The 57,671-nt window shown below is 42.2% G+C and carries 52 protein-coding genes (1 of these 52 running past the window's edge); 37 read left to right on the top strand and 15 right to left on the bottom strand.

Annotation, left to right across the window (positions count from 1 at the left end; all coding sequences use genetic code 11):
- Together AB4140_RS08860 and AB4140_RS08855 are read right to left on the bottom strand one after the other, a co-directional pair.
- A protein-coding gene (locus AB4140_RS08860; RefSeq protein WP_372000618.1) for a DNA-processing protein DprA crosses the window boundary here: on the bottom strand, positions 1-58 show its 5' portion. Its footprint begins 386 nt before the window's first position; only the first 58 of its 444 coding nucleotides appear in the window; it begins with the start codon at positions 56-58; its stop codon lies beyond the left edge, outside the window.
- An 83-nt stretch (positions 59-141) separates the two neighbouring features.
- Entirely contained in the window at positions 142-1,245 is a 1,104-nt protein-coding gene (locus AB4140_RS08855; protein ID WP_198589321.1) for a LysM peptidoglycan-binding domain-containing protein, read from the bottom strand.
- A gap of 135 nt (positions 1,246-1,380) precedes the next feature.
- Here AB4140_RS08855 and def point away from each other — a divergent pair, with 135 nt between their 5' ends.
- Genes def through AB4140_RS08830 form a run of 5 tightly spaced genes read left to right on the top strand, consistent with a single transcriptional unit; the run spans position 1,381 to position 7,075 of the window.
- Positions 1,381-1,893 carry a peptide deformylase gene (gene def / locus AB4140_RS08850; RefSeq protein ID WP_206747599.1) on the top strand — a complete coding sequence of 171 codons (513 nt, stop codon included), beginning with the start codon at positions 1,381-1,383 and terminating at the stop codon, positions 1,891-1,893.
- Positions 1,894-1,901: 8 nt separating this feature from the next.
- Entirely contained in the window at positions 1,902-2,891 is a 990-nt protein-coding gene (gene fmt / locus AB4140_RS08845; protein ID WP_102475875.1) for a methionyl-tRNA formyltransferase, read from the top strand.
- Entirely contained in the window at positions 2,891-4,174 is a 1,284-nt protein-coding gene (rsmB, locus tag AB4140_RS08840) for a 16S rRNA (cytosine(967)-C(5))-methyltransferase RsmB (protein WP_303413294.1), read from the top strand. The genes fmt and rsmB overlap by 1 nt, the downstream gene beginning before the upstream one ends.
- 29 nt (positions 4,175-4,203) lie before the next feature.
- A complete protein-coding gene (gene trkA, locus AB4140_RS08835) occupies positions 4,204-5,613 on the top strand; it encodes a Trk system potassium transporter TrkA (protein ID WP_076541730.1) in 1,410 nt (469 codons plus the stop codon).
- Positions 5,614-5,632: 19 nt separating this feature from the next.
- A complete protein-coding gene (locus AB4140_RS08830) occupies positions 5,633-7,075 on the top strand; it encodes a TrkH family potassium uptake protein (protein ID WP_372000615.1) in 1,443 nt (480 codons plus the stop codon).
- 48 nt (positions 7,076-7,123) lie between these two features.
- Here the strand turns inward: AB4140_RS08830 and hemG (AB4140_RS08825) are convergent, their stop codons facing one another.
- Positions 7,124-7,678, bottom strand: coding sequence for a menaquinone-dependent protoporphyrinogen IX dehydrogenase (hemG, locus tag AB4140_RS08825; protein WP_102436444.1), 555 nt, complete (start codon positions 7,676-7,678; stop codon positions 7,124-7,126).
- Positions 7,679-7,850: 172 nt separating this feature from the next.
- Here hemG (AB4140_RS08825) and AB4140_RS08820 point away from each other — a divergent pair, with 172 nt between their 5' ends.
- On the top strand, positions 7,851-8,159 hold the full coding sequence (locus AB4140_RS08820; RefSeq protein WP_076541734.1) for a metalloregulator ArsR/SmtB family transcription factor: 309 nt from the start codon (positions 7,851-7,853) through the stop codon (positions 8,157-8,159).
- 6 nt (positions 8,160-8,165) lie between these two features.
- On the opposite strand, the gene hemG (AB4140_RS08815) is transcribed toward AB4140_RS08820, so the two are convergent.
- The 4 genes from hemG (AB4140_RS08815) to pepQ all read right to left on the bottom strand — a co-directional run bounded on the left by hemG (AB4140_RS08815) (position 8,166) and on the right by pepQ (position 12,345).
- Complete coding sequence (hemG, locus tag AB4140_RS08815; protein ID WP_102530710.1) at positions 8,166-8,702, bottom strand: menaquinone-dependent protoporphyrinogen IX dehydrogenase; 537 nt, start codon at positions 8,700-8,702, stop codon at positions 8,166-8,168.
- Positions 8,703-8,774: 72 nt separating this feature from the next.
- Positions 8,775-10,232: a TrkH family potassium uptake protein gene (locus AB4140_RS08810; RefSeq protein WP_372000612.1), complete on the bottom strand. Its 1,458-nt coding sequence runs from the start codon at positions 10,230-10,232 to the stop codon at positions 8,775-8,777.
- Between the two features lie 183 nt (positions 10,233-10,415).
- Positions 10,416-11,030 carry a YigZ family protein gene (locus tag AB4140_RS08805; protein WP_102436438.1) on the bottom strand — a complete coding sequence of 205 codons (615 nt, stop codon included), beginning with the start codon at positions 11,028-11,030 and terminating at the stop codon, positions 10,416-10,418.
- Complete coding sequence (pepQ, locus tag AB4140_RS08800) at positions 11,023-12,345, bottom strand: Xaa-Pro dipeptidase (protein ID WP_102436436.1); 1,323 nt, start codon at positions 12,343-12,345, stop codon at positions 11,023-11,025. The genes AB4140_RS08805 and pepQ overlap by 8 nt, the downstream gene beginning before the upstream one ends.
- A gap of 247 nt (positions 12,346-12,592) precedes the next feature.
- Here pepQ and fadB point away from each other — a divergent pair, with 247 nt between their 5' ends.
- From fadB to AB4140_RS08775, 5 genes are all read left to right on the top strand, one after another.
- Positions 12,593-14,743: a fatty acid oxidation complex subunit alpha FadB gene (gene fadB / locus AB4140_RS08795; RefSeq protein WP_372000609.1), complete on the top strand. Its 2,151-nt coding sequence runs from the start codon at positions 12,593-12,595 to the stop codon at positions 14,741-14,743.
- Positions 14,744-14,765: 22 nt separating this feature from the next.
- Positions 14,766-15,935 (top strand): acetyl-CoA C-acyltransferase FadA, encoded by a 1,170-nt coding sequence (gene fadA / locus AB4140_RS08790; protein WP_102475870.1) that lies wholly within the window; start codon positions 14,766-14,768, stop codon positions 15,933-15,935.
- 217 nt (positions 15,936-16,152) lie between these two features.
- Positions 16,153-16,398 carry a sulfurtransferase TusA gene (gene tusA, locus AB4140_RS08785; RefSeq protein WP_102436430.1) on the top strand — a complete coding sequence of 82 codons (246 nt, stop codon included), beginning with the start codon at positions 16,153-16,155 and terminating at the stop codon, positions 16,396-16,398.
- 2 nt (positions 16,399-16,400) lie between these two features.
- Positions 16,401-16,847, top strand: a complete 447-nt coding sequence (locus AB4140_RS08780; protein WP_102436428.1) for an MOSC domain-containing protein — start codon at positions 16,401-16,403, stop codon at positions 16,845-16,847.
- Positions 16,848-17,252: 405 nt separating this feature from the next.
- The gene (locus AB4140_RS08775) at positions 17,253-20,450 is read left to right on the top strand and encodes an amidohydrolase family protein (protein WP_372000606.1); all 3,198 of its coding nucleotides are present in this window, start codon (positions 17,253-17,255) and stop codon (positions 20,448-20,450) included.
- 100 nt (positions 20,451-20,550) lie between these two features.
- Here AB4140_RS08775 and AB4140_RS08770 read toward each other — a convergent pair whose 3' ends face one another.
- The gene (locus AB4140_RS08770) at positions 20,551-21,120 is read right to left on the bottom strand and encodes a DNA-3-methyladenine glycosylase I (RefSeq protein ID WP_102436424.1); all 570 of its coding nucleotides are present in this window, start codon (positions 21,118-21,120) and stop codon (positions 20,551-20,553) included.
- A gap of 119 nt (positions 21,121-21,239) precedes the next feature.
- On the opposite strand from AB4140_RS08770, the gene glyQ reads away from it, so the two are divergent.
- Together glyQ and glyS are read left to right on the top strand one after the other, a co-directional pair.
- Positions 21,240-22,145, top strand: coding sequence for a glycine--tRNA ligase subunit alpha (glyQ, locus tag AB4140_RS08765; RefSeq protein WP_102436422.1), 906 nt, complete (start codon positions 21,240-21,242; stop codon positions 22,143-22,145).
- An 11-nt stretch (positions 22,146-22,156) separates the two neighbouring features.
- Complete coding sequence (gene glyS, locus AB4140_RS08760; protein WP_303413275.1) at positions 22,157-24,226, top strand: glycine--tRNA ligase subunit beta; 2,070 nt, start codon at positions 22,157-22,159, stop codon at positions 24,224-24,226.
- A gap of 117 nt (positions 24,227-24,343) precedes the next feature.
- Here the strand turns inward: glyS and AB4140_RS08755 are convergent, their stop codons facing one another.
- The 5 genes from AB4140_RS08755 to dnaA form a co-directional block, all read right to left on the bottom strand.
- A complete protein-coding gene (locus AB4140_RS08755; RefSeq protein ID WP_102520273.1) occupies positions 24,344-25,447 on the bottom strand; it encodes an HDOD domain-containing protein in 1,104 nt (367 codons plus the stop codon).
- Positions 25,448-25,561: 114 nt separating this feature from the next.
- Positions 25,562-27,979 (bottom strand): DNA topoisomerase (ATP-hydrolyzing) subunit B, encoded by a 2,418-nt coding sequence (gene gyrB / locus AB4140_RS08750; protein WP_102436416.1) that lies wholly within the window; start codon positions 27,977-27,979, stop codon positions 25,562-25,564.
- Between the two features lie 15 nt (positions 27,980-27,994).
- A complete protein-coding gene (gene recF / locus AB4140_RS08745) occupies positions 27,995-29,077 on the bottom strand; it encodes a DNA replication/repair protein RecF (RefSeq protein WP_102475866.1) in 1,083 nt (360 codons plus the stop codon).
- Between the two features lie 122 nt (positions 29,078-29,199).
- Positions 29,200-30,300 (bottom strand): DNA polymerase III subunit beta, encoded by a 1,101-nt coding sequence (gene dnaN, locus AB4140_RS08740; RefSeq protein WP_372000602.1) that lies wholly within the window; start codon positions 30,298-30,300, stop codon positions 29,200-29,202.
- Positions 30,301-30,319: 19 nt separating this feature from the next.
- Complete coding sequence (gene dnaA, locus AB4140_RS08735) at positions 30,320-31,708, bottom strand: chromosomal replication initiator protein DnaA (RefSeq protein ID WP_076541770.1); 1,389 nt, start codon at positions 31,706-31,708, stop codon at positions 30,320-30,322.
- Positions 31,709-32,156: 448 nt separating this feature from the next.
- Here dnaA and rpmH point away from each other — a divergent pair, with 448 nt between their 5' ends.
- The 6 genes from rpmH (at position 32,157) to AB4140_RS08705 (ending at position 36,580) form a co-directional block, all read left to right on the top strand.
- Positions 32,157-32,294, top strand: coding sequence for a 50S ribosomal protein L34 (gene rpmH / locus AB4140_RS08730; RefSeq protein WP_011867659.1), 138 nt, complete (start codon positions 32,157-32,159; stop codon positions 32,292-32,294).
- Positions 32,295-32,310: 16 nt separating this feature from the next.
- Positions 32,311-32,667, top strand: a complete 357-nt coding sequence (gene rnpA / locus AB4140_RS08725) for a ribonuclease P protein component (protein ID WP_076541772.1) — start codon at positions 32,311-32,313, stop codon at positions 32,665-32,667.
- The gene (gene yidD / locus AB4140_RS08720) at positions 32,634-32,888 is read left to right on the top strand and encodes a membrane protein insertion efficiency factor YidD (protein ID WP_076541774.1); all 255 of its coding nucleotides are present in this window, start codon (positions 32,634-32,636) and stop codon (positions 32,886-32,888) included. The genes rnpA and yidD overlap by 34 nt, the downstream gene beginning before the upstream one ends.
- Before the next feature lie 3 nt (positions 32,889-32,891).
- The gene (gene yidC / locus AB4140_RS08715; protein ID WP_102436410.1) at positions 32,892-34,520 is read left to right on the top strand and encodes a membrane protein insertase YidC; all 1,629 of its coding nucleotides are present in this window, start codon (positions 32,892-32,894) and stop codon (positions 34,518-34,520) included.
- Positions 34,521-34,601: 81 nt separating this feature from the next.
- Positions 34,602-35,960 (top strand): tRNA uridine-5-carboxymethylaminomethyl(34) synthesis GTPase MnmE, encoded by a 1,359-nt coding sequence (mnmE, locus tag AB4140_RS08710; protein ID WP_102531911.1) that lies wholly within the window; start codon positions 34,602-34,604, stop codon positions 35,958-35,960.
- An 8-nt stretch (positions 35,961-35,968) separates the two neighbouring features.
- A complete protein-coding gene (locus AB4140_RS08705) occupies positions 35,969-36,580 on the top strand; it encodes a PolC-type DNA polymerase III (protein ID WP_102436406.1) in 612 nt (203 codons plus the stop codon).
- 42 nt (positions 36,581-36,622) lie between these two features.
- Here AB4140_RS08705 and AB4140_RS08700 read toward each other — a convergent pair whose 3' ends face one another.
- Positions 36,623-37,492 (bottom strand): LysR substrate-binding domain-containing protein, encoded by an 870-nt coding sequence (locus AB4140_RS08700; RefSeq protein WP_102520271.1) that lies wholly within the window; start codon positions 37,490-37,492, stop codon positions 36,623-36,625.
- 142 nt (positions 37,493-37,634) lie between these two features.
- Here AB4140_RS08700 and AB4140_RS08695 point away from each other — a divergent pair, with 142 nt between their 5' ends.
- Both AB4140_RS08695 and fghA read left to right on the top strand, forming a co-directional pair.
- The gene (locus tag AB4140_RS08695) at positions 37,635-38,765 is read left to right on the top strand and encodes an S-(hydroxymethyl)glutathione dehydrogenase/class III alcohol dehydrogenase (RefSeq protein WP_102520270.1); all 1,131 of its coding nucleotides are present in this window, start codon (positions 37,635-37,637) and stop codon (positions 38,763-38,765) included.
- A gap of 77 nt (positions 38,766-38,842) precedes the next feature.
- Complete coding sequence (gene fghA / locus AB4140_RS08690) at positions 38,843-39,685, top strand: S-formylglutathione hydrolase (RefSeq protein WP_372000598.1); 843 nt, start codon at positions 38,843-38,845, stop codon at positions 39,683-39,685.
- A 124-nt stretch (positions 39,686-39,809) separates the two neighbouring features.
- Here fghA and AB4140_RS08685 read toward each other — a convergent pair whose 3' ends face one another.
- A complete protein-coding gene (locus tag AB4140_RS08685) occupies positions 39,810-41,117 on the bottom strand; it encodes a sodium:alanine symporter family protein (protein WP_241901061.1) in 1,308 nt (435 codons plus the stop codon).
- A 180-nt stretch (positions 41,118-41,297) separates the two neighbouring features.
- Between AB4140_RS08685 and mioC the strand changes: the two genes are divergently transcribed.
- The 16 genes from mioC (at position 41,298) to AB4140_RS08605 (ending at position 57,628) form a co-directional block, all read left to right on the top strand.
- On the top strand, positions 41,298-41,738 hold the full coding sequence (mioC, locus tag AB4140_RS08680) for an FMN-binding protein MioC (RefSeq protein ID WP_102436396.1): 441 nt from the start codon (positions 41,298-41,300) through the stop codon (positions 41,736-41,738).
- A gap of 490 nt (positions 41,739-42,228) precedes the next feature.
- The gene (gene mnmG / locus AB4140_RS08675; protein ID WP_102436394.1) at positions 42,229-44,118 is read left to right on the top strand and encodes a tRNA uridine-5-carboxymethylaminomethyl(34) synthesis enzyme MnmG; all 1,890 of its coding nucleotides are present in this window, start codon (positions 42,229-42,231) and stop codon (positions 44,116-44,118) included.
- 121 nt (positions 44,119-44,239) lie between these two features.
- The gene (gene rsmG, locus AB4140_RS08670; protein WP_102436392.1) at positions 44,240-44,863 is read left to right on the top strand and encodes a 16S rRNA (guanine(527)-N(7))-methyltransferase RsmG; all 624 of its coding nucleotides are present in this window, start codon (positions 44,240-44,242) and stop codon (positions 44,861-44,863) included.
- A gap of 56 nt (positions 44,864-44,919) precedes the next feature.
- Entirely contained in the window at positions 44,920-45,702 is a 783-nt protein-coding gene (locus tag AB4140_RS08665) for a ParA family protein (protein ID WP_372000595.1), read from the top strand.
- 22 nt (positions 45,703-45,724) lie between these two features.
- On the top strand, positions 45,725-46,624 hold the full coding sequence (locus tag AB4140_RS08660) for a ParB/RepB/Spo0J family partition protein (RefSeq protein WP_102520266.1): 900 nt from the start codon (positions 45,725-45,727) through the stop codon (positions 46,622-46,624).
- Between the two features lie 226 nt (positions 46,625-46,850).
- Complete coding sequence (locus AB4140_RS08655) at positions 46,851-47,234, top strand: ATP synthase subunit I (RefSeq protein ID WP_372000593.1); 384 nt, start codon at positions 46,851-46,853, stop codon at positions 47,232-47,234.
- A gap of 12 nt (positions 47,235-47,246) precedes the next feature.
- Entirely contained in the window at positions 47,247-48,068 is an 822-nt protein-coding gene (gene atpB, locus AB4140_RS08650; RefSeq protein WP_076541877.1) for a F0F1 ATP synthase subunit A, read from the top strand.
- 32 nt (positions 48,069-48,100) lie between these two features.
- Positions 48,101-48,364, top strand: coding sequence for a F0F1 ATP synthase subunit C (atpE, locus tag AB4140_RS08645; protein ID WP_076541802.1), 264 nt, complete (start codon positions 48,101-48,103; stop codon positions 48,362-48,364).
- Positions 48,365-48,392: 28 nt separating this feature from the next.
- Positions 48,393-48,863: a F0F1 ATP synthase subunit B gene (gene atpF / locus AB4140_RS08640; RefSeq protein ID WP_076541804.1), complete on the top strand. Its 471-nt coding sequence runs from the start codon at positions 48,393-48,395 to the stop codon at positions 48,861-48,863.
- Between the two features lie 16 nt (positions 48,864-48,879).
- Positions 48,880-49,413: a F0F1 ATP synthase subunit delta gene (gene atpH / locus AB4140_RS08635; protein ID WP_102436386.1), complete on the top strand. Its 534-nt coding sequence runs from the start codon at positions 48,880-48,882 to the stop codon at positions 49,411-49,413.
- A gap of 14 nt (positions 49,414-49,427) precedes the next feature.
- Positions 49,428-50,969, top strand: coding sequence for a F0F1 ATP synthase subunit alpha (gene atpA, locus AB4140_RS08630; protein ID WP_102436384.1), 1,542 nt, complete (start codon positions 49,428-49,430; stop codon positions 50,967-50,969).
- Between the two features lie 49 nt (positions 50,970-51,018).
- Positions 51,019-51,879 (top strand): F0F1 ATP synthase subunit gamma, encoded by an 861-nt coding sequence (gene atpG, locus AB4140_RS08625; RefSeq protein WP_102436382.1) that lies wholly within the window; start codon positions 51,019-51,021, stop codon positions 51,877-51,879.
- 34 nt (positions 51,880-51,913) lie between these two features.
- Positions 51,914-53,305 (top strand): F0F1 ATP synthase subunit beta, encoded by a 1,392-nt coding sequence (gene atpD, locus AB4140_RS08620; RefSeq protein WP_102436380.1) that lies wholly within the window; start codon positions 51,914-51,916, stop codon positions 53,303-53,305.
- A 33-nt stretch (positions 53,306-53,338) separates the two neighbouring features.
- The gene (locus tag AB4140_RS08615; protein ID WP_076541813.1) at positions 53,339-53,767 is read left to right on the top strand and encodes a F0F1 ATP synthase subunit epsilon; all 429 of its coding nucleotides are present in this window, start codon (positions 53,339-53,341) and stop codon (positions 53,765-53,767) included.
- Between the two features lie 211 nt (positions 53,768-53,978).
- Positions 53,979-55,343, top strand: a complete 1,365-nt coding sequence (gene glmU / locus AB4140_RS08610; RefSeq protein WP_303413232.1) for a bifunctional UDP-N-acetylglucosamine diphosphorylase/glucosamine-1-phosphate N-acetyltransferase GlmU — start codon at positions 53,979-53,981, stop codon at positions 55,341-55,343.
- A 164-nt stretch (positions 55,344-55,507) separates the two neighbouring features.
- Positions 55,508-57,628, top strand: coding sequence for a TonB-dependent siderophore receptor (locus tag AB4140_RS08605; RefSeq protein ID WP_372000589.1), 2,121 nt, complete (start codon positions 55,508-55,510; stop codon positions 57,626-57,628).
- Positions 57,629-57,671: the final 43 nt, after the last annotated feature.

Genomic DNA, 57,671 nt, shown 5'->3' with positions numbered 1-57,671 from the left:
ATAATGGCAAAGACTGCTTTTCAAACTCTAAACGTTGCCGTAATTCCTCAACATCCATTTGAGTTAATAATTGTTGAATCCGGGCGGGTCCTAGCCCGGATACTGCACAAACAACTAGCCAGTCGACCAGTTTATTATCGATTACTCGCCTTTTAACTCAGTCGTCTTAGGGGTGACTAACTTATCGTCAACTCGCACAGGACGTTCATTGGCAATAATAATCGCCATACTGGTCTTTTCGAAAACTTTAAACACCATTAACTTGCCATGGAAAATATCAGGCATGGTAATCGCATTATCGTCAGATATTTTGGCTTTTAAGTTGTCGTAAGCACTACGATCAATGGTTGATACCGGCATGCCGTCACTATTGATGACAATGGTTTCACCATTGCGATAAATACCAAACACATGACCGGTGTCGATACCATCAACAGCCCCTTTATCAAGATAAACGATATCTAGCTTGCCAACTTCACGAATATCTTTCTCAATGGCTAACACGTTAGCAGGCACAGACTCTGGCGCCGCTTTAGGAATAAAGTAAGCTGACATCAGCGCTTCATCTTCTACCGGTGCAACTTTAAAACCGGCTTTCGATTCGCGTAAGTTACTCAGTAATTGTACTTTTGAAATGTCGCCAGATTCAATCACTCGACCACTGGCAGTCAAAATAATTTCTTGCCCTAGTAACTCGCTATTTTCTTTATCAAAAAACTCTCTACCTTCTTGGTATACCGCCAGCTTTTCACCAACAGGTAAATTGGCATTAATATAAACCACATCTCCTACTGTATGATGACGAGATGGACTTTCACCAGCAAGGATCATTGGCAAGCCATCAAGCCATTCTGGGTCTACGATTCGGTTTTGCACCAAATAAGGCTGGATCAGTGATAAATCAATAGCAGGGATTGGACCACCTTTGTCGCTAATGCGCCCTTCAGGGCCTTTTTTGATATGCTGCTTTAATACTAACCGTGGTTGTCCATCGATAAACACTAAGGTGAGTCGATCGCCAGGATAAATTAAATGCGGGTTCGCAATCTGTGGATTTGCGCCCCATAATTTAGGCCAACGCCAAGGATCGTCTAAGAAAAAGGCTGATATATCCCACAGCGTATCGCCTTTTTTAACGATATATGAATCGGGGTGACCAGACTTTAATGTTAATTTATCAGCCAAAACCAAGGTTGAGGCTATGGTACTTAGTGTCAAAAACGCGAGTAAAAATATCCGTTTCATGGTTCATTCCATGTGTTTAGCTCTTTATTAGAGCTTTTGCTGTTATTGATAGTCAGTAAGGATTAAAATTAACCCATTAACCAAGCCAGTATAGCTAACTGGCTGAAATTTGACAGACTTGTTAAGAGTTTATATATGCCATTATTAAAAGTTTTACGTTTTCCAGATGAAAGATTACGCACAGTTGCTAAGCCTGTCACCGATTTTGGTGAGGTTTTGCAAACCCAAATAGATAACATGCTTGAAACAATGTACGAGGAAAAAGGCATTGGACTTGCGGCTACTCAGGTAGATTTCCATCAACAATTAATTGTGATGGACCTGCAGGATGAAGTTGAGCGTCCGACCATTTTCATTAATCCTGAGATTGTCAGCAAAAGCGGCGAGTTCACTAATGAAGAAGGCTGTCTTTCGGTTCCGGGCATTTACGCTAAAGTTGATCGTGCTGAATTTGTTACCTTAAAAGCCCAAGATCGTCACGGTAAAGAGTTTACGGTTGAAGCGGATGAGCTATTTGCCATCTGTCTACAGCACGAAATGGATCATTTAAAAGGCAAGTTGTTCGTCGATTACTTGTCAAAAATGAAACGTGACCGTATCAAGACTAAACTTGAGAAAGAAGCCCGTTTAGAAGCAAAAGAAGCATAGGACTCCATTTGAAACCGTTAAATATTATCTTTGCTGGCACGCCAGACTTTGCCGCTTTACATTTGCAGGCACTTATTAATTCCGACCACAATGTGATTGCGGTGTATTCGCAGCCAGATAGACCTGCGGGCCGTGGCAAAAAACTGCAAGCAAGCCCGGTAAAGCAGCTTGCTGTTGCCAACGATATCCCTGTATATCAGCCGCCATCATTACGCAAAGAGGATGCCCAAGCAGAGCTTGCTGCCTTAAACGCTGACATTATGGTCGTCGTTGCATACGGATTAATCCTGCCAAAGATAGTATTAGATACGCCAAAACTGGGTTGTATTAATGTACACGGTTCTATATTGCCTCGCTGGCGTGGCGCCGCGCCAATCCAGCGCGCGCTTTGGGCTGGTGACAGCGAAACTGGCGTCACGATTATGCAAATGGATATCGGTTTAGATACTGGTGACATGTTACTTAAAACGTCGCTTAAAATTGAAGACACCGACACTTCTGCAACCTTGTATAGCAAATTAGCCGAACAAGGACCGCCAGCGTTAATAGAAGCGCTTGAAGGTTTAAGCAAAGGCACCCTCGTTGCTGAACAACAAGATGAATCTTTAGCTAACTATGCTGAAAAGTTATCTAAAGAAGAAGCTCAAATAGATTGGACTAAGCCTGCGAAACAATTATGGCAAGAAATTCGCGCCTTTAACCCTTGGCCAGCTAGTCATTTTAGCCACCAAGGCAATACCATCAAGGTATGGCAAGCGAGTTACAATAATGCTGTTGATAGTAATGGCACTAATGCCACACCTGGTACCGTACTAGACAGCAATAAGCAAGGTGTCACCGTCGCTACAGGCGAAGGCTCTTTGCAGCTACAAGTCATGCAATTACCGGGTAAAAAGCAAATGCCTGTCGCAGATATTCTTAACTCACGCGCAGACTGGTTTGCCCCAGGGGTAAACTTTAACCCAGTCGCGAAAGAAGACAATGAGGCACAGCCATAATGAATGTTAGAGCGCTCGCAGCCAAAGCCATTTTCAATGTACTTGAGAAAGGCATTTCACTATCGGTGGCCTTGCCAGATCAACAACAACATCTCGAAAATGGTAAAGACAAAGCCCTATTAGCAGAACTTTGTTATGGCGTAATGCGTCAACTGCCACAACTGGATAAATGTGTCAGTGACTGCTTAAGCAAACCCTTTAAAGGTAAGCAGCGTATATTGCACCAATTATTATTGGTGGGTTGTTATCAGCTTTACTTCACTCGAATTCCTGCTCATGCGGCCATTTCAGAAACCGCTGAAGCCTGCCGCCAAATGAAATTTGATGGTTTAGTTAAAGTGGTTAATGGTGTTCTTCGTAATATTCAACGTAAAGAAGCACCACTAAATACTGACAACGACACCCTGAAATACAATACTCCTGCTTGGTTTATTAAACGCCTAAAATCGGCCTACCCAGATCAATGGCAACAAGTTATTGAGCAAAGCCATCAACGCCCACCAATGTGGCTGCGCAACAATCAGCTATCACAAACCCGTGAGCAATACTTAGCGCTACTTGCTGAACAAGAAGTAGAAGCCAGTGCCGGTGCGAGTGATGATGCGATTTTACTTGCTAGTCCAACAGATGTAATGCGATTACCCGGTTTTGCTGAAGGCTCAGCCTCAGTACAAGATGGGGCCGCGCAGTGGGCAGCAACGCTATTAGCACCAGAAACTAATGAACTGGTTCTTGATGCCTGTGCTGCACCCGGCGGAAAAACCTGCCATCTAATAGAAACTGCGCCAAACATTAGTCTAGTCGCGGTAGATTTTGATGAAAAACGCTTAGAGCGTGTGCAACAAAATCTGGACAGATTACAATTAAAAGCGCAAGTTATTCATGGTGATGCAGCCAATATTGATACTTGGTGGCAAGGTGAAAAGTTTGACAGGATCTTATTAGATGCCCCTTGCTCTGCAACCGGTGTCATTCGTCGCCACCCTGACATTAAGTGGCTACGTAAAAACAGTGATATTGATGAACTGGCTTTACTGCAACAACAAATCATTGATCATTGCTGGAAATGGCTGAAACCCGGCGGCACCATCCTTTATGCCACTTGCTCAATTTTGCCAGAAGAAAACAGCCAGCAAATAGAGCAATTTTTACAAAGAACAAGCGATGCGACATTAGTACCAATCGCCCAACAATCATCTGCTGATGATATTGGTTGGCAATTGCTACCAGGCCAAAACAATTGTGATGGCTTTTACTACGCACGTTTAGTTAAAGCGCTTTAAGCTCGTTTAGTAGGGATACCCGCACAGCAATGAAAATTATTATTTTGGGCGCAGGCCAAGTTGGCGGCACACTGGCTGAAAACCTCGTCGGTGAAAATAACGACATCACCTTAGTGGATAATAACCGCGCCAGAGTTAAATACTTACAAGATAAATTCGATTTGCAAACCGTCATCGGCCATGGTGCTCACCCGAGCACCTTAAAAAGGGCCGGCGCAGAAGATGCCGATATGCTAATTGCAGTCACCAATAGTGATGAATGCAATATGGCTGCATGCCATATTGCATACAGCTTATTTGGCACCCCAACCAAAATAGCCCGGATCCGCTCAGAAGCTTACCTTGAGCAGCGCGACAAATTGTTCATCAATACCGAAGTTAAAAACAGTGACACCAAATTACGTGGTGGCTTTGTTATTGATGAATTGATTGCCCCAGAGCAACTTGTTACCGCCTATATTGAACGTTTAGTGCAATACCCTGGCGCACTGCAAGTACTCGAGTTTGCTAAAGGCAAATTAAGCCTAGTGGCCATTAAGGCTTATTATGGTGGGCCATTAGTGGGTAACGCGCTGGCAACGCTGCGTGAACATATGCCGAATATTGATACCCGGGTCGCGGCTATTTTCCGTAAAGGCAAAGCGATTATGCCCCGCGGTACCACCATTATCGAAGCCGATGATGAAGTGTTTTTCGTTGCCGACACCCGCCATGTGCGAGCGGTGATGAGTGAAATGCAAAAGCTGGATAATTCTTACCGTAATATCATGATCGCCGGTGGCGGTAATATTGGTTATGGCCTTGCAAAAAGATTACAAAAAAAGCACTCAGTCAAACTCATTGAACACAGTTTAGAGCGCGCAGAAAGCCTGTCAGAAAGGTTAGAAAACTGCACAGTATTTAACGGTGATGCATCGGATCAAGAGTTACTGCAAGAAGAGCACATTGACCAAACAGATGTGTTTATAGCTGTCACCAATGATGACGAAGCTAACATTATGTCGGCGCTATTAGCTAAGCGAATGGGCGCCAAAAAAGTCATGGTGCTTATTCAACGTGAAGCCTATGTGGATATTGTCCAAGAAGCCAATATCGATATTGCAATTTCACCGCAGCAAACCACCATTTCAGCCTTACTGACCCATATCCGCCAAGGCGATATTTGTAATGTTTACTCATTACGTCGCGGCGCAGCTGAAGCTATCGAAGCCATTGCCCATGGCAGTTCTTCCACCTCAAAAGTGGTCGGCAAGCAAATCAGCGACATAAAATTACCCCCAGGAACGACCATTGGCGCTATCGTTAGAAATGATGAAGTGATTATGGGTCATGATAAAACCGTCATTGAAGAAGGAGATCATGTGATTCTATTTTTAGTAAATAAAAAGTTCATTGGCGATGTAGAAAAGCTGTTCCAACCGAGCGCGTTTTTCTTCTAGCGTCACCATTAATGGCACTATGCTGAATTTAAAACCGCTACTGTTTGTCATTGGCGCTTTTTTATCTATTCTCACTGGCTTCATGCTGGTGCCAATGGCTTTTGCGCTGTTTTATCATGAAGAAACTATCGGCGCATTTATGATGTCCGGTTTGTTTAGCGGCTTAGTCGCGATTTTATGTATTCAAGCTGGCCGCAGCAGCGACGTTAACCTTAATATCTGCGATATGTTTTTTCTCACCAGCATGACTTGGCTGGTAGTCAGTTTATTTGCCGCCTTACCTTTCACCCTTTACCACGGTATTAACTATACCGACGCCTTTTTCGAAACCATGTCCGGCATCACCACCACAGGCTCAACTGTGCTGTCAGGCTTAGACGACATGGACCACAGCATTTTAATTTGGCGATCCCTATTACAATGGCTTGGTGGGATCGGTTTTATTGTCATGGCGGTAGCCATTCTGCCTTTTCTCAATGTCGGTGGTATGCGCCTGTTTCGCACCGAGTCGTCAGACTGGAGCGACAAAACCACTCCACGGACCCAACACATGGCCAAATACCTTTTTGAGGTCTATGTTGTGCTTACCGTGTTATGTGCCTTGGCCTACCACTTGTCGGGGATGCATTGGTTTGAAGCCATTAATCATGCCATGACCACACTGTCTACTGGCGGCTATTCAACGTCTGATAGCTCAATGTCAGCTTTTACTCCAGCAGCCCATTGGGTCGCAATTGTGTTTATGGCTGCAGGAGGCTTGCCGCTGCTGATGTTTGTACAAAGCATTCAGCAAAAAACCTTAAAGATATGGAATGACGAACAAGTTAAAGGCTTTATAAAATTTATCATCTTGGTGTCGGTAACCCTTGGCTTTTGGCTTTGGTTCAAATCAGATATGGCACTGCTCGACGCCATGCGCCTATCTGGGTTTAACGTCATCTCAGTGGTTACAACGACTGGCTATGGCTTAACCGATTATCAGGCATGGGGCGCTTTTGCCAGTATCAGTTTTTTATTTCTGATGTTTGCTGGTAGCTGCTCCGGCTCGACCTCTGGTGGGATTAAAATATTTCGCTTTCAGATTTCACTTAAAGTCATGCTCCAGCAATTAACTCAACAAGTCCATCCTCAAGCTGTAGTCAGTAAGCGCTATAATCATCGCGTCATTGATAATGATATTATTCGCTCAATTATGGCCTTTATCATGCTGTTTTTGATTGTGATTATATTACTTGCGGTGACCTTGGTGCTCACAGGCTTAGATCCTGTAACCAGTATTTCAGGCGCCATTACTGCGGTAACTAATGTCGGCCCAGGTCTTGGGCCTGTTATTGGGCCTGCGGGTAATTTTGCCAGCTTACCGGATACCGCTAAATGGGCGCTGGCTTTTGGAATGTTATTGGGGCGATTAGAAATCATTACCGTGGCGGTACTGTTCGCCCCCAAATTTTGGAAGTACTAATTAGACGCACTAGCTTGAAGTACTAACGTAACAAGCTAACTCAAAGAGCTAGCTCGCGACCGCTGTAACCCCAAGGCTGACTACATGATCGGCATACACTTTCACATCTTCCCAATCAGTGTAATCAATCACGCTCTTAGGATCAGTCGGGCCGTCAGTCATTTTCATAATTAAGCGAATCGCCAAGCTGTCATACCAAGTCCACGATGGGTAATTCACTTTACCTGCAATGATTTTGACATCTTGTGGCTGCCAAGGTGAAAGCTCAATAAACTTTTGTAGGTATTTATTATTTTCTGGAATGCGTTTTTCAGGCTTACGTGCCACAACGTTGACACAGAAAAAGCTATTGGGCTTGCTGCTCAGCTGTTGTTGGTAACGATTAACAAATTCAAATACCGACTTATGATAAGAACCATATAAAACACAAGCTCCTAACGCAATAACATCATAGCTTGCCCAATCAATGTCAGCATGGTTATTATCAAGAATATTGACCACATCACACTGATGACCGTTATGGACAATCTGCTCTGCAATTGCACGACTAATTTGTGCAGTATGCCCACCTCTTGAATAATAAATAACTAAAGTTTTTGCCATTTCAACACCGATTGTTGCTTGAATAAGCAGCCATTGTTACAAAAAAGGCTATTATAATCGTGCTCTTTGATCACAAATTAGAAACGTCTCATATAATTAGATGATAAAATTGAGATCTAAGTTCGCCAGCAGTATGATGAATCTGAGTATTAAATCAGTAATAGGTAAATAAATGTCTAAAAATATTGATGTAGAGTCGATGCTAGGTAATGCCGAGATGGCAGCCAAATGGCTAAAAGCGATTGCTAATCCTTATCGATTGATGATTTTGTGTTTACTGCTGGAAAAAGAACGCAGTGTCACTGAATTAAATGAAACGGTGCCATTAAGCCAATCAGCATTATCTCAACACCTTGCAGTCATTCGAGCCCAAGATTTAGTCAATACTCGTAAAAGCTCACAGAACGTGTATTACACCCTAAAAAATGCTGAAGTGACTGAAGTTATCTCAATTTTGCATCGTTTATATTGCGCAGCTTAATAAGCCTTAACGACTATTAAGCTGAATAAAGTCATTGGCAAACTCATCGACTTTATTCCAATCGGTAAACTCATAAGTACCTGTGATATCTGTTGGCCCTTTGGTCATCCACATGATAAAGCGGATCATCACTCTATCCATGGTGCGATACTTCGGGTAATCTATCTTCCCTGCAAACACGCCTAATAAGTTAGGCTGCCATTGAGATAATTGCAGAAACTTTTGCATATACGGATTGGTTTCAGGGGTATTTTTAAGGGGCTTTCGAGCAACAACATTTACCGTAAAAAATGCGCTTTTCATTGAGGACAAGCTGCTCAGGTTTGCCTGTATGAACTCATAAAGCTCAGGTCGATGTTTGCCATAACGAATGCTGGCGCCTATGAGTACCTTGTCAAAGTCCGTGAGTGGTAACGACTTTGCTTCAACAAGAGAAACCAAAGTCACCTGTTCGCCAGCCTCTTCTAGCATCAACTTAAGCTTGTTACAAATAGACAAAGTTTGTCCATCGACTGTCGAATATATCATGATGCTTTTAAGCATATCTCTTCCTTTTAATCGACGATTTCCTCAACAGTAATAAGCGCTAAATACCCATTGAAAATAGCTAGCTCATTAGTTTTTCCAAAAAGTCGGCGTAAATAACACTAACAAGGTAAACACCTCTAAACGGCCAAATAGCATGGCCAGTACCAACACCCATTTAGCCCCATCAGTCACGCTGGCATAGTTACTGGACACCTCTCCTAAGCCTGGGCCTAGATTATTAATACTGGCAGCTGTTGCACTAAAGGCGGTAATGGCGTCCATTTCCATTGCCATTAATAGCACCATACAAATGACAAACACTAAGGCATACGCAGAGAAAAATCCCCATACCGCATCAATGACACGATCAGGCAAAGCAGACTTACCAATTCGAATCGAATACATGGCCTTAGGGTGTATTAAACGCTTCATTTCACGAGAGCCTTGTAGCAACAAGAGCACAAAGCGGATCACTTTCATGCCGCCCCCGGTAGAGCCAGCACAACCACCAATAAAACTAGAAAAGATTAATAATATAGGCAAAAACAATGGCCAAGAGTTAAAACTTTCGGTGCCAAAACCAGCCGTAGTGGATATCGACACCACCTGGAAAAAAGCATAATCTAAGGTCTGCTCTGGCGAATCATATATGCCAGCATTATATAAAGTCGCGAAACAAATAGCGGTTAATACCAATTGAATACCAATTAAGGCTTTAAATTCAGCATCACGAAAATAGACTTTAAAATTAATCCCCCGCCAACTGAACGCGGCGAAATGCAGGCTAAAGTTAACAGCCGCAATCAGTAAAAACACCGCACAAATAACATTGATCAGCGGGCTATTAAAATAGCCAATACTGGCATCATGAGTTGAGAAACCACCAATAGCAATGGTCGAGAATGAATGACAAATAGCATCAAAGGCGCTCATGCCAGCAAAATAAAATGCTGTCGCACAAGCCACAGTTAATAATAAGTAGATATACCAAAGCGCCTTGGCGGTCTCGGCAATTCGCGGTTTCATCTTACTGTCTTTTACCGGCCCGGGTATTTCAGCTTTATAGAGCTGCATACCACCAATACCTAACAGCGGCAAAATGGCTACCGCGAGCACAATGATCCCCATGCCACCCATCCACTGCAGCAGATGTCGATAAAACAATATCGCTTTGGGTAAATCATCGAGGCCGACAATCACGGTGGCCCCTGTGGTAGTCAACGCTGAAAAGGATTCAAAGAAGCTGTCTGTCCAACTTAAGTCGGGCTCGGTAGAAAAGATAAATGGTAGTGCCCCGATGGAGCCCAGTACCGTCCAAAACATCACCACAATCAAAAAGCCTTCGCGGGTGCGCAAATCGCCTTTTTGAGCCCGGTTTGGATACCAAAGTAAAAAACCTAAAAATAAACTGACGCAAAACGCCTGTATAAATGCAGTACCGCCGCCATCTTTATAAAAAATGGCGACTAATGCAGGTGGCAGCATAGTGATAGAAAATAATCCCATCAGCAGGCCAGTGATTCTAATAATTGTTTTATATTGCACTGTGTTTATATCGCATAGGTTTTATTTTGCACTAATTTGAGAGCATCGTTGTTAATGCCGCCCAAGACTCGGGCGCGCTAATAAGCCATAACACCTCAGCTAATCACATCTTTAAAGATCAGCGATTAACAATTGAGCTTATTATCGTTATGACTTTGTATTTTGGCATACTTTTTACACTCATCAAACGTTAAACTTTGCCTTAAGCTGACCTTGGGTTTGGGTGGCCAGCTCACGATTAAAGTCATCATGAAATGCTTTGGCAATTTCAAATTCAATTTCGATAACATCAGTAAAGACTTTATTGCTGATAACACCATCAAATTGATTAACCAAATATTCAATTTGATTAAGTTGCGGGTAACTGCAACTCAGCTTAGTACTATAGCGAATATATTTCGTTTTAGTTTCAAGTTCGGTTAAACCAGACTTGATCCCCGATGAGTAAGCCCGCACTAAGCCACCCACGCCTAACTTAGTGCCGCCAAAGTAGCGCACTACAATAGCGCCAATCTCACCAATATTTGAACCTTGTAACGTTGCTAACATCGGCCGACCAGCACTGCCTGCAGGCTCGCCATCGTCGCTGCTGCCAATGGCAATACTATTTTGCGGATCGGACGCCACAAAAGCATAGCAATAATGGTTAGCGCCCGGGTATTCCAGCCTCATATTAGTAAGCGCACACTTCAACTCTAATTCACTACTACAGTGAAACAGCACAGTGATAAATCGACTGTGCTTGATATCTTCTTCGATGGTGAGTGTTTGATTGGGTATTTGGTATTGTTCAGTCAATGAGACCTAGCTCTCGGGTCATGTTTTCGTTTCTATCTTGGTGCACAATAACATTATCTTCAATTCGAATGCCGCCAAAAGGTCTTAATTCGTCGACTTTATCCCAATTTATTTGCGATTGTCGCCGATCGGCTTTTAGTCCTGCCAGTAATGAGTCGATAATATATATCCCCGGTTCAATAGTAAAAACTTGGTTAGCGGCGATTTCACGGGTGCAACGTAAAAATGGATGCCCAGCTGGTGTCGGAATATGGGTGCCTGCTTCATCACCTAAAAAGCCGCCCATATCGTGTACTTGTAACCCCAGCATGTGGCCTAAACCATGGGGGCAGAAAACACTGGTAATCCCCTGCTCGACCAAGCCTTGAGCATCACCTGTTGCCAAATTAAAGTCCAACATCAAATTAGCCAGTTTTGCATGAAAACGTAAGTGTAAATCAGGGTATTTAACCCCAGGCTTCATCATATCGACTAGTGACAACTGCAACTTGTTCATCTCCACAATCAACTCGTAGAAACTATTTTTCTCAAAAGAGTAAGTACGGGTAATGTCAGATGCATAACCATTATAGTTAGCGCCCGCATCGATTAAGAATGATAACCGTGGTGACGGGATTTGATGCTCTAATACGGTGTAATGCAATATCGCCGCATTTTGGTTAAGGGCAACAATATTGCCATAGGGTACTTCGTTTTCAGTTTGGCCAATGGCGGATAAATACTGCTGCTGAATTTCAAACTCGCTGCCACCATTATAAAAAGCATTCTTAGCCGCTAAGTGGCCTTTTATTGCAGTTTGGTTAGCGCGGCGCAAACATTCCAGTTCGTACTGGGTTTTATCGGCGCGGTGATAATGCAGGTAATTCATTACCGCATCAGGATTACAGCAACTGATGCCGAGCACTTCAGCCACATCAATATGCTCACCAATATATGCCCAGTGCGATAAATCAGCCGGTAATAATTGCGCCACTTGGTCTGCTTTAGTCAGCAATTTAATCTCAAAATGTTCAGCCCAAAAATCATTGGGCTCATCACTGACTTTATGCCAAAAATCCACCGGGCGATAAAATATCAGCTGCGGTTTATCAACTCCGTTAGCGACAACCCAACAATTGGGGTTATCAAGCACAGGTAACCAGGCTTTAAACTGTGGATTAACTTTAAATGGGTAACTTAAATCATCAAGAAACTGGCGATGAGCCTGGCCTGAATGAATAACTAACCCATCAAGCTGTTCACTTTGTGTTATTTCGGCAACACGGCGATTTAGTTCTGCAATGTGTGCATGATAAAAATGAGCAAGCTGATCCATTATTTCAGTCCCTGTAATGATTTTTTGTTATGAAAGAACTTGTGAAGTGTATCACAAAGGGCAAAATTGACTCTAGCTGCCAATTATTTAAACGGACGTTTAAATTGGGTGTTGTATTTTATTTCATTTCGTCGCACACTGTTTGGCAACTGGTCAAATGATGGCCGTCGCTGCTGTGAAAACAAAGCTAGATAACAACACAGTGATTGTGATGTTGAAGTCGCTTTTAGCAAAAAGGAAGCAAGCAATGATCTACCAAAGTCCTACGATTCAAGTTGAGTTATTAGAGGATAATATTGCCAAGCTGTGCTTTAACGCACCAGGTTCGGTAAATAAATTCGATAAAGAAACTCTTTCTTCATTAGATGCTGCATTAGAAAGCATCAAGCAAAACACCAACATACAAGGCCTACTGGTTACCTCTGGTAAAAGTACCTTTATCGTTGGCGCTGATATCACAGAATTTTTAGGTTTATTTGAGCAAGATGATGCCACCTTATTATCTTGGGTCGAACAAGCCAGCGCAGTATTTGATAAACTTGAAGACTTACCATTCCCAACAGCTTCTGCTGTAAATGGTTTTGCATTAGGTGGCGGTTGTGAAGCTATCCTTGCGACTGACTTACGCATCGCTGACACCAACGCCCGTATAGGCTTGCCAGAAACCAAGCTTGGTTTAATCCCAGGTTTTGGTGGTACTGTGCGCTTACCTCGTTTGATTGGTGCTGACAACGCACTAGAATGGATCACCACAGGTAAAGATCAACGCCCAGAGGCTGCTTTAAAAGTTGGCGCTATTGATGCGGTTGTTGCACCTGAAAATTTAGAAGCTGCTGCTCTACAAATGCTAAAAGATGCCATCAACGAAAAGTTAGATTGGCAGTCTCGCCGCGCACGTAAACTTAAACCACTTACATTGCCAAAGCTTGAAGCCATGATGTCGTTTGCAACGGCTAAAGGCATGGTCTTTAAAGTTGCAGGTAAACATTACCCTGCACCTATGATGGCAGTTAACGTTATTGAACAAGCTGCAACACTTGATCGCGCAGAAGCGCTAAAAGTAGAAAATAAAGCTTTCATCAAATTAGCGAAAACTGAAGTTGCCACGGCATTAATTGGCATTTTCTTAAACGACCAGTTCGTTAAAGGTAAAGCTAAGAAAGCCGGTAAACTGGCTAAGAAAGTAAACAGCGCTGCAGTATTAGGCGCTGGCATCATGGGTGGCGGTATCGCTTACCAAAGTGCAAGTAAAGGTACACCGATTGTCATGAAAGACATCGCCCAACCTGCATTAGATTTAGGTTTAGGCGAAGCGGCTAAATTACTGACAGCGCAAGTTAAGCGTGGCCGTTCTACCCCAGCTAAAATGGCAGCAGTTTTAAACAACATCACTCCAGCGTTAGATTATGCCCCCATTAAAGATGCTGACGTTATCGTTGAAGCTGTAGTTGAGCATCCTAAAGTTAAAGCGTCTGTATTAGCTGAAGTTGAAGGTTATGTTGCAGATGATGCCATCATTGCATCAAACACCTCTACTATCTCAATCAACTTATTAGCGAAGAGCATGAAGAAGCCAGAGCGCTTCTGCGGCATGCACTTCTTTAACCCAGTACATAAAATGCCATTAGTTGAAGTCATTCGTGGCGAAAACAGCTCAGAAGAAACGATTGCTTCTGTTGTGGCATACGCCAGCAAAATGGGTAAAACTCCTATCGTTGTTAACGATTGCCCAGGTTTCTTTGTTAACCGCGTATTGTTCCCTTACTTTGCCGGCTTCAGTGGTTTACTGGCTGACGGTGCTGATTTTGCCAAAATCGATAAAGTAATGGAAAAGCAATTCGGTTGGCCAATGGGCCCAGCATACTTACTTGACGTTGTTGGTCTAGATACAGGTCATCATGCACAAGCAGTTATGGCTGAAGGTTTCCCTGACCGCATGGGTAAAAATGGCAAAGATGCTATCGACATCATGTTTGAAAGTGAGCGCTTTGGTCAGAAGAATACTAAAGGGTTCTACTCTTACTCTGTTGACCGTCGCGGTAAGCCAAAGAAAGATTTAGATCCAACAAGCTATGAATTGTTAGGTAAAGAATTTGGTGAGCTAAAAGAATTCGAAGCAGATGAAGTTATCGCTCGTTGTATGATCCCAATGATTATCGAAACGGTTCGTTGTTTAGAAGAAGGTATTATTGCTTCTCCTGCTGAAGGCGATATGGGTCTGGTTTACGGTATTGGTTTTCCACCATTTAGAGGCGGTGTATTCCGTTACCTAGATACCATGGGTGTTGCTAACTTTGTTGCACTTGCTGACAAGTTTGCTCACTTAGGTGGTTTATATCAAGTGACTGATGCAATGCGTGAGCTTGCAGCCAATAACGGTACTTACTACCCAGCCTAATTAGCAGTAAAGGAATAACATCATGAAAAACGCTGTAATCGTCGACTGCATTCGTACTCCGATGGGCCGCTCTAAGGCTGGAGTATTTAGAAATGTACGTGCAGAAACTTTATCTGCAGAGCTAATGAAATCATTATTAGCACGTAATCCAAAACTTAATCCAACAGATATCGAAGATGTTATCTGGGGTTGTGTGCAACAAACTCTTGAGCAAGGTTTCAACATTGCTCGTAACGCGGCGCTTTTAGCTGGCATTCCAAAATCAGCTGGCGCCGTAACGGTTAACCGCTTATGTGGTTCATCAATGGATGCCTTGCATCAAGCAGCCCGCGCAATTATGACTGGCCAAGGCGATACCTTTATCGTTGGTGGTGTTGAGCACATGGGTCATGTACCAATGAACCATGGTGTAGACTTCCACCCAGGTCTTGCTGCTAACGTGGCAAAAGCATCTGGCATGATGGGCTTAACCGCTGAAATGCTAGGCAAAATGCACGGTATTACTCGTGAACAACAAGACGCTTTTGCTGTACGTTCTCATCAACGCGCTCATGCTGCTACTGTTGAAGGTCGTTTTGATAATGAAATCGTTCCTATCGAAGGACACGATGCAAACGGCGCGTTAATTAAAGTGACTCACGATGAAGTTATTCGTCCAGAGACGTCATTAGAGTCTTTATCAGGTCTACGCCCAGCGTTTGACCCAGCTAACGGCACAGTAACAGCGGGTACCTCTTCTGCACTTTCTGACGGCGCTTCAGCTATGTTAGTGATGGAAGAAGAAAAGGCTCGCGAATTAGGTTTACCGATTCGTGCTCGTATCCGCTCTATGGCGGTTGCTGGTTGTGATGCAGCAATTATGGGTTACGGCCCAGTTCCTGCAACTAACAAAGCCTTAGCTCGCGCTGGATTAAACATAGATGATATGGACGTGATTGAATTGAATGAAGCATTCGCTGCGCAATCATTACCATGTGTTAAAGATCTTGGTTTAACTGATGTTGTTGACGAAAAAGTTAACTTAAATGGTGGCGCGATTGCATTAGGTCATCCATTAGGTTGTTCAGGTACGCGTATCTCAACAACACTGATTAACTTGATGGAAGCAAAAGATGCTAAATATGGTTTAGCCACTATGTGTATTGGTTTAGGCCAAGGCATTGCAACTATCTTTGAGCGCGTTGATAGCTAAATCTAATTTACTATTACAGCTACATTAGTAGCATCAAAATTAAAAACCGAGCTATCTAGCTCGGTTTTTTTATCCCTGCTTTTAAAGCAATGTTTCACGTGGAACATCATATTTCGGTGAGCATAACATCACGCTTTACTAATAAAGCTAGCATCAGTGTTGCATCAAACTTTAACCAGAGTAAAATTAGCGCAATTGTTGAGTAAGAAGAATTGATATGACTAAAGATTTTACTGCCGCAGACCACCACTTAGATGCGCTTGGTTTACGTTGCCCAGAACCTGTAATGATGATCCGTAAAACTGTGCGTAAAATGGCAGAAGGTGAAAGCCTATTAATTACTGCTGATGATCCAGCAACCACCCGTGATATTCCAAGCTTTTGTGAGTTTATGGATCATACTCTTCTAGCAAGTGATACTAACCAAACACCATACAAATACCTGATTAAAAAAGGCCTCTAATCATGATTTCGTTACACGCTATTGCTTACAAAACTGCTAAAAAAGGGCCGATGAAGCCAGTATTTTGTGCCAAGGTAAGTTTATTAAAAGGCGTTGAAAACGATATTTTTGGAAAACCCGGAAAACGGCAAGTGACCGTCATGTCGCAGCAACAGTGGCAATTAGCCTGTAATGAAATTAATGCCGATTTAGACTGGTTAACCCGAAGAGCCAATATATTAATTGATGGCTATAAGTTTAGCGCCGCAGATGTTGGTAAAGTCATTAAACTTGGTAATGATGTTAGCTTACTGATTACCGGTGAAACCGACCCATGTAAAAAAATGGAGCAGTCACAGCAAGGTCTTGAAAAAGCCCTCACCCCAGATTGGCGTGGTGGCGTAACCTGTAAAGTGATAACTGAAGGCCTGATCCAAATTGATGATCAGGTTTCAATAATAACCATATAAGTGTGCCTATTCAGTTTTATCTTTAATGACAGTTGCACTGAGCAAAATGAATAACTATTCAGTGCTTTATTACACTAAACAAACTTGCAAAATTAGATACATACTCACGTATTTTTATACGACTTAATTAAAACTCAGTTCAAAGCCCCCCACAATTTAACCAACATACAGCAATTTATCAGATTGAAATAGCTAAACACCCAGCTTCATATCGCTGAGCTGCAAATAATTATTCTACAGCCTAGCAGTCACCCGATAGCTGTCATTATTTGAAACAGAATATCTATTTAGTTATTGGCTAATATATGCGATAAATGTCATCAGATTTGTAACTCGCCAATAACACTAAGAAACATAAAAGTGTTAACGCGACCTATAACAATAATGACAACAAATGGACTGTGCATGCTAACTTCAAAAATAAAACCTCTCTACACTGCGATAGCGTTAAGCTTAGCAAGTGTTTCTCTTGCTGCTAATGCCTCTGATGATGCTTCTAAAGAAACAGAAAAATGGCAAGTTAATGCGCCTGCGAACGCGCCGCTAGAAAAACTCTCTATTGATGTCACCGAAGGCACATGGATGAATGTCAGCGTTTCCCCTGACGGTAAGACCATAGTGTTTGACTTACTCGGTGATATTTATCAAATGCCAATAAAAGGTGGCGAGGCAAAAAAACTCGCTTCTGGCATCGCTTGGCAAATGCAGCCGGTATATAGCCCAGATGGCAAATATATTGCCTTCACCTCAGATGAAGATGGCGGTGATAATATTTGGGTAATGAATGCTGACGGTTCGAACCCACATCCTGTAACCAATGAAACCTTCCGCTTGCTCAATAGCCCAGCTTGGAGCCCTGACTCACAATACTTAGTGGCCCGCAAACATTTTACCGGTAGTCGCAGTTTAGGTGCTGGTGAAGTGTGGATGTATCACGTCGCTGGCGGCGAAGGGGTAAAATTAACTGAGCGTCCGAACGAACAAAAAGATTTAGGCGAGCCTGCCTATTCACCTGATGGCAGATATATTTATTTCAGCCAAGATGCTACCCCAGGCAAAACCTTTCACTACTCAAAAGATTCAGTAAAAGGTATTTATAAAATTAAGCGCTACGATACTCAGTCTGGTGATATAGAAGTATTACTTGAAGGCACTGGCGGCGCCATTCGCCCAACACCTAGCCCTGATGGCACCAAGTTAGCTTATATCAAACGTGATGGCTTCCAATCTTCGCTGTATTTACTCGATTTAAAATCAGGGGCGCAAACTAAGCTTTATGGTGATTTAGATCGTGATATGCAAGAAACATGGGCAATTCATGGTGTGTATCCGACCATGTCTTGGACCCAAGACAATGAACAAATTGTTTTTTGGGCCAAAGGTAAAATTAATAAATTAACCCTTGAAGACAAGTCTGTTGAGAATATTCCTTTCAGCGTTAAAACTGAATTAGAGGTGCAACCATCAGTACGCTTCACTCAAAATCTAGATAAGGATAATTTCGACGTAAAAATGCTGCGTATGGCACAAGTCTCACCTAACGGTGAAAAAGTGGTTTTTGAAGCATTAGGCAAACTTTGGATCCGTGATATTGAAGATGGTAAACAAAAGCGTTTAACTAGACTTGATGATGACGTTAATGAACTATTCCCGCAATGGTCACGGGACGGCAAGAATATCGTCTTTACCACTTGGAATGATCAAGACCAAGGCACCGTCAGTATTGTGAGTAGCAAAGGTGGTCGCAGTAAACAACTGACATCACTGCCAGGTAAATATGTCGAACCAACCTTTTCACCAGATGGTAAAACCGTTGTCTACCGTAAAGCGAAAGGCGGATATGTCACTCCTAGAACTTGGTCCCAAGAACCGGGTTTATATAAAGTTGATCTAAAGAATAAGCAAAATATCAAAGTTTCAGCTAGCGGTTATCAGCCACAATTTGGCGCTGATAATAATCGTGTCTTTTTTATGGATCACGGTAAAACCCCAGAACTGGCATCAATCAGTTTAGACGGCTTTGAAAAACGCACTCACTACACTAGCGAACATGCTACCGAATTTAGAGTATCGCCAAATGGTGAGCACCTTGCCTTTGCTGAACGCTTTAGAGTTTATGTCACCCCTTTTGCCAAGCATGGCGAAACCATCAAAATCAGCCCGAAAGCGAAAAACTTACCAGTAATGCAATTAAGTGCCCGCGCAGGTGAAAGCATTAGCTGGAACAGTAACAATGAAGAAATTTATTGGACTTTAGGCCCAGACCTTTATCAAGCCAAAGTGGATACTGACTACAACAGCGATGAGGAAGCTAAGCCTGAAGTTACTGCTATTGGTTTCACTAAAAAAGCAGATGTTCCACGTGGAACAATCGCATTTGTTGGTGGCAAAATCATTACCATGGAAAATGACCAAGTTATTGATAATGGTGTTGTCATCGTTAAAGATAATAAAATTGTCAATGTTGGCGATGCTAACTTAACCATTCCAACTGATGCACAAGTCATCGACATTAAAGGTAAAACTTTAATGCCAGGTTTATTTGATGCCCATGCTCATGGTAGCCAAGCAGATGATGAAATCACGCCACAGCAAAACTGGCAATTATACTCAGCACTGTCATTGGGCGTGACTGCAATACATGATCCGTCAAATGACACCACTGAGATTTTTGCAGCATCAGAGCAACAAAAAGCCGGTAATATTGTGGGTCCGCGCATATTCTCAACCGGAACTATTTTATACGGCGCTAATGCACCAGGTTACACATCCCATGTAGATTCACTGGATGATGCAAAATTCCATTTAGAGCGTCTTAAAAAGGTAGGCGCTTTCAGCGTGAAAAGTTACAACCAACCACGTCGTAACCAACGCCAACAAGTGATTCAGGCTGCCCGTGAATTAGAAATGATGGTGGTTCCTGAAGGTGGTAGTTTGCTGCAGCATAACTTGTCGATGATTGCTGATGGCCATACCACTGTCGAACACTCATTACCCGTTGGTTCTATCTATAGCGATATTAAACAGTTCTGGAGTCAAACCAAAGTCGGTTATACCCCAACACTGGTTGTCGCATATGGCGGTATTTCTGGCGAGCATTACTGGTACGATAAAACTGATGTTTGGGCACACCCTCGCTTAAGCATGTATGTTCCGTCTGATATTCTTAATGCCCGCTCAATGAGAAGAACAACTGCACCGGATGAACATTACAATCACTTCAATGTGGCACGGGTTGCCAATGAGCTAAATGATATTGGCATCAAACCAAATATTGGTGCTCATGGTCAACGTGAAGGTTTAGCGGCGCACTGGGAAATGTGGATGTTTGCTCAAGGTGGTATGAGCAATATGGATGTGCTGAAAACAGCAACCATAAACCCTGCAACCACCTTCGGTATGGATCATCAAATAGGCTCAATTAAAGCCGGTAAACTAGCTGATATTATTGTGATTGACGGCGACCCATTAACTGATATTCGTGTGACTGATAAAGTGTCTTACACCATGGTCAATGGTAAGTTATTTGATTCAGAAACCATGAATCAATTGAATGGCGAAGAAGTTAGCCGTAAACCATTTTTCTTTGAGAAAAAAGATTAATACTGAGGCAACAAGCTTAGGCTAATCGAAAATGATTTAGCAAAAAAAGAAAAGGATGTTCCACGTGGAACATCCTTTTTTTATTTGCTAAAAAACTGCGTTAAACAAAATCGCTTCCATAACAAAAACAATCTGTTGTATGGTCATTAACCATACCTACCGCTTGCATAAAAGCATAACAAATAGTTGGCCCTACAAAGTTAAACCCAAGCTTTTTAAGTGCTTTAGACATGGCCTCAGATTCTGCTGTTTGAGCAGGTAAATCCGCCGAAGTTAAATAATGATTTACGACAGGCTTACCGCCAACAAACTGCCAAAGAAATTCAGAAAAATCATTACCCTGCTCAACAAAGGCTAAATAGGCTTTGGCATTTCGAATAATAGAATTAACCTTTAGACGGTTCCTGATAATTCCAGGGTTTAATAGTAATTCTTCGACTTTGGCATCATCGAATGTGGCAATCACTTTTGGATCAAAATTGGCAAACAAAGCTTGGTAATTGTGTTGCTTCTTTAAAATGGTGATCCAAGATAATCCTGCTTGCTGACCATCCAAGCAAAGCTTTTCAAATAACTCGATGGGATCATAAACAGGCCGCCCCCAAACATTATCATGATAGTCTTGATAAATAGGGTCATCACTGACCCAACCACAACGTTGTTGAACCATTTATTGAGTCCTTTACTATTTTTAATCTCTACGTTAAAAAATAACCTACATAAGCCTTTATCTACAAGGTATAATCAAAACCATTTTCTATTTATAGCCTAACCAGTAGATAAGCGGACATGACGACGAAACACGACGTAAAAACATTCCAGGGCTTTATTATGACCCTGCAGGAATTCTGGGCGCAGCAAGGTTGCGCAATAGTTCAACCATTAGACATGGAAGTTGGCGCTGGTACATTCCACCCAATGACATTCTTGCGCTCATTAGGCCCAGAGCCTATGAGTAGTGCTTATGTTCAGCCATGTCGTCGCCCTACCGATGGCCGTTACGGTGAAAACCCTAACCGTCTACAACACTACTATCAATTTCAAGTAGTGCTTAAGCCTTCTCCTAGCAATATTCAAGAGCTATACCTTGGCTCTTTAGAAGCACTAGGCGTAGATATGGGCGTCCATGATGTTCGCTTCGTAGAAGACAACTGGGAATCACCTACATTGGGTGCTTGGGGTCTAGGTTGGGAAGTTTGGTTAAACGGTATGGAAGTATCGCAATTTACCTACTTCCAACAAGTGGGCGGTTTAGAGTGTAAGCCTGTAACTGGTGAAATCACTTACGGCCTTGAACGTCTTGCGATGTATATCCAAGAAGTTGATAGCGTATATGACCTAGTATGGACAGACGGTCCAATGGGTAAAGTGATGTATGGTGATATTTTCCATCAGAACGAAGTTGAGCAATCAACCTATAACTTTGAACACGCCAATGTAGAAGTACTATTCAAGCAGTTTGATGATTGTGAAGTCGCTTGTCAGCATTTACTTGACCTTGAAAAGCCATTGCCTCTTCCTGCATACGAACAAGTAATGAAAGCATCTCATGCCTTTAACTTACTTGATGCTCGCCACGCGATTTCGGTTACTGAACGTCAACGTTATATTTTACGTGTACGTACTATGGCCAAAGGTGTTGCAGAGTCTTACTACCAAGCCCGTGAAGCGCTTGGTTTCCCAATGTGTAAGTAGAGGTAAATAGAATGAATGTTGAAAACTTACTCATTGAAGTGGGTACTGAAGAATTACCGCCAAAAGCATTACGTAAATTAGCTGAATCATTTTTAGCTAACTTCAGCGAAGAGCTAACCAAAGCTGAGTTGGCCTTTGAAAAAGCCACTTGGTACGCTGCGCCGCGCCGTTTAGCTATTAGCATTGAACAACTTGCTGTAGCTCAAGCTGACAAAGTCGTTGAAAAACGTGGCCCTGCTGTTGCCCAAGCATTTGATGCTGATGGCAACCCAACGAAAGCAGCTATGGGCTGGGCTCGTGGTAACGGCATCACTGTGGAACAAGCTGAGCGCTTGAAAACAGATAAAGGCGAATGGTTATTACACCAAGCTAAAGTGGTTGGCGTAGAAACTAAATCACTGATCGCAGCCATGGCGCAAAAAGCATTAGATAAGTTACCAATTCCTAAGCCAATGCGCTGGGGAAGTAACACCACACAATTTATCCGTCCGGTTCATACCGTTACTATGCTATTAGGTGATGAGTTAGTTGATGGTGAATTGTTAGGTATCAAATCAGCACGTACTATTCGTGGTCACCGCTTTATGGGCGTTGATACCTTCGAGTTAGATCATGCTGACAACTACTTAGCCGCTCTTGAGCAGCAAGGTAAGGTTTTAGCTGATTACCAACGTCGTAAAGATATTATCAAGACTAACGCTGAAGCTGCAGCCAAAGACATTGGCGGTGTTGCAGAACTTGAAGATGACTTACTTGAAGAAGTCACCTCTTTGGTTGAGTGGCCTGTGGTACTCACCGCTAACTTTGAAGAAAAGTTTTTAGACGTACCGGCTGAAGCCTTGGTTTACACCATGAAAGGCGATCAGAAATACTTCCCTGTATTTGATAAAGCCGGCCAGTTGCTACCAAACTTTATCTTCGTGACTAATATCGAATCTAAAGATCCACAGCAGATTATTTCAGGTAACGAAAAAGTAGTTCGTCCTCGTTTAGCTGATGCTGAGTTCTTCTTTGAAACAGATAAGAAAGAGTCATTAGAAGCGCGCCTTGCTAGCTTAGAAACGGTTGTATTCCAAAAGCAATTAGGCACGATTAAACAACGTGTTGAACGTATATCTGCAATAGCCGGTTTTATTGCCACCAGCATTGATGCCAACAGCGAAGAAGCGAGCCGTGCAGGTTTACTGTCTAAGTCAGACTTAATGACCAATATGGTGATGGAGTTTACTGATCTTCAAGGCACTATGGGCATGCACTATGCACGCTTAAATGGTGAAACTGAAGCTGTCGCAGTTGCTTTAGCTGAACAATACAAGCCAAAGTTCTCTGGCGATACCGTGCCTACTGCACCTATTTCAATCTGTGTCGCGCTAGCTGAAAAGCTTGATACCTTAGTGGGTATTTTCGGTATTGGCCAAGCCCCTAAGGGTGCTGCAGATCCATTCGCACTGCGTCGTGCAGCGATTGGTATTTTACGTATTTGTTTAGAAAACAACTTGCCATTAGACTTAGTTGATTTAATTGATAAAGCAAAACAATTACACGGTGAAAACCTCACTAACGACAATGTGTCTGAGCAAGTGCTTGAATTCTTCATGGGTCGTTTCCGCTCTTGGTATCAAGATCAAGGCGTCAGCGTTGACGTTATTCTTGCAGTGCTGGCACGTAAGCCTACTGCACCGGCTGACTTTGAAAGCCGTATTAAAGCTGTGGCGCACTTCAGAACGTTAGAGCAAGCCTCTGCTTTAGCTGCAGCTAACAAGCGTGTTTCTAACATTCTAGCCAAAGTTGAAGGCGAGACTGCCACTAGCATTGATGCCAGTTTATTGGTTGAACCTGCTGAGAAAGCATTAGCTGAAAAGTTAGCTGAACTGCAACCACAGCTTGCGCCATTATTTGCTGCGGCAAACTACCAAGAAGCGTTAGCATTACTGGCGAACCTGCGTGAAAGCGTTGATGCCTTCTTTGAAGGTGTCATGGTAATGGCTGATGATGAAGCCCTTAAGAATAACCGCTTAGCATTACTAAATAGCCTGCGTGAGCAATTCTTACATGCTGCAGATATCTCACTACTACAATAATAGTTAACCCTATTAAGTTGTAAAAAAAACGCGCTTTAACATCAGTTAAGCGCGTTTTTTATTGGCTGATTTTTAAAGCCTCATGATTAATTTTAAATGAAGACTTCGAATCAAATATTAAAAGCTAATCAGTTTTTGATGGAAAACATCAAACTCAGATTGATTCAAACCGACTTGCTGCAATAGCTGCTGTAAATCATCTTGTTCAAGTTTATCTTTTTGCCGCAACATAGAACACTCACTGATGATATTTGCCCGCCATACAGCCAATGCCATCATGTCTGTTGGACGATAATCAGAATTAGCTAATTGTGCTAGCTGAAACTCAAACTGTGCCGGCAGCTGCCAATGCTTCGCCAGTAACGCACTTAGCCCTAACGACTTAGTGGTCATCACTTGCTTAAACAATGCCGAACTTGGCTGTTCACCCGGCTCGGCTTTTTCAAAGGCATCCAGCAGCATTTTGAAAATGGCGATTTTGCCAACATCATGAAGTAATCCCAGTAAAAACACCGTATCAGCATCTTCTTCAGCTAAGTCACTGGCAATAAAAGCCACTTGCATTGAATGACGCCAAATTTCAGCGCCAAAACGCCTAAAGTAAATCGGCTTAATATCAATCATTTCTTTCACTAAACAACTGCGAACAAACTGACGTAATTGCGCTCGCCCTAACTGCACAATAGCTTGGTGTAGATTAGTAATATCTTTGCCTGAACGCTTAAAAGCACTTGAGTTGCATAACTTTAATACTTCGACGCTCAGTACCGGATCTTGCTCAATTAACTGCAGTACTTGTTTGGTTTCAATCTCATCTTGGGATAGTTTATGGTCAAGCTCGGTTATGCGCCTTGGCAGTTTTAACACCTTGGCAGCAATATCTTGAGGTGCACTAAAAGCGATGTCGATTTCGGCTAATATGCTACGTTCAAGATTATTAGCCATGCCACCAGTTTTATGGCTACTCATAGGAAAAAGTAGACTATAAAACAGCGCCGACAAATCTATTTGTTGCGCCTCTTCTGGTGTTTCACTTGAGTTGCTTAAGTATGATTTAGTTTGCCTTACATATGAGTTACTAGAGCACAGTTTCGAGTCTGTAGCGCTTGACTCTTGGGTATTAGCCGATAGCAATGAATGCTGCTCATTTAATGCTTTGGCTTGTTTGACCTCAACGGCCGGTCTTAAATTAAAAATCTTATTGAATAGCTTTTTAAACACAATAAATTACCTACACTTCAGGTAAATATACAACAGTGACAAGATGAGTTTGTAGAGATTACCGATAAAAAAATGGGCGCCTTAAGGCACCCATTTAATGTATTTTAAACTCGACTACACGTCTAAGTTAGCAACGTTTAGCGCGTTAGTTTCAATGAAGTCACGACGCGGTTCAACTTGATCGCCCATCAAACAAGTAAACAATTGATCAGCGCCTACGGCATCTTCAATGGTGACTTGTAGCATACGACGAGTTTCAGGATCCATTGTAGTTTCCCACAATTGCTCAGGGTTCATTTCACCCAATCCTTTATAACGTTGGATGTACAAACCACGTTTAGCTTCAGACATAGTCCAATCAAGCGCCTCTAAGAAGCTATCAACTTCTTTCATACGCTCGCCACGTTTAACATAGCCGCCTTCTTCAATCATACCGTCTAATGCTGAGCCTAACTTAGCAATACGTTGGTAATCATTTGATTGGAAGAAGTCGTAACTAAATACGTAGTTAGTATCAATACCATGCTTACGGATTGTTAGGCTTGGTAGGTATACCTGACGCTCAGGATCTAATTGTGGTTCAATGTTATAAATAACGCCGTCAGTTTCAATCTCAATAAGGTCAGCGACAAAGGCATCACACCACTGCTTCATTTGTGCTTCGTCAGCCAGCATTTCATTGTTCAGTGCTGGGTGGTAAAGCATACGGTTACAAATAACCGTTGGGTAACGCTTAGTTAAACGCTCAATAACCGCTTCAACCTCACGATACTGGCTCACTAAACGCTCTAGTGGCTCACCTGTCATACCTGGTGCACCCGCAGAAGGGTAAATATGAGTACCATCTAACGCTTGAGTGGTTAAGTATTCCGTTAGTGCTGGCTCATCTTTTAGGTACTGCTCTTGCTTACCTTTTTTAACTTTAAATAAAGGTGGTTGAGCAATATAGATGTAACCACGTTCAATCAACTCTGGCATTTGACGGAAGAAGAAAGTCAACAGCAGCGTACGAATGTGCGAGCCATCGACGTCAGCATCGGTCATGATGATGATGTTGTGATAACGGGTTTTCTCAGGATCATAATCATCACGGCCAATACCACAACCTAATGCAGTGATCAGCGTCGCGACCTCTTGAGAAGATAACATTTTATCGAAACGTGCTTTTTCAACGTTAAGAATTTTACCTTTTAGCGGAAGAATAGCTTGGTTTTTACGGTTACGTCCCTGCTTGGCTGATCCGCCAGCAGAGTCCCCTTCCACTATGTATATTTCAGAAAGCCCAGGGTCTTTCTCTTGGCAATCAGCAAGCTTACCTGGCAAACCACCTAAATCTAATGCGCCTTTACGACGGGTCATTTCACGGGCTTTACGCGCCGCTTCACGAGCACGTGCCGCATCAACGATTTTACCAACAATTAATTTTGCATACGTTGGGTTTTCTAATAGGTAATCATTTAATTGCTCACCCATTGTTTGTTCAACCGCACCTTTCACTTCACTCGACACTAACTTGTCTTTAGTTTGTGAACTGAATTTAGGATCTGGCACTTTTACTGAAATAACCGCGGTTAACCCTTCACGAGCATCATCACCCGTTGCATTGGTTTTACCTTTTTTATTGAAACCTTCACGCTCCATATAGTTATTTAAGTTACGGGTTAATGCACCCCGGAAACCCGCTAAGTGAGTACCGCCATCACGTTGTGGGATGTTATTGGTAAAACAGAAAATCTTTTCTTGATAACCGTCATTCCACTGCATTGCCACTTCAACGGTAATGCCGTCTTCACGTTCTTGAGTAAAGTGGAAAACCTCTTTATTCACCGGCGTTTTATTGAGGTTAAGGTAATCAACGAAAGCACTGATGCCGCCTTCGTATTTAAAGAATTCATCACGGCCATCACGTTCATCAACTAAACGGATACCCACACCTGAGTTCAAGAATGATAATTCACGAACACGTTTAGCCAAGATGTCAAAGTGGAATAGCACATCTGAGAATGTTTCACTGCTTGGCCAGAAACGGATTGAAGTACCGGTTTTTTCTGATTCACCCACTGGGGTGATTGGCGTATCAGGTACACCCATTGAATAAAACTGCTCGTAAACTTTACCGTTACGACGAATGGTCATTTGCAGTTTTTCAGATAATGCGTTTACAACCGAAACACCAACACCGTGTAAGCCACCTGATACTTTATAAGAGTTATCATCAAACTTACCACCGGCATGAAGTACCGTCATAATAACTTCGGCAGCGGACACACCTTCTTCTTCATGAACCTCTACAGGAATACCACGGCCATCATCTTGTACTGATACCGAGCCATCTGAATGAATGGTGATAGTAATGTCACTACAGTGGCCTGCTAAGGCTTCATCGATAGAGTTATCGACCACTTCGAATACCATGTGATGAAGACCTGTACCATCGTCAGTATCGCCGATGTACATCCCTGGTCTCTTACGAACAGCATCAAGGCCTTTTAAAACCTTAATACTCGAAGAATCATAACTATTCTCTGACATATTTCTCTCTCGTTTTTATTCAACTACCGTGACTTGCCCATGTTCCACATGAAACATCTTACTTGGTGGGCTAGCCAGCGAATCGACTATTGCAACAGGATCAATCGCTGTGACAAAAATTTGTGCACCGGTTTCGGTTAACTGTTTTAGTAATAGTTGCCTATGCTGAGCATCTAACTCAGATGGAAGATCATCCACTAGGTAAATACTATGCTTGTTTTGCTGTTTTTGAAGCAATTTACCCTGTGCAAGGCGCAGTGCACAGACTAATAATTTTAACTGTCCTCGGGATAACGCATCCTGTACCGGTAAGCTGCCAACGCGTAATCGTAAATCCGCTTTATGTGGTCCACTGCCGGTATTTCCCGATGCTAAATCTCGGTGATATTGAGTTTTAAGTAACTCGGCAAATTCCGTTTTGCTATCCCAGCCACGGGTAAAGGAAACCTTAATATCAACCCGTGGTAAAAACTCTTCGATTATACCCTTAAGTAGCTCATTTAACGAGTCCACATATTGATTTCGTATCGAAGTAACCTGCTCAGCATAACGCACCAATTCCTTATCCCAAAATTGTATATTGGTGTAAGAGGCTCCATCTCTAAGAAGCTGATTTCTTTGCTTTAAAATTCTTCTGGTATTCACCCATGCCGTATAAAAATGACTGTCAGCATGAAAAGCTCCCCAGTCGATAAACTGCCGGCGTGCTTTTGGGCCTTCAAATAGTAAAGAAAAACTTTCAGGGGTGATAACTTGAATAGGTAACGTCTCAGCTAATACCGATAATCGCTTCACGTTATCGCCATTAAATTTAACATCAATGTCGCCATTGCGGAACCGTCTAAGGCCTAATTTAGCTTCGCCATTAGGCATTTCGAGCTTGGCAAACAAGGTCAGTTGATCTTGCTCAATATTGATAACCCGCTGGGACAGATGGCTACGAAACGAACGCCCCATACCGAGAAAATAAATGGCTTCTAAAATGCTGGTTTTACCACTGCCATTTTCACCATAAATTAAATTAAGCCCATCACTTGGCGCTAATGTCGCTGACAAAATATTTCGGAAATGTTCGATATTGAGGCGGGTTAAACTCATGGAAAATAAACAGACCCTAATTTAAAAAGAGTGAAACGAAAGAAGGTGCCTTAATGTAGCACCTTCTTGGGGTAAAACGTTATAGTTAAACGGCGCTTAATCAAGTTTAAGCGACTATTTACTTATAAGCGCATTGGCATAACCACGTACATAGAGTCTTCTTCTGCGTGGTTTTCAATTAGTGCGCTTGAGTTACCGTCTATTAAGGTTATTCTAACATCATCACTGGCTAAATTATTTAATACGTCCAATAGATAGCTGACGTTAAAGCCAATTTCTAGGTTATCTGAGTTGTATTCAACATCGATAATCTCTTCTGCTTCTTCTTGCTCCGGGTTATTGGCGGTAATGCGCAATAATCCCGGCTCAAGCTGAATACGCACACCTCTAAACTTCTCATTCGACAAAATAGAAGCACGGGTTAACGCTTGTTTTAATTGATTACGGCTAGCCACCACAATTTTGGTGCCGCCTTTAGGTAATACGCGGCGATAATCAGGGAAACGACCATCGACTAATTTACTGGTGAATACCGCATTGGCAGTAATCGCACGAATCGCACTATCACCAATCGCAATGGTAATATCACTGTCTTCACTTTCAAGTAAACGCGCCATTTCAACCACGCCTTTACGCGGCACAATCACTTGCTTCTCAGGTAAGCTGGTTTCTATTTGACGATGACTTAATGCTAAGCGATGACCGTCTGTGGCAATGGCCTTTAAGGTGTTACCTGCGGTTTCAAATAACAAGCCATTTAGATAATAACGCACATCTTGGTTTGCCATTGAAAATTGTGTCGAGTCAATAATCGACTTCAAAGTGCCCTGCTTTAAGCTAAATTCAATTTCAGCTTCAAACGCTTCAACATTGGGATAATCTGATGCTGGCAAGGTCGCCAGTGAAAAACGACTACGGCCTGAGCGTAATAACCATTTGTTCTCTTGCTGCTCAATTTTAATTTCAACTTGCTCAGGAAGAGATTTAACAATATCTAATAATTTTTTAGCCGGAACTGTGGTGCGTCCCACTTCAACTTCACCTTGGATGGGAGCTTGACCGACAAGCTCAACCTCTAAGTCCGTACCAGTAAGCTTAAGTAAGCCCTCACTAACTTCAACAAGTAGATTAGATAAAATTGGCAAGTTATGGCGTCTTTCTACTGCGCCACAAACCAACTGAAGTGGTTTTAATAGGGCATCCCTATCAATTGAAAATTTCATTCGTCTCAATTTCCCGATATTAAGAAGATAAGGTACGTATCAAGTTAGCATAATCTTCTTTAATGTCATGACTTTCTTCACGTAACTGAGCAATTTTTCTGCATGCATGTAATACAGTAGTATGATCACGACCACCAAATGCGTCACCAATTTCAGGCAAGCTTTGGTTAGTTAACTCTTTTGATAATGCCATTGCCACTTGACGTGGTCTGGCAACACTGCGCGAACGGCGCTTAGATAACATGTCAGCCATTTTAATTTTGTAATATTCAGCAACGGTTTTCTGAATATTATCAATGGTGACTAACTTTTCTTGTAACGCCAGTAAATCACGTAATGCTTCACGGACAAAATCAATGGTAATTGGACGTCCGGTAAAATTAGCATTAGCAATAACGCGATTTAATGCGCCTTCTAATTCACGCACATTTGAGCGCAAACGCTTAGCAATAAAAAATGCCACTTCATCAGGCAGATTAATGCCGCTCTCTTGTGCTTTACGCATTAAGATCGCCACACGGGTTTCAAGTTCTGGCGGTTCAATGGCAACGGTTAGGCCCCAACCAAAGCGAGATTTTAAGCGATCTTCAACACCATCGATTTCCTTGGGATATTTATCCGAAGTTAAAATGACTTGATGGTTACCTTCAAGTAATGCGTTAAAGGTATGGAAGAATTCTTCTTGAGAACGATCTTTATTGGCAAAAAATTGAATGTCATCAATAAATAATGCATCAACACTGCGGTAGTAACGTTTGAAATCTTCGATGGCGTTATTTTGCAGTGCTTTAACCATGTCCTGAACAAAGCGCTCAGAATGCATGTAAACCACTTTGGCATTGGGATTATTTTTGATGATCCCATTGCCAACAGCGTGTAATAAATGGGTTTTACCTAAACCAGTACCACCATATAAAAATAGTGGGTTATAGGCGCCACCTGGATTTTCAGCCACTTGAAGTGCAGCCGCTTTACCCAGTTGGTTTGATTTACCTTCAACAAAATTATCAAACTGGTAAGTCGGATTAATGTTACTGCGGTGGTTAGCATGCTCAACCGGTTCAGCTTGAGTATTAAACGAAGTACTAACGCGCGCTTTAGTATGGGTATTTTGAGGTTTCTTTATTTCAGCAATCACTGGTGCTGCAGGTTTAGCTGCAGACGGACGACTACCAATATCAAAACGCAGCTTAGGCGCATTGCCACCTAACTGTTCAGTGAAAAATTGATTAATGATATTGATATACTTATCACGAACCCAATCGAGCACAAAACGATTCGGCGCATAAAGTACCAAGGTATCACCATCCATTTCAGCTTGCAGCGGACGGATCCACATACTGAATTGCTGCGCAGACAATTCGTCTTGCAGTCTGCCGATACATTGTTGCCACAGTGAAACCGCCACTAAAAATCCTTAAATACCGTTTGTTGAAGGAGGGGTATTCTATCGTTAGATCTCAATGATCGCTATCGATAAAAAAAATTTTATCCCCAAGCTGATCATTGTATGTGGATATCTGTGATCTTTGAAGATCAAAATCGATCTATTTATTATGAATTGTTCATAGATCCTGCTTTATTAACCGATCGACATTGATCTATAATAGCGCGGCTTTGATCTAGTAAAACTATCTTAGATCCACTACATATTGTGTTGGTACACAGAGTTATCCACATCCTGTGGTAGATTTTTAGGGTACTTATCAAAGTTAAATTGGTAAAAATTGTTCATATAGTCATTTTCCTAGTTGACGGTAGTGATTAAAGTGATTACAATTCGGCCTCTTTTTTGCCCTTGCGTCTTATTTCAAGAATGTAAGGTTTATTAACTACTAAATATACGGATTGCCAAAATGAGTAAACGTACTTTTCAACCAAGCAACCTGAAGCGTAAGCGTTCTCACGGCTTCCGCGCACGTATGGCCACTGTAGGCGGCCGTAAAGTGATTGCACGTCGTCGTGCAAAAGGTCGCGCTCGTTTATCTGCTTAATCAGTAGATATTCATAGTGACTAGCTATGCTTTTACGCGGGAGTTGCGTTTGCTAACTCCCGCGCAATTTAAATCTGTATTTTCAAATCCCATCAAAGCATCTTCTGCTGAAATAACTCTGCTTGCTATTCCAAATTCAGAGCAACATCCTCGTATTGGATTAACTGTCGCAAAACGTTTTGTTAAAAATGCCAGTGACCGAAATCGCATTAAACGAGTGATAAGAACTAATTTCCGTTTACACCAGCATGATATTCCAGACCTTGATATAGTTGTCTTGGTAAGAAATGGCGTGGTTGATATGGAAAATGCAGACCTACATAAATTAATAGAGAAGTTATGGCGCAAACTCAGTCGCCGTTACAATGGTTAGCCACAAAGGCTATTCGTGGCTACCAACTCTTTATCAGCCCTATGCTGGGACCCCGCTGTAGATTCAATCCAACATGCTCTTATTATGCAATTGATGCAATAAAAACGCATGGAACTGCGAAAGGTTGTTGGCTTGCGGCGAAACGCATACTAAAATGTCATCCTTTACATCCCGGCGGAAGTGATCCCGTCCCCCCTAAAAACGACAGGTGTAACAAATAGGCTATGGAATCTCAACGTAATTTAATGCTTATCGCTCTGCTTTTTGTCAGCTTTTTAATGTGGCAAGCATGGCAAGACGATAAAGCCCCGCAACCAGTAGCGGCCCAAACAACGTCACAGACTACTAATGTTGCGTCACAAAACGTTAGCGATGTACCAGAGGCTGATGCAGGCATGCCTGTTCAATTACCTGCTACACAAAATTTAATTACTGTGAAAACAGATCAACTAGACATTAAAATCAGCCCAGTAGGCGGTGATATTGTTTATGCTGCATTAGTTGATCATAAAGTTGAAATAGACAGTGATGACCCATTCGTAATACTTGAACAAAATGGTTCATTTAATTACATCTCACAAAGTGGTCTTATTGGCCGCGATGGTATTGATAGCAGCCGCCATGGTCGCGCTCAATTTTCAGCAGAATCTGAAAATTATGTGTTAGCCGATGGCCAAGACTCTTTATCAGTACCGCTTAATTATGTTGATGCTAATGGCGCAGCATATACCAAAGTATTTACCTTCACCCGTGGTCAATTTGATGTGACTGTTGATTACAATGTAAACAACACCACTTCAGCACCGCTGCAAATGCAAATGTATGGTCAAATAAAACAAACTGTACAAGCATCTGAAAGCAGCATGATGATGCCAACTTACCGTGGTGCAGCATACTCGACTAGCGATGTTCGTTACGAAAAGTATGACTTTGATGACATTGCAAAAAGTAACCTAAACCAACAGACACTAGGTGGTTGGGCAGCAATGCTACAACACTACTTTGTATCAGCTTGGGTGCCGCCTGCAGCTGATTCAAATACTATTTTTACCAGCATGAGTGCTGGCGGCCAAGCCAATGTTGGTTTCCGCGGCGCGGTACATGATATTGCACCAGGTGCACAGCAAACCATTAGTGCCCAATTCTATGTTGGCCCTAAAAACCAAGAAGCTTTATCTAAAATTTCTGAAACATTAAACCTTGTTGTAGATTATGGTTTCCTTTGGTGGTTAGCTATCCCAATTCACTGGTTATTGATGTTCTATCAATCCTTTGTAGGTAACTGGGGTGTGGCGATTATTTTAATTACCCTAACCGTGCGTGGTCTTTTATACCCGCTAACCAAAGCACAATACTCGTCAATGGCTAAAATGCGTAACTTGCAGCCTAAACTGACAGAAATGAAAGAACGCTTAGGTGATGACCGCCAGAAAATGGGTCAAGCCATGATGGAGCTGTATAAGAAAGAGAAAGTTAACCCTATGGGTGGCTGTCTTCCTATCTTGCTGCAAATGCCAATTTTCATAGCCTTGTATTGGGTATTACTAGAAAGCTATGAATTACGCCATGCGCCATTCATGCTTTGGATTACCGATTTGTCGGTTCAAGATCCTTACTATGTATTACCATTATTAATGGGTGTGTCTATGTGGTTAATGCAAAAAATGCAACCAATGGCACCGACTATGGATCCTATGCAAGTGAAAATGATGCAGTGGATGCCAGTTATCTTTACTGTGTTCTTCCTATGGTTCCCAGCCGGTCTAGTTCTATACTGGTTAGTAGGTAACTTAGTCGCTATTACCCAGCAAAAGATTATTTATGCAGGTTTAGAGAAAAAAGGCTTAAAATAAGTCATAGCTCAAACTGATATAATCAACAAAGGCGGCTATTAAGCCGCCTTTTCCTTTACTATTTCAACAAGGTTTTCCTCAATGACAGACACTATCGTGGCACAAGCAACCGCACCAGGTCGTGGCGGCGTAGGTATCATTCGTATTTCAGGCGATAAAGCCACGGAAGTCGCACATAGCGTATTAGGCCATTTACCTAAAACCCGTTATGCCGATTACTGTGATTTTAAAAACGCGTCAGGCGAGGTCATTGATCAGGGAATCGCACTGTTTTTTAAAGGACCAAACTCCTTTACCGGTGAAGATGTATTAGAGCTTCAAGGCCATGGCGGCCAAATTGTGCTTGATATGCTGATCAAACGCGTGATGGAAGTAGATGGCATTCGTATCGCTAAGCCCGGTGAATTTAGCGAGCAAGCCTTTATGAACGACAAGCTGGATTTAACCCAAGCAGAAGCCATTGCCGATTTAATTGATGCCACCAGTGAACAAGCGGCTAAGAGCGCGTTAAACTCACTTCAGGGCGAGTTTTCTGATGAAGTACATCAGTTAGTCGAGCAAGTGACTAATTTGCGCTTATACGTCGAAGCAGCCATTGATTTCCCTGATGAAGAAGTCGACTTTTTATCTGACGGTAAAATCGCTAACTCACTGTATAACATCATCGCCAAATTAGACTTAGTCCAAGCCAGTGCCAAGCAAGGCTCAATTATTCGTGAAGGCATGAAAGTGGTAATTGCTGGTCGTCCTAATGCCGGTAAATCAAGCCTATTAAATGCCCTAGCAGGTAAAGAGTCTGCCATTGTCACTGAAATTGCAGGGACTACCCGTGATGTACTGCGCGAGCATATTCACCTTGATGGCATGCCACTGCATATTATAGATACCGCCGGTTTACGTGACACCGCTGATACCGTTGAAAAAATTGGTATTGAGCGTGCGTGGGATGAGATAGCAACCGCCGATAGAGTGTTATTTATGGTTGATGGCACCACTACCACCGATGTAAATCCTCACGATATTTGGCCTGACTTTATTGACCGTTTACCGAAAAAACTCGGCGTCACAGTTATTCGTAACAAAGCGGACTTAACCGGTGAGCCAGTAATGACCACTGATGAGCACGGCTATAGCGTTTATCGCATTTCAGCGAAAACCGGCTTAGGGGTTGAAGAGCTTAAACAGCACCTTAAATCATTAATGGGTTATCAAAGTAACCTTGAAGGCGGTTTTATTGCCCGTCGTCGTCATTTAGAAGCCCTAGATTTAGCTGCCAGTCACTTACAACTGGGTAAAGAGCAGTTAGAAGTGTATTTAGCCGGCGAGTTATTAGCAGAAGAATTACGTATGTGCCAAATGGCGCTATCTGAAATTACCGGTAAGTTCACCTCAGATGATCTGCTGGGTAAAATCTTTAGCTCATTCTGTATTGGTAAATAGGATCGCTCATGATATTGGCAAATAAGGTTATCGTGCTCGATTTCGAAACCACAGGCTTATCACCTAATAATGCAGATCGCGCCATCGAAATTGGTGCGGTAAAACTCATTGATGGCGTGATCGTCGATAGCTTTCAAGAATTAATGAATCCGGGTAGATCGGTAAACAGTTTTATTGAAAATTACACCGGCATCACCAATGCCATGCTTAAAGAGGCAGATTCTTGTGAAGCAGTCATGACTCGCTTTGCCGATTTTATTGAAGACTTTAACTTAGTGGCCCACAACGCCAGCTTTGATAAGAAGTTTTTAGATGCCGAGTTTGAGCATTGTCAGCAACAATATTCTGGCCAATTTGCCTGTTCATTATTACTGTCGCGCCGCATTAGCCAAGATGCGCCAAACCATAAATTAGGCACCTTAGTTGAATATCATCAGCTGCCTAATGATGGCGTGTTTCACCGCGCATTAGCCGATGCCACCATGACAGCACATTTATGGAATCATCAACTGCAGCTGCTGCAACAGCAACTGCCCCATAAAGCGATTACTTTTGAGCTGATTAACCAGATTTCAAAGCGCCCTAAAGCCCAAGTTAATGGTTACTTACAATCTTTATAACGGCTAACTTATAGCAACTAAAATAACCCATGATACGGCTCGTTAAGGTAATTCAGCGGCGAGCTTATCCACCAGTAACCTCACTTTGGGTGACAAATGCCGATTGTGAGGATACAAAGCCCAAATCCCCTCTTGCTGCTGCTTATAAGATTCTAAAATAACCGAAAGCTTGCCCGCAGCTATCGCCTCTGCCACGTAATAACCCGGTAGCTGCACAATCCCCAAACCTTTAATGGCGGCGTTAAGTAAGCTAATACCACTACTGCACTGTAAATTCCCTTGCACTTTAATACTTCTTGCTTGGCCACCTTCATTAAAATGCCAGTGGGGTTGTGAGCCCACTAAACAATTATGCAGACTTAATTCTGATAATGAATAAGGCGCGCCAAAACGATTAATATAATCAGGGGCGGCGCAAACAAACTGCTCACGGCTGGTTAAGCGCTTTGCCATCATGCTCGAATCAGGTAAACGCCCTAACCTAATCGCTAAATCATAGCCGCCTTCCACTAAATCTAACTGCCTGTTAGTTAACTCACAAATCACTTCAACATCAGGGTGCTGCTGCATATAGTCAGTGACAATCGGCATCACAAATGACTCACCATAGGTCACTGGTGCGGTAAGCTTAATTAACCCTTGGGGTTTATTTTGCAAACTACTTATAGCCCGCTCAGCTTCTTCAAGTCCATCGATAACTTGGCGGCAATGGCGATAAAATATATGGCCTTCTTCAGTTAACGACACTTTACGGGTGGTGCGATAAAACAATTTTGTGCTTAACCTATTTTCAATTTGGCTAATTTGGCGGCTCACTTGCGCGGTCGAAATAGCTAAACGTTTACCTGCTGCCGTAAAGCTATCCGTTTCAGCCACCGCGACAAATTCGTAAACCCCTTCCCATGGCAACATTATTACCACCTCGTAAAAGTAAATTGTATTTATAGCCCATTATCAACTGACAGAAAATAAATACAATAGATCCATCATCTACTGAGCCTCATCTACACTAAGTAGATCCACTTTTATGGTTAACGTTAAAAGGATAAACACAATGTCAGCACAATTTATGAAATCTAAGGCCGCTATTGCATGGGGACCAGGACAGCCATTATCGGTTGAAGAAGTCGACGTGATGTATCCAAAAGCGGGTGAAGTCATGGTGAAAATCATCGCTTCTGGTGTTTGCCACACCGATGCATTTACCTTATCTGGCGATGATCCAGAAGGTGTTTTCCCGGCTATTTTAGGTCATGAAGGTGGCGGAATTGTAGAGATGGTTGGTGAAGGTGTTACCAGTGTCAAAGTCGGCGACCATGTTATTCCGTTATACACCGCAGAATGCGGTACATGTAAATTCTGCACTTCAGGTAAAACCAACCTTTGTAGTGCAGTTCGTGAAACCCAAGGCAAAGGCTTAATGCCTGATGGCACTACCCGTTTTTATAAAGATGGCCAGCCTATTTTCCATTACATGGGGTGTTCAACCTTCTCTGAATATACTGTATTACCAGAAATTTCATTAGCGAAAGTCAATAAAGACGCACCACTTGAAGAAGTGTGTTTACTCGGTTGTGGTGTAACAACCGGTATGGGCGCGGTATTGAACACAGCTAAAGTCCAAAAAGGCGATACTGTGGCCATTTTCGGTCTAGGCGGCATTGGTTTATCAGCCATTATTGGCGCAACCATGGCCGGAGCATCACGCATTATCGGCATTGATTTAAATGAATCTAAATTTGAACTCGCCACCAAACTGGGTGCGACTGATTGCATTAATCCAAAAAATTATGACAAACCGATTCAGGATGTCATTGTGGAAATGACCGATGGCGGCGTAGATTTCTCATTTGAATGTATCGGTAACGTCAACGTTATGCGCAGCGCGTTAGAGTGTTGTCATAAAGGTTGGGGCGAATCGGTGATTATTGGTGTTGCTGGCGCAGGCCAAGAAATATCTACTCGACCATTTCAACTAGTGACTGGTCGAGTATGGAAAGGAAGTGCATTTGGTGGCGTTAAAGGGCGCAGTCAATTACCCGGTATTGTTGAGCAATATCTCAACGGCGAATTCAAACTAGACCATTTCATTACTCACACTATGGGGCTTGAAGGGATTAATGATGCTTTTGATCTGATGCACAGCGGTGAAAGCATCCGCAGTGTCATTCACTTCGATAAGTAAATCTTATTGCCGTATTCGATAAATATCATGCCCTTAACCTTACGCTAAGGGCATTTTTATAAAAAGTGACCAATCAAATGACTTTAGAAAACATCAGTAGTAATAAAATGTTCAGCGGCTGGTTAAAACAATATAGCCATCACTCTGATACGTTAAACTGCCAAATGCGCTTTGCCATTTATCTGCCGCCACAAGCAGCATCACAAAAAGTGCCGGTGCTATATTGGTTGTCAGGCCTCACCTGCACCGACGAAAACGTGATGCAAAAATCAGGCGTTCAACGAGTCGCAGCAGAGCTTGGCATTGCTATTGTGGCTCCAGATACCAGCCCGCGCGGTGAAAATGTCGCAGATGATGCCAATGGCGCTTATGACTTTGGTTTAGGCGCCGGATTTTATCTTAATGCTACCCAAGCACCCTTTAATACCCACTATCAAATGTATGACTATGTGGTAAAAGAATTGCCAGCCTTTATTGAGCAGCATTTTCCAGTGACAAGCATGCGCAGTATCAGTGGCCACTCTATGGGCGGTCATGGCGCCATTACCATAGGACTTAAAAATCCGCAGCAATATCAATCTATTTCAGCCTTTAGTCCGATCTGTAATCCGATAAATTGCCCTTGGGGGCAAAAGGCTTTTAACGGTTATTTAGGATCAGATCAAACAAGCTGGGCTGAATACGACAGCAGCGAGTTAATGAAAAACTCGATGGTTAAGGTACCTATGCTGGTGGATCAAGGCACTGAAGATAACTTTCTAGTTGAACAACTAAAACCTGAAAGCTTAATTGAAGCCGCTAAAGCTCAGCAATACCCGCTGACCTTACGCATGCAGGAAGGCTATGATCACAGTTATTTCTTTATCAGTAGCTTTATTGAAGATCATTTACGTTTTCACGCAAAGCACTTAATAAAGTAATAAAACCTGAATTCGGTCATAAGCCACCTTGTATTATGACCGAACATAAAAATGGAGTGACTATATTCTCAGTAGTCACTCCATTTTTGTTATCTATTTTTTTAATTCAACTTGTTAGTTAATTTTAAGCCGCCAATTTAGCGAAGTACTTCTTAGAAGCATCTCGAACTTTAGGGGCTAATAAAATAGCTGAGGTCATGGTTGGAATCGCCATTAAAGCATAGGCAGCATCAATAATATTAACGATTTCTTGAATGGTTGCTGTTGCAGCAAACAGTATCGCCAGCAAGAAAAATAATTGATAAAGGCGTAATCTTTTGCGACCAAATAAAAATGCAAAGCACTGACCACCATAAAATGCTTGAGTAAAAATGGTGCTGATACTGAAAAATACCACGCAAAGGATCAGCAAATACGGACCCACGCCAGGCATAGTAACTTCAAAGGCTTGAGCCGATAAATTAACCCCCTCAGCTTCAGTTCCTTGCCACACCCCCGAAATTAAAATGATCATTGCCGTGGCAGTGCACACTAATAAGGTATCAATAGCAGGACCCAGCATGGCCACTAAGCCTTCTTTTACTGGTTCGTTGGTTTTGGCACTACCATGCGCCATTACTTCAGTGCCAATACCCGCTTCATTTGAAAAAGCCGCTCGGCGGATACCGATCAACATGGTGCCCAATATGCCACCACCAACCGAATTAAGTGAAAATGCTTCAGTGATAATAAGCTTAAAATAACTCGGTATATCAGCAATATTGGCAGCAATAACATAAAAAGCGCAGCCCATATAAATGACGATCATTAACGGCACGACTTTAGTGGCCACCGAAGCAATGCGTTTAATCCCGCCTAATATCACGCTGGCAACGATCAGCATAACCACAATCCCTAAGCTTAAATCCACCCAAAAGGTGGATTGATCACTGGGAAAATAGCCAGGTTTAACAATTAACCACTCACGAATAATCTGTACTAATTGATTGGCATTAAACAACGGAAAATTACCAACAAGGCCAACAACACAAAAAAATACCGCTAAAAAGTGCCATTTTTTGCTTAAACCTTGAGTGATTATGTACATGGGCCCCCCCTGCACATCACCATTTTCATCCTTGCCGCGATACATAATAGCTAAGGTACAGGTGAAAAATTTAGTCGCCATTCCCACAATAGCGCTAATCCACATCCAAAAGATGGCCCCCGGTCCACCCACCATAATAGCCACTGCAACACTACCAATATTACCCATACCAACGGTGCCGGCCATGGCACTGGATAACGCCCCTGCGTGGCTAATATGCCCCACAGCGCCTTTATCAGGATATTTACCACGGACAATATTTATAGCGTGGCCAATGTAGCGAAAAGGAATAAAACGTGAATAAATCAGGAAGAAAAGCCCACCACCTACCAGTAAAACCAGCATGTGAGGCCCCCATGCTAAATCAGCCATTTGAGCCGTAATTGAAACCAGAGACATAATAAAAGTTAATTTTTTGTAAATTGTAATTATTGAAAATACGGATAAAAACCACTTTGTGCAATGCTAAATAGGCGTAAACTAACCCTATAAGTAGTGTTTAACAGTAATCATCTAGGATAAAACATGGCAAAAATAGATATTTTAGTGGGCTCAACTCAAGGCGGAACCGAATATGTGGCCGACGATATGGCGGCTCAGCTTAACGAAATAGGCCACCAAACCTGCATTCATTTAGCCGCAAACTTGGATGATCTTGACCCTAAATCACTGTGGATCATTGTCAGTTCAACTCATGGCGCAGGCGATCTTCCAGACAATTTAGCACCCTTTTATCAGCAATTATTGACCTCAAATAGCGATCTAAGCGAGTTAAAATTTGCTTTGTGCGCAATTGGCGACTCAAGTTACGACACTTTTTGTCTTGGGCCTGAAAAAATAATTTCAAGACTCGATCAGCTCGGTGCAAAACAGTTTGTGAATAAGATCCAAATTGATGTTCAAAAGGATCCTGTCCCAGAAGATCCGGCACTAGCTTGGCTTTCAGAGTGGCAATCCTCCATTTAGATCCCCAAAAAGCCAGAGAGCTTGGTTAACATCTTTATTTATACCCACAATAACAACCTATCTTATCCACAAAAAGCAAAATACGATCATAACTTTGTGGATAAGCTATTATTTTTACCGATCATAACGCTGTACAGATCTTAAGGTGATCTGCTCGAAGATCACCCCTGTGGATAACTAGCCGATCTATCCCCAAGTTATATTGAGTTTGATCCTTCATTGATCACAGGATCGTTTTGTCGTTAACCTATGAAAATAAACAAATAAATGAGTTACCCACAGAAAAGTGCGATCCTAATAGTAATAGTAATAAAAAGATCTATTTAAAGATCTTAAGATCTATTAAGCGAAGCCCGTTAGATCGAAACTAGAAAATTGATCATTCCCGAAAAGCAAACCAAGTGCTAAAATACTCGGCTCAAGCAAGCCCTAGATTTGAAATCTAGTTAAATTTTGCAATATCGAATTTACTTTTATCCAAGGTCACAAAATGCATTTTCATGAACGGTTTGATGTAATTGTTGTTGGTGGTGGTCATGCCGGAACTGAAGCTGCCCTAGCAGCGGCAAGAATGGGGTCAAAAACATTATTGTTAACACATAACATTGATACTTTAGGTCAAATGTCTTGTAACCCTGCCATCGGTGGTATTGGAAAAGGTCATTTAGTTAAAGAAATTGATGCTCTTGGTGGTGCAATGGCTACTGCAACAGATTTTGCAGGTATCCAATTTCGAACATTAAATTCCAGTAAGGGCCCAGCAGTCAGAGCGACTCGAGCTCAAGCTGACAGAGCGCTTTACCGTCAAAAAATCCAACAGATTTTACAACACCAGCCTAATTTACGCATTTTCCAACAAGCGGTAGATGACTTAGTTGTTGAAAATAATACAGTAATTGGTGTAGTCACTCAGATGGGACTCGCTTTTGAAGCGCCAAGCGTAGTGTTAACTACAGGCACATTCCTTAGTGGTAAAATCCATATTGGTTTAGAAAATTACAGTGGTGGCCGAGCAGGTGATCCGCCAGCGATTGCCTTAGCAAATCGACTAAAAGAATTGCCAATTCGTGTTGGCCGCTTAAAAACCGGTACCCCACCACGAATTGACGCTAATAGCATTGATTTTTCCAAGATGGCTGAGCAAAAAGGTGATTCACCTTTGCCAGTTATGTCGTTTATTGGTGATGTTAGTCAACACCCTGAGCAAGTATCTTGTTATATCACTCATACCAATGAAAAAACTCACGATATTATTCGTGGAGGTATGGATCGTAGCCCAATGTATTCAGGGGTGATCGAAGGTATTGGACCACGTTATTGTCCATCGATCGAAGATAAAATAAATCGCTTTGCAGATAAATCATCGCATCAGATCTTTATTGAGCCTGAAGGCTTAACCACCAATGAGATCTATCCAAATGGGATCTCAACCAGTTTGCCATTTGATGTGCAATTGAATTTGGTGCGATCGATTCAAGGCATGGAAAATGCTGAAATCATTCGTCCTGGTTACGCTATTGAATATGATTATTTTGATCCAAGAGATTTAAAAAATTCACTTGAAACTAAAAATATCAATGGTTTGTTCTTTGCTGGACAAATTAACGGTACTACCGGTTATGAAGAAGCCGGTGCTCAAGGATTGCTAGCTGGTATGAATGCGTCATTGCAAGTTCAAGGCAAAGAGGCCTGGTGCCCACGCCGTGATCAAGCTTACCTAGGGGTGTTAGTTGATGACTTATCAACCTTAGGTACCAAAGAGCCATACCGTATGTTCACCAGTCGTGCTGAATATCGTTTGCTACTACGTGAAGACAATGCTGATTTGCGCTTGACAGAAAAAGGTCGTGAATTAGGTTTAGTTGATGATCATCGCTGGGCATTATTCAGTGAAAAAATGGAATCGATTGAAACTGAGTTGCAACGTTTACGCAGTAATTGGGTTCATAATAATTCACCTTTGCTTGATGTATTAAACCCAGAGCTTAATACCCCAATTTCTCGTGAAGCATCATTTGAAGATCTACTTCGTCGTCCAGAAATGGATTATAAGAAATTAATGAGTTTAGAAGGTTTTGGACCGGGGATTGAAGATCCACGTGCTGCAGAGCAAGTTCAAATTCAAGTGAAGTATTCTGGTTATATTCAAAGACAGCAAGGTGAAATTGATAAAGCGATTCGTAATGAAACCACAATCTTGCCGCTTGATCTTGATTATCAAGAAGTTCCAGGCCTTTCAAATGAAGTGATCGCTAAGATGAATGAGCATAAACCTGAAACCATTGGTCAAGCATCAAGAATTTCAGGAATGACGCCGGCAGCGATCTCAATCTTGCTGGTTCATCTTAAAAAGCGTGGTTTATTGCGTAAAAGCGCATAAATCCCAGCAAAAAGTTGTCTTTTGACCAATAAGGGAAGCTTTGAGGCTTCCCTTAGTCATTTTCGCCATTCATAATACCCGATGATTTTATTATTCCCATTGCTTTTCGAGGTCACCCAGCGTGCTAGCAACTCAACTTAAAACCTATTTAGCTGAAACAAATATTTCAGCCACAGATACACAGCAAAAACAACTGGTTGATTTTGTTGCCATGCTGAATAAGTGGAATAAAGCCTATAACTTGACCTCGGTTAGAGATCCTGAACAGATGTTAATCCGACATGTGATGGACAGTTTGGTGGTTTCTCCTTATCTTAAGGGGCAACGCTTTATTGATGTCGGAACTGGACCTGGTTTACCAGGGATCCCATTAGCCATTTTAAATCCGGATAAAGAGTTTGTATTACTCGATAGTTTAGGCAAACGGATCCGTTTTCAAAAACAGGTTCAATTTGAATTAAAAATAAATAACATCACTTCAATTGAAAGTCGTGTAGAAGCGTATGAGCCTGAGCAAAAATTTGATGGCGTCATCAGTCGCGCTTTTGCATCAATCGAAGATATGCTCAGCTGGTGCCATCACCTTCCTGCTGCAGATGGTATTTTTTACGCCCTAAAAGGTCAGCTTAGTGATACGGAGTTAGCGACAATTCCTCAGGGTTTTGAAATAGCAGAAACGATAGTGCTTAATGTGCCAAAGTTAGATGAACAAAGACATCTATTAAAGCTGGTTAATAAAAAATAACCATAGCTAATAATTTCTATTATCGGACATCGTAAATCAGTCATTAGGGTGAACTTGTGGGTAAAGTAATTGTCGTTGCCAATCAAAAAGGTGGCGTAGGAAAAACAACAACTTGTGTAAATTTAGCAGCATCACTTGCAGCCACAAAGCGCAAAGTGTTGTTAATTGATCTTGATCCACAAGGTAATGCCACTATGGGCAGTGGCGTCGATAAATACGACGTTGAAAACACCGCTTATGAATTATTAGTCGAAGAAAAGCCCTTCGATGACATAGTGATCAAAAATACCTCAGGTAAATACGATCTGATCGCAGCCAATGGTGATGTTACTGCTGCCGAAATTAAATTAATGGAGTTTTTTGCCCGAGAAATTCGTTTAAAAAATGCCATTGCAGCTGTTAAAGATGATTACGATTACATTTTTATTGATTGCCCGCCTTCATTAAATATGTTGACCGTCAATGCTATGTCAGCTGCTGACTCGGTACTGGTACCAATGCAATGTGAGTATTATGCATTGGAAGGCTTGACCGCCTTAATTGATACCATCACTAAACTGGGGGCTATGGTTAATCCTAGCCTTAGCATCGAAGGGATTTTACGCACCATGTACGATCCGCGAAATCGTTTATCCAATGACGTGTCTGATCAATTAAAACAACATTTTGGTGAAAAAGTGTATCGCACCGTGATCCCCCGTAATATCCGTTTAGCTGAAGCGCCAAGTTTTGGGGCGCCAGCAATGTATTACGATAAATCCAGTGCAGGGGCGAAAGCTTATTTAGCACTGGCTGGTGAAATCATTCGCCGTGCTGAGCAACAAACAGAATCTAAGTAAGTATTAAGTGTAAGGGAATAAAATGACGTTAAAAAAACGCGGTTTAGGAAAAGGCTTAGATGCATTATTGAGTAACAGTAGTGCTGCGAGTCGCAAAGCTGAACTTACACAACCCAAAGCTGAAATCAGTGAGCCACAAGTGGTTACTGAAGATGGTTTACTGATGCTTGATCTCGACTTACTGCAATCAGGTAAATATCAACCTCGTAAAGATATGTCACCTGAAGCACTTGATGAACTGGCTGAGTCGATTCGCTCACAAGGGGTTATTCAACCGATTGTTGTGCGTAAGGTTGATGATACCAAGTATGAGATTATTGCCGGTGAACGCCGCTGGAGAGCCGCTCAAATTGCTCAATTAAACAAAGTACCTTGTATCGTTAAACAGGTTGCTGATGAAGCTGCCGTTGCCATCGCTTTGATTGAGAACATTCAACGTGAAGACTTAAATGCCATGGAAGAAGCCATTGCATTACAACGTTTACTCGAAGAGTTTGAACTGACTCATCAACAAACGGCTGATGCCGTCGGAAAGTCGAGAGCAAGTGTGTCTAATTTATTACGCTTAAACAGTTTAAATGAGCCTGTAAAACGTTTACTGGAATATGGCGATATTGATATGGGTCATGCCAGAGCCTTGCTTGCCATTGAAGGTGAGGAGCAAACTAGCTTAGCTAGATTGGTCGCATCTAAAGAAATGACAGTTCGTGAAACTGAACGATTAGTCAATAAAGCGCTAAATCCGGCTAAAGAGCCTGAAAAAGTAACTCAAGACCATGATGTAAGCCGCTTAGAGCAACAGTTAATTGAACGATTAGGCGCAAAAGTTGCCATTAATCATGGCAGTAAAGGCAAAGGTAAGATTGTAATAAACTACCAAGATCTTGCTGAATTAGATGGTATTCTCAGTAAAATTCACTAAATTCCTCAACAAAATCATTTCAAAGGTAACTTAGTAACAAGGCGTTATTTTAACTTTTAGAATATTTAACGTTAAATCTCGCCTTATATCACTGATTAACCTCTTATCAAAGTTGCAAACAAGGTGTGAAAAGGTATACTTTGCATGCTTTTTTTTCACAACGGATTTATTAATAAACACGTTAATAAATTAGTTGGAAATTAAGCGTTAATGCGGAGATAAAAAATTGAGTAAGGTTTTAGCGCGTCGTGGCCGTTGGTCAGCCTATCGGATAGTGTTGCTACAGGCGGCGATAGCTGGGGGAACTTCAATTTTCTTTTTCGCTCTGTGGGGAGCTCAGTACGGATTTTCTGCTTTAGCAGGAGGTCTCATTGCTGTACTCCCTAATTTTGTATTCGCAACCCTAGCTTTCTCTCATGCGGGAGCTAAAGCATCAAGAAAAGTCGTTTGGTCTTTTTTCTTGGGGGAAGCGGTAAAGTTGCTGCTAACCATTGTATTGTTTTCCATCGCATTTGGTCTGTTGAAAACGTCATTTATGCCGTTATTCATCAGCTATCTGTTGGCATTATTAATACCTTGGACGGCCCCTTTATACTTCAAGCAAAATTAAGTGAGATTAATCATGGCGACAACTGGTGAAGCATTAAATGCTTCCGAGTATATCCAGCATCACCTGACTAATGCGAAAATGTGTTCTGCCGATGGCGGAATCGCTTTTAACTATGCATGTCAAGATGCCGGGTTTTGGACTTGGCACATTGACTCACTTTTGTTTTCAGTAGGTCTTGGGGTTCTATTTTTGTGGGCTTTCTACAAAGTAGGACGAAAAGCAACAACTGGCGTTCCAGGCAAATTTCAATGTTTCGTTGAAATGTGCGTGGAAGGTGTTGATAAAATCGTTAAAGACTCATTCCATGGGCGTAACGCAGTTATCGCACCATTAGGTCTGACTATTTTTGTCTGGGTTTTCCTGATGAATTTAATGGACTTAATTCCGGTTGACTTTGTACCTGAAGCCGCAAACAGATTATTAGGTGTTCCTTACCTTAAAATTGTACCAACAACTGACTTAAACGTAACTCTTGGCTTAGCTTTGAGCGTGTTTGCGTTGATTGTTTTTTACAGTATTAAAGTTAAAGGATTTGGTGGTTTCACAAAAGAAATGACCTTACAACCTTTCAATCATTGGGCACTAATTCCAGTAAACTTAGTATTGGAAACAGTAACCTTGGTTGCGAAGCCGATTTCATTATCGCTTCGTCTGTTTGGTAACCTGTATGCAGGTGAGTTGATCTTTATTCTGATAGCACTGATGCCTTGGTGGGCTCAGTTTGCACTATCAGTGCCTTGGGCTATTTTCCATATTTTGGTTATTGTGCTGCAGGCGTTTATCTTCATGATGCTTACGATTGTATATCTAAGCATGGCACATGAAGAACATTAATTTAATAAAATTAGTTATTTATCGGAGATAAAATGGAAACTGTAATTAGCTTTACAGCAATAGCTGTTGCAATCATGATTGGCTTAGCAGCGCTAGGTACTGGTATTGGTTTTGCTATCTTAGGCGGCAAGTTCTTAGAAGCTTCTGCTCGTCAACCAGAACTAGCTCCAGCATTACAAACTAAAATGTTCATCGTAGCTGGTCTACTTGATGCGATCTCAATGATTGCAGTTGGTGTTGCATTATTCTTCGTATTCGCTAACCCATTCGTAGGTCAGTTACAGGCTGTTGGTTAATCGTCCCTCTTAGTAAGGAGTTGTCGTTATGAGTATTAACGCTACCCTGCTAGGCCAAGCGATTTCTTTTGCTCTCTTCGTGTGGTTTTGCATGAAGTTTGTATGGCCACCATTGATGAACGCTATCGAAGAACGCCAGAAGAAAATTGCCGATGGACTAGCTGATGCAGGACGTGCTGCAAAAGATCTAGAGTTGGCTCAAGCGAAAGCAAATGAGCAACTAAAAGAAGCGAAGGCGACTGCTAACGAAATTATTGAGCAAGCTAATAAGCGCAAAGCTCAAATAGTTGAAGAAGCAAAAATGGAAGCTGATACAGAGCGTGCGAAAATCATTGCTCAAGGTCAAGCTGAAATTGAAAACGAACGTAATCGCGTTAAAGATGACTTGCGTAAGCAAGTTGCTACTCTTGCCATCACTGGTGCAGAGAAGATTCTTCAACGTTCGATTGACCCAGAAGCTCACAGTGACATAGTTAATAAACTTGTTGCTGAAATTTAATTAAGGAAGCGGAGTTATGGCTGAAATAAGCACCATTGCTCGTCCTTATGCAAAGGCAGCTTTTGATTTTGCTGTTGAGCACAAAGCAATTGAAGCTTGGGCAGAAATGCTTAACTTCGCGGCATTGGTAAGTGAAAACGAATCAATTAAGCCGTTGCTAGGTGGCTCATTAGCGAGTGCCAAGCTTGCATCATTATTCATAGAAATATGTGGTGATCAAGTGAACGCGCAAGGTCAAAACCTTTTGAAGGTTATGGCCGAAAACGGTCGTTTAGAGATACTACCTACAGTATCGCTACTTTTTGCTGAATATCGCAATGAGTGGGCAAAAGAAGTTGAAGCCGATGTTGTTTCAGCGACTGAGCTAAGCTCTGAGCAACAAACGCAAATTAGTGTTTCTCTTGAGAAACGTCTCGCACGCAAAGTAAAGCTGAATTGTAGCGTAGATGCATCACTGATTGGTGGTGTAATTATTAAATCAGGCGACTTAGTCATTGACGGCTCTGTTAGCGGTAATTTATCGCGCTTGTCTGATAAGCTACAATCGTAATTGGGAGTTTGAGCATGCAACTGAATTCCACTGAAATCAGCGATCTGATTAAGCAGCGGATCGAGCAGTTCGACGTCGTTAGTGAAGCTCGCAACGAAGGTACAATCGTTGCAGTAAGTGACGGCATCATTCGCATTCATGGCCTAGCCGATGTAATGCAAGGTGAAATGATCGAACTGCCTGGTGGCCGTTTTGCAATCGCGTTGAACTTAGAACGTGATTCTGTCGGTGCCGTAGTAATGGGTCCTTATGCTAATTTAGCAGAAGGCGCAAAAGTTAAGACCACTGGTCGTATTCTTGAAGTACCAGTAGGTCGTGGTTTATTAGGCCGCGTTGTTAACACTCTTGGTGAGCCAATTGACGGAAAAGGACCTATCGACAACGATGGTTTCTCTCCTGTTGAAGTAATTGCTCCTGGTGTTATTGAACGTCAGTCAGTAGATCAACCTATCCAAACTGGTTATAAAGCCGTTGATTCAATGATCCCAATCGGTCGTGGACAACGTGAATTGATCATTGGTGACCGTCAGACTGGTAAAACAGCGATGGCTATTGATGCAATTATCAACCAGAAAGATTCAGGCATTAAATGTGTATACGTAGCTGTAGGGCAAAAAGCTTCTACAATCGCTAACGTGGTACGTAAGCTTGAAGAGCACGGTGCATTAGCTAACACTATCGTTGTAGTTGCAACAGCTTCTGAAGCTGCAGCATTACAATACTTAGCACCTTACTCAGGTTGTTCTATGGGTGAATACTTCCGTGACCGCGGTGAAGATTCTTTAATCGTATATGATGATCTATCTAAGCAAGCAGTTGCTTACCGTCAGATCTCGCTACTATTGAAGCGTCCACCAGGACGTGAAGCATACCCAGGTGATGTATTCTATCTACATTCTCGTTTATTAGAGCGTGCTTCACGTGTAAACGAGCACTATGTAGAAAAGTTCACTAACGGTGAAGTAAAAGGTCAAACCGGTTCTTTAACTGCGTTACCTATTATTGAAACCCAAGCTGGTGACGTATCTGCATTCGTACCGACCAACGTAATTTCTATTACAGATGGTCAGATCTTCCTTGAGACTGACTTGTTTAACTCAGGACTACGTCCTGCTGTTAACCCAGGTATTTCTGTTTCTCGTGTTGGTGGTGCGGCTCAGACTAAGATCATCAAGAAACTGTCTGGTGGTATTCGTACCGCGTTAGCACAGTATCGAGAGCTTGCTGCGTTCTCACAATTTGCATCTGACTTAGATGATGCAACTCGTGCTCAACTTGAGCATGGTGAGCGTGTTACCGAACTTATGAAGCAAAAGCAATATGCTCCAATGAGCGTTGCTGATCAAGCTATCTCAATCTTCTCAGCTGAAAAAGGCTACTTGAAGACTGTAGAATTAAGTAAAATCGGTAGCTTTGAAGCCGCTCTGCTTTCATATATGAACAGCGAACATGCTGAGCTTATTAAAACTATCAATGCAACTGGCAACTACAATGCAGACATTGAAAGTGAATTAAAAGCGGGCATGGACAAGTTCATTGAAACCCAAACCTGGTAATGAATAGAGGTGTCGTAAGACACCTCCGGTCCAGAATTGGAGAGTAAAGATGGCCAACGCTAAAGAGATTAAAACCAAGATCGCGAGTGTTAAAAACACTCAGAAGATCACTTCTGCTATGGAAATGGTTGCAGCCAGCAAAATGCGTAAAGCGCAGGAACGCATGGCTTCAAGTCGTCCATATGCAGAGCATATGCGTCAGGTGATCGGTCACGTTGCGCAAGGTACTCTTGAATATAAACATCCATATTTGGAAGTGAGAGATGCCAAGCGGGTTGGTTACATTGTTGTGTCAACCGACCGTGGCCTTTGTGGTGGTTTGAACGTTAACCTTTTCAAAAAGGTTGTGTCAGACGTGAAGAGCTGGAAAGACCAAGGGGCAGATGTTGAATTTTGTCCTATTGGTGCACGAAGTGTGCAGTTCTTCAAAAGCTTTGGTGGAGAAATCTCTGCCCATGCATCTGGTTTAGGCGATGCGCCTAAATTAGCCGATTTAATCGGTACCGTACGTGTGATGCTACAAGCTTACAACGAAGGTAAATTGGATCGTTTGTTTATTGTGTTCAACAAATTCGTTAACACAATGACTCAAACTCCTGTGATCGAGCAGCTGCTACCTTTGCCTAAGTCAGAAGAAGAAGTAGCTAAGTATCCTTGGGATTATATTTACGAGCCAGATCCAAAAGAAATTTTGGAAGTATTACTGACTCGCTATGTAGAGTCTCAAGTTTATCAAGGTGTTGTTGAGAATATTGCCTCTGAGCAAGCTGCCAGAATGGTAGCGATGAAGGCGGCAACAGACAACGCTGGCGAACTGATCAATGATCTGCAATTAGTCTACAACAAGGCACGACAAGCTGCGATTACGCAAGAATTGTCGGAAATTGTTGCAGGTGCTGCAGCGGTTTAGGTTAGGTAACGAAAACAAGTTTAGAGGATTAATCATGAGCACAGGTACTGTTGTCCAAGTAATTGGCGCGGTTGTGGACGTAGAGTTTCCACAAGATGCTGTACCTCAGGTATATGACGCTCTGAAGATCACAGGTGAAGGCGACTGTAATGGTTTGGTGCTGGAAGTTCAGCAACAACTAGGTGGTGGTGTTGTTCGTGCCATCGCTATGGGTTCTTCTGATGGTCTGCGTCGTGGTCTAGAGGTAGCAAACTCAGGTTCACCAATTTCTGTTCCGGTAGGGGTTGCAACCCTTGGCCGTATCATGAATGTATTGGGCGAGCCTATTGATGAATGTGGCGAAATTGGTGAAGAAGAGCGTTATGAAATTCACCGTGAAGCTCCTTCATATGAAGATCAATCAAGCTCAACTGAACTTTTAGAGACTGGTATCAAGGTTATTGACCTTGTATGTCCATTCGCTAAGGGTGGTAAAGTTGGTTTATTTGGTGGTGCTGGTGTTGGTAAAACCGTCAACATGATGGAATTAATCAACAACATCGCAAAAGCACACTCAGGTCTTTCTGTATTCGCTGGTGTTGGTGAGCGTACTCGTGAGGGTAACGACTTCTACTACGAAATGAAAGATTCTGGCGTACTCGACAAAGTAGCCATGGTTTATGGCCAAATGAACGAGCCTCCAGGTAACCGTTTACGTGTTGCATTGTCTGGTTTGACAATGGCTGAGAAATTCCGTGACGAAGGTCGTGACGTACTGTTATTTGTTGATAACATCTACCGTTATACCTTAGCCGGTACTGAAGTATCTGCACTGTTAGGTCGTATGCCTTCTGCAGTAGGTTACCAACCAACACTAGCTGAAGAAATGGGTGTTCTACAAGAACGTATTACTTCAACTAAGTCTGGTTCTATTACCTCTGTACAAGCGGTATATGTACCTGCGGATGACTTAACCGATCCGTCACCAGCAACAACCTTCGCTCACTTAGATGCGACTGTTGTACTGTCTCGTAACATTGCATCGCTAGGTATTTACCCTGCGGTTGACCCATTGGATTCGACTTCACGTCAATTAGATCCATTAGTAGTTGGTCAAGAGCATTATGATGTTGCGAACGGCGTTCAAACTGTACTTCAGCGCTACAAAGAGCTGAAAGATATTATTGCGATCCTAGGTATGGATGAATTATCTGATGAAGATAAAACAACTGTATTCCGTGCTCGTAAGATTGAAAAATATCTTTCACAGCCTTTCTTCGTTGCTGAAGTATTTACAGGTTCTCCAGGTAAATACGTTTCTCTTAAAGACACCATCCGTGGCTTTAAGGGTATCTTGAATGGTGAGTTCGATCACATTCCTGAGCAAGCGTTCTACATGGTTGGTTCAATCGACGAAGCTGTCGAGAAAGCTAACAAAGCAAAATAACTGAGCATTAGCTTAGTATTTTAGGAGAACTTGATGGCAGCCATGACAGTCCAACTTGATATAGTAAGTGCTGAAAACAGCATGTTCAGCGGTGAAGTAAGCTTCTTAGAAGTGAGCGGCACCGAGGGTGAGTTAGGCATTATGCCTAACCATGCTCCATTACTTACTAGAATCAAACCTGGCATGGCGCGCATGATCAAGCAAGATGGTAGTGAAGAAGTGATGTATCTTTCAGGTGGAATCCTGGAAGTACAACCTGCTTCAATCTCTGTTCTTGCTGACGTCGCTTTGCGTGCCGATGATATTGATGAGCAAGCTGCATTAGAAGCTAAGCAAAAGGCTGAAGCGAATATCGCTAATGCTGGTGCTGACTTTGATTATGAAGCTGCAACAATTGAATTAGCTAAATCATTAGCTCAACTTCGTGTTGTTGAAACCATCAAAAAGAACATTGCCAGATAAAGGTTATTGTTTTGAAAAGGCGACCCTAGGGTCGCCTTTTTTGTATCTAGAATTTGAATCAATTGCATCATAATAGTCGTGCTTATACGCCAATTTTTGACTAATAGTGTAATAATTTCCATGCTGATTTCCTGTCCCCCACAATCTAGGTTAAAATCAGCGTCAATAAACTGCATTAGCCAAAATTGAAAACTTGTATAAAGGAATCCCGATGTCATTAAATGTTGTAATTTTAGCTGCTGGTAAAGGAACACGGATGCGTTCAGACTTGCCAAAGGTACTGCACCCTATTGCCCACAAAAGCATGGTGCAACATGTTATTGATACTGCAAACTCATTAGGCTCAAACGCTATTCAATTGGTTTATGGCTATGGCGCAGACAAGCTGCAAGCTTCTTTAGGTGAGCAAGCGGTTAATTGGGTATTGCAAGCTGAGCAATTAGGTACAGGCCACGCCGTCGCGCAAGCCAATCCAAACATTAACGATGATGACACTGTGCTGATTTTATATGGGGATGTGCCGTTAATTCAGCAGTCTACCTTAGAAAGCCTACTTGCTGCTCGCCCTGAAAATGGTTTAGCAATATTAACAGTTAATTTAGCTAACCCAAGCGGTTATGGCCGTATCGTGCGCGAAGGTGGCAAGGTTGTTGGTATTATTGAGCAAAAAGATGCTAATGCTGAGCAACTACTTATCAATGAAGTGAATACCGGCATTATGGCGGTACCTGGTAAGCAATTAAAAGCGTGGCTAGGGCGTCTTTCAAACAGTAATGCCCAAGGTGAGTATTACCTAACCGATATTATTGCTATGGCCCACGAAGATGGAGTGGCAATTGATACCGCGCAGCCACAATCAGCAGTGGAAGTTGAAGGCGCTAATAACCGCGTTCAGTTAGCGCAATTAGAACGTGCTTATCAAGCCCGTGAAGCTGAAGCGTTAATGCTGGCTGGCGCAAATTTACGTGATCCTAGCCGTATCGATATCCGCGGTGATGTGACCGTGGGTATGGACGTGATGATTGATGTTAATGTCATCTTTAATGGCAAAGTGACTTTAGGTAACAATGTCACTATTGGCGCAGGCGCGATATTAACTGACTGCGTTATCGCTGATAATGCTGAAATTAAGCCTTACTCAATCGTTGAAGGGGCAAAGCTTGGAGTTGCAGCCAGTGCTGGACCATTTGCTCGTTTACGTACAGGCGCTGAGCTAAAAGATAATGCCCATATTGGCAACTTTGTTGAAATGAAAAAGGCAGTGTTAGGTGAAGGCTCTAAAGCTGGCCATTTGGCTTATTTAGGCGATGCCAATATTGGTGCAGGGGTTAACATTGGTGCAGGTACTATTACCTGTAACTATGATGGTGCGAATAAATTCTTAACCACCATAGAAGATGGCGTATTTGTGGGGAGTGATACTCAATTAATTGCCCCAGTGACCATAGGTAAAAATGCCACTTTGGGTGCTGGTTCAACAATTGCTAAAGATGTCGCTGAAGGCGAGTTAGTTATTACTCGTGTTAAACAGCGCCATATCAGTGGTTGGGCAAGACCAGTTAAAAAAGCCAAATAAACTAAAAAACGATTAAATATCAAACGACAAGCATAGTTGCTTGTCGTTTTTTTTTACATAAAAAACACAAAGGTAAAGGCAATGTAAATAAACTTTAATAATAATCATTCTCATTTATAGTTGCGCCACATAAATACACAATTGCGAAACTTTAGAGGGTGAAGATGTTAACAAAGCTATCTTGTTTGTCACTTGCGGTAACGAGTGCAATTTTATCAATGTCTGTTATAGCAGAAGAGCAGAGCCATACCAATCAAGCCAGCTCTCCAGGTATCGAGCATATTGAAGTCACAGGTAGACAATTCAATGACTATAAAGTCGGTACGGCATCTGGCGCAATGCGCGGTGATATTAGCATTTTAGATACCCCTCAATCAGTTACCGTCATTCCTGATTTTATTACCGACGAGCAATTAGCCACGAATTTATCAGAAGTGCTAGTTAATGACTCCAGTGTGACTGGCGGCAGTGAAAAGTGGAATCGTCAGGTATTTAACCTTCGCGGTTTTGAGCTATCTTCAGGCTCAGGTTTCTTGATTAATGGTCAGCAGCAGTGGTCTCACTATGTACAGCCAATCGAAACATTACAGCAAGTTGAAGTGTTAAAAGGGCCTTCAAGCATGTTGTACGGTCAGTCAGGTCCCGGTGGACTGATTAATATGGTTACCAAAAAATCGACTTATGATTCAATGATCGATATCGGTTTTGACATTGATGAGCATGGTTCTACTCGTTTGCAACTTGATGCGGGTGGCAGTTTGAATGAAGCGCAAACGCTGCGCTATCGCACCGTGCTGGTGAAACAAGATACCCAGTATTGGCGAGAGTACCGCGATGACTCTAATCAAGAACGAGATCGTTGGTTAGGCTATTTAAATGTAGAGTTTGATGTCACTGATGATTTGTTGTTGTCGGTTAAATATGACCATACCCAAGACAAAACCGGAATCGATCGTGGTGGTTGGTTAGATGCTGATGGAGAACTTATTGGTGGACGTGACACGATTTGGGATATGCCTTGGGCATTTACCGATAACACCATTAGTAATTTAGGTGCTGAATTAACTTATCATTTAACTGATGATTGGAAAATTAAAGCTGGTTATAACGACCAACAATTTAACCGTCAGCGTTTAGATTCATCGCCAAGCCTATGTGCTGCATGTGGTGATGATCCGCTAACAGATGGCTACTATATCAGTCCATTTGATCGTTATGATGATTGGCAGCATAAGACTGGCTTTGTTGATTTAACGGGTAATTTTCAAACTGGTAATTTAGGTCATCAATTGTTAATTGGCGCCAATATGCTTGATTATTATTACGGTCAGCTCAAAGAATCTGGCGACAAATATCAAGTTGTGATGCCTGGGCTGCCCATGCCTAACCCTCAACTTGATTATCGTAATGATGACACTAAATCTGAAAGTGAATACAAGCATTACGGCTTTTATATTCAAGATTTAATAACAATCAATGACTCATGGAAAGCGCTGGCTGGTATGCGTTATGACGAGCAAAAGAAAGAAGGTGCTGGTAACAATAGCTATGCAGTGTCACCTAAGTTTGGGCTTATTTACTCGCCAGTAGAAAGCGCAAGCATTTACCTTAATTATTCAAAAAGCTTCACACCACAAGGTATGGTTAACGATATTAATGATCTTAATGACCAAATGAACCTTGATCCTGAATACGGCGAACAGTATGAACTTGGTGCCAAGTGGGAGCTATTTGACGGCAGTTTATTGCTGACTGGCGCTGTATTTGATATCACAGTGAATAATGTCACAGTAAAAGAGCAGATTGAAAACTCTGAGCAAACCATTACCACTCAATCAGGTGAGCAGCGCCATCGAGGTTTTGAAATAGGTTCACAAGGCCAGATAAGCGATAAATGGTTTATGACCGGTTCAATGATGTATTTAGATGCAGAGTATATCCGCCCAGATCAAGATAGCTTGAATGGCAAAACCCCAGTAGATGCGCCTGAATTATCGGCGAATATCTGGACTCGTTACGAAATGACCCAAGACTTAGCCTTTAATTTCGGGGCAATATATGTTGGCGAACGTTTTGCTAATACCAGTAATGCCATTGTAAAAGACGACTATGTTCGTTTTGACTTAGGTGCTGCCTATTCAATGCCGGTAATGGGAAGCGATATTAGCGTACGCATGAATATCAAAAACCTATTTGATACCGACTATCTTGATGGTGGTTCAGAAACTGATGTCACCGTTGGAGAGGGACGGAACTTTAGCTTAGCATTTGAAGCAAAATTCTAAGTATTAATAAGGCATTAAGTAAAGAGACTGTAACTAATTTTGT

Source organism: Shewanella sp. 10N.286.51.B2 (assembly GCF_041469265.1).
Classification (GTDB): Bacteria; Pseudomonadota; Gammaproteobacteria; order Enterobacterales; family Shewanellaceae; genus Shewanella.
The sequence above is the reverse complement of the archived record's forward strand: the minus strand, read 5'-3'. Positions and strand labels throughout refer to the sequence as shown.

Coding starts and splice junctions, on each gene's coding strand:
- AB4140_RS08855 (WP_198589321.1), bottom strand. CDS start 1,245: ATGAAACGGATATTTTTACTCGCGTTTTTGACACTAAGTACCATAGCC.
- def (WP_206747599.1), top strand. CDS start 1,381: ATGCCATTATTAAAAGTTTTACGTTTTCCAGATGAAAGATTACGCACA.
- rsmB (WP_303413294.1), top strand. CDS start 2,891: ATGAATGTTAGAGCGCTCGCAGCCAAAGCCATTTTCAATGTACTTGAG.
- trkA (WP_076541730.1), top strand. CDS start 4,204: ATGAAAATTATTATTTTGGGCGCAGGCCAAGTTGGCGGCACACTGGCT.
- AB4140_RS08830 (WP_372000615.1), top strand. CDS start 5,633: ATGCTGAATTTAAAACCGCTACTGTTTGTCATTGGCGCTTTTTTATCT.
- hemG (WP_102436444.1), bottom strand. CDS start 7,678: ATGGCAAAAACTTTAGTTATTTATTATTCAAGAGGTGGGCATACTGCA.
- AB4140_RS08820 (WP_076541734.1), top strand. CDS start 7,851: ATGTCTAAAAATATTGATGTAGAGTCGATGCTAGGTAATGCCGAGATG.
- hemG (WP_102530710.1), bottom strand. CDS start 8,702: ATGCTTAAAAGCATCATGATATATTCGACAGTCGATGGACAAACTTTG.
- pepQ (WP_102436436.1), bottom strand. CDS start 12,345: ATGGATCAGCTTGCTCATTTTTATCATGCACACATTGCAGAACTAAAT.
- fadB (WP_372000609.1), top strand. CDS start 12,593: ATGATCTACCAAAGTCCTACGATTCAAGTTGAGTTATTAGAGGATAAT.
- fadA (WP_102475870.1), top strand. CDS start 14,766: ATGAAAAACGCTGTAATCGTCGACTGCATTCGTACTCCGATGGGCCGC.
- tusA (WP_102436430.1), top strand. CDS start 16,153: ATGACTAAAGATTTTACTGCCGCAGACCACCACTTAGATGCGCTTGGT.
- AB4140_RS08780 (WP_102436428.1), top strand. CDS start 16,401: ATGATTTCGTTACACGCTATTGCTTACAAAACTGCTAAAAAAGGGCCG.
- AB4140_RS08775 (WP_372000606.1), top strand. CDS start 17,253: ATGCTAACTTCAAAAATAAAACCTCTCTACACTGCGATAGCGTTAAGC.
- AB4140_RS08770 (WP_102436424.1), bottom strand. CDS start 21,120: ATGGTTCAACAACGTTGTGGTTGGGTCAGTGATGACCCTATTTATCAA.
- glyQ (WP_102436422.1), top strand. CDS start 21,240: ATGACGACGAAACACGACGTAAAAACATTCCAGGGCTTTATTATGACC.
- glyS (WP_303413275.1), top strand. CDS start 22,157: ATGAATGTTGAAAACTTACTCATTGAAGTGGGTACTGAAGAATTACCG.
- gyrB (WP_102436416.1), bottom strand. CDS start 27,979: ATGTCAGAGAATAGTTATGATTCTTCGAGTATTAAGGTTTTAAAAGGC.
- recF (WP_102475866.1), bottom strand. CDS start 29,077: ATGAGTTTAACCCGCCTCAATATCGAACATTTCCGAAATATTTTGTCA.
- dnaN (WP_372000602.1), bottom strand. CDS start 30,300: ATGAAATTTTCAATTGATAGGGATGCCCTATTAAAACCACTTCAGTTG.
- rpmH (WP_011867659.1), top strand. CDS start 32,157: ATGAGTAAACGTACTTTTCAACCAAGCAACCTGAAGCGTAAGCGTTCT.
- yidD (WP_076541774.1), top strand. CDS start 32,634: ATGGCGCAAACTCAGTCGCCGTTACAATGGTTAGCCACAAAGGCTATT.
- yidC (WP_102436410.1), top strand. CDS start 32,892: ATGGAATCTCAACGTAATTTAATGCTTATCGCTCTGCTTTTTGTCAGC.
- mnmE (WP_102531911.1), top strand. CDS start 34,602: ATGACAGACACTATCGTGGCACAAGCAACCGCACCAGGTCGTGGCGGC.
- AB4140_RS08705 (WP_102436406.1), top strand. CDS start 35,969: ATGATATTGGCAAATAAGGTTATCGTGCTCGATTTCGAAACCACAGGC.
- AB4140_RS08700 (WP_102520271.1), bottom strand. CDS start 37,492: ATGTTGCCATGGGAAGGGGTTTACGAATTTGTCGCGGTGGCTGAAACG.
- AB4140_RS08695 (WP_102520270.1), top strand. CDS start 37,635: ATGTCAGCACAATTTATGAAATCTAAGGCCGCTATTGCATGGGGACCA.
- fghA (WP_372000598.1), top strand. CDS start 38,843: ATGACTTTAGAAAACATCAGTAGTAATAAAATGTTCAGCGGCTGGTTA.
- AB4140_RS08685 (WP_241901061.1), bottom strand. CDS start 41,117: ATGCTGGTTTTACTGGTAGGTGGTGGGCTTTTCTTCCTGATTTATTCA.
- mioC (WP_102436396.1), top strand. CDS start 41,298: ATGGCAAAAATAGATATTTTAGTGGGCTCAACTCAAGGCGGAACCGAA.
- mnmG (WP_102436394.1), top strand. CDS start 42,229: ATGCATTTTCATGAACGGTTTGATGTAATTGTTGTTGGTGGTGGTCAT.
- AB4140_RS08660 (WP_102520266.1), top strand. CDS start 45,725: ATGACGTTAAAAAAACGCGGTTTAGGAAAAGGCTTAGATGCATTATTG.
- atpB (WP_076541877.1), top strand. CDS start 47,247: ATGGCGACAACTGGTGAAGCATTAAATGCTTCCGAGTATATCCAGCAT.
- atpE (WP_076541802.1), top strand. CDS start 48,101: ATGGAAACTGTAATTAGCTTTACAGCAATAGCTGTTGCAATCATGATT.
- atpF (WP_076541804.1), top strand. CDS start 48,393: ATGAGTATTAACGCTACCCTGCTAGGCCAAGCGATTTCTTTTGCTCTC.
- atpH (WP_102436386.1), top strand. CDS start 48,880: ATGGCTGAAATAAGCACCATTGCTCGTCCTTATGCAAAGGCAGCTTTT.
- atpA (WP_102436384.1), top strand. CDS start 49,428: ATGCAACTGAATTCCACTGAAATCAGCGATCTGATTAAGCAGCGGATC.
- atpG (WP_102436382.1), top strand. CDS start 51,019: ATGGCCAACGCTAAAGAGATTAAAACCAAGATCGCGAGTGTTAAAAAC.
- atpD (WP_102436380.1), top strand. CDS start 51,914: ATGAGCACAGGTACTGTTGTCCAAGTAATTGGCGCGGTTGTGGACGTA.
- AB4140_RS08615 (WP_076541813.1), top strand. CDS start 53,339: ATGGCAGCCATGACAGTCCAACTTGATATAGTAAGTGCTGAAAACAGC.
- glmU (WP_303413232.1), top strand. CDS start 53,979: ATGTCATTAAATGTTGTAATTTTAGCTGCTGGTAAAGGAACACGGATG.
- AB4140_RS08605 (WP_372000589.1), top strand. CDS start 55,508: ATGTTAACAAAGCTATCTTGTTTGTCACTTGCGGTAACGAGTGCAATT.